Here is a 56,550-nt window from a genome sequence, read left to right as displayed (position 1 = left end):
GCCGCCACCGGTTCCCGTCGGTCCCGCCCCGACATCCCTGTGCCGCGAGGAGACAGCTCGATGAGCCATCCGTCCATGCCTGTTCTGGAGTCGTTCACCCGCACCTGGCCCAACCTCGAAGCCGCGCACGAGAAGTCGATGAGGTCCGCCTCCGCCCTGTTGACCTGCCGCGCGGACCTGCTGTCGCTGTTGACACGGGTCGCCACCTACAGCAGTGCCCGCGATGAACTACTGCGTTCCGTAGGGGCGTTGACCGGCGCGCCCTGGGAGCTTGCCCGCAACTGCCCGCCCCAGCTGTCGCGGCTCTCGGTGTTCCTGCCGTCGAACAACATCCTCTACTCGTACGCGCTGTTCGGCCTGATCCCCGCGCTCTACTGCGACGAGGTGATCATCCGTCCCTCGGCGCGTATTCGAGACACCGCGTATGCCGTGCACAAGCTGATCAGCAGCCGTCTCGACCCGGATCTCGCCCAGCGCATCAAGATGGTCGATGTCTCCCAGCGGCAGTTCAAGCCGATCTGCTCGGGGTCCGACGCGGTGGTCTTCACCGGTCAGCCCTCCAACGCCCATGCCGTGATGAAGTCCGTCGGCGACCGGCCACTGTTCCTCGTCATGGGCTCCGGGCCCAACCCCCTGATCGTCGGCCCGCGCACGGACCCGGGTGCCGCCTGCCGGGCCATCCTGCGCGCCCGGCTGTACAACTCCGGCCAGGACTGCCTGTGCCCGGATGTCATCTTCGTGCACCGGCTGCGGCTCGACGCGATCGTCGAGCAGCTGCGCGCCGAACTGTCCGTACTCACTGTGGGCGCGCGCAGCTGGCCCGACACCGTACTGACCCCGCTGGTCTACGACGACGCCGCCGAAGGCGCGGCGGAGTTCCTCGCCGAGAACGCCGACCACGTGGTCAGCGGCGGCGAAGTGGACCTGGAGCGGATGCTGGTCGAACCCTCGCTGCTGGTGTTCCCGGAGGGCGTGGACTTCCACCCGCCGGAGCTCTTCTCGCCGGTCTTCTGCATCGTGCCGTACGAGGACCCGGAGATGCTCCGCGAGTGGGCCCGCAGCCCCGAGGAGCTGGACCGGGGCATGTATGTCTCGGCGCTGGGCGAGCCCCGGCTGACGGGCGAGACCCTGGGCACCGGCGTGATCAACCGCAACGCCACCACGCTGGACGCGGAGGACGGCAACCAGCCGTTCGGCGGCTACGGCGTGCACGCCAGCAGCGTCCGGCGCGACGGGCGGCTGATCGGCCGGCCGCTGCTGCTGTCGGCGGAGGCAGGCCTGCGGCAGTCCGTCATCACCGGACCGCTGCGGTGAGCGTCGCGACCCAGGAGTACGGCACCCACACGGGCGCGCAGGCGGGGTTTGCGCGGACGCTGGTGGCGGGCGCGGGGAGGCCGGGACCGGGGACCGTGCAACTCGTCACGCGGGTCCTTGCCGCTCTGGTGGCCGAGTCGGATCCGCCGCCGCGCGATGCGCCCATCGTGCTCGCCGCGACCGACCACTGCCTGCGTGCCGTCGCCGAGTATGTGACGAAGTGCGAGGACACCGCACGGCGGCTGCGGCCCTCGGTGTCCCTGGCGCTCGAACCCTCGCTGCTGCTGGGCCGGTTCGCCGTCGAGCAGGGGTGGGCCGCGCCGTGCTACGCCCTGGTGACGCCCGGCGGGGCGGGCGCGGGCGCGCTGCGCTGGGCGACGGCCGCCGTGCGCAGCGGCAGCGTGCCCGCCGCGGTGGTCTGCGAGGTGGTCCACGGTCAACTCGCCGGCCAGGAAAGTGTGGTGGCGGTCGCCGGGCTCATCGGGCGGAGCGGCGCGGCCACGACCGGCGTACGCACCCTCGCCGAAGACCTCGACGTCAATGCCCTCGACAGCGTGCTGCTGCGCGCCGCACGGGGCGAGGGGGCAGGGACATGAGCGGCATCCCCTCCGCCTGGCAGCAGGCCGCCGACTGCCTCGCCGACGCGGGCTGCGAGACCGTCTTCGGACTGCCCACCGACGAACCGGGACTGCTGGACGCGGCCGACGCACACCCCAAGCTGCGCGCCGTAGGGGTACGTGCCCACCGCGCCGGAGCCTGTATGGCGATCGGCCATGCCGTGGTCACCGGCAGGCCCGTGGTGCTTGCCCTCGGCGCGGGACCGCCGTTCGGCGACGCCGTCACCGCCCTGATCGAAGCCGACTCGCTGTGCGCGCCGGTGGTCGTGGTGACCACGCGTATCCCCGCCGAGGGGCTGGGCCGCGGCGGCTTCCAGGACGTCGACCAGGCGGCCCTGGCCGCCGCGTTCACCACCACGTATCTGCGCGTCCAGGGCCCGGGGACGCTGGCCTGGGCGCTGCGCAGAGCCGTGCATATGTCGGTCAACGGGCGGCCCGGGGTGAGCGTCGTCGAGGTCGGCCACGAAGTGACCGAGGCCGCGATCCCCGCCGATGCGCCGCCGGGCAACGGGCCGGTACGGCGGCTGCGCTCCGTACCGGAGGAAGCCGAACTGCGGCGCGCCGCCGGGATTCTGGCCGTGGCCGAACGCCCGCTGCTGCTCCTCGGCGGCGGCGCCCGCGCGGCGGCGGCGGGACCCGCCGCCCTCGCGCTCGCCGAGCGCTGGGGAGCGCCGGTGATGACGACCGCGGCGGGCCGCTCCACCGTCCCCGAGGACCACCCGCTGGTCTGCGGCTCGGTCGGCCTCTACGCGACGCCGCCGCTGGAGACCGTCCAGTGCGGCGCGGACACGGTGCTCGCCGTGGGCAGCCGGCTCGAGGAGACCGCCCGCATGGGCTGGGACACCCTGGAGTCGGTCCGGCTGGTGCAGATCGACAGCGACCCGGCGGCGTTCGGCGCGGGCGTGGTGGAGCCCGCCGCCGCGCTGCTCGGAGACGGGGCCGCCACCGTGGCGCTGCTCGCCGGGCTGCTGCCGCAGCGCACCCGGGAACGGGAGGAGTGGCTTCGGACCGCGGCACGCGCCCGCCGAACGGCACAGTTGAGCTGGTCCGCCGACGGCGACCGGGCCGGCTCGCCCGCCCGTACCGCGCTGCACGCGCTCGCGGAGATCTTCCCTGACGCCACCACCGTCCACGACAACGGCATGAACGACATCTGGTCGTACCACTGGCCGGTCTACCGGGTCGGGCCGCGCGCCCGGACCGTGGTACCCGGCGAGCAGACGATGCTCGGCTTCGGCGCCTCCGCCGCGCCGGGAGTCGCTCTCGCCGCAGCGGGCCGCCCGACCGTCGTGGTGTGCGGCGACGGCGGCGCCGAGATGGGCCTGGACGCACTGCCCACCGCGGCCGAACTCGGCCTCGGCCTCGTCCTGGTCGTCCTCGACAACCAGGGGTACGGCTGGCCCCGGCTGCTGCGCCACGAACTGGACGCGCCCACGGGGCTGACCCGGTTCGCCAGACCACTGCCCGTCGACGACGTGGTACGCGGCCTCGGCGGGCAGGTCGAGTCACCGGACGGCGCCGACGCCATCCCCGCCGCGCTCCGCCGGGCCCGGGACGCCGCCTCGTCGGGGTGTATCGCCCTCGTACGCATCAAGGTGCCCGACGACGATGTGCCGCCCGGCGTCAGGCGGTTGTTCCTGACCGGAGGAGTAGGCGCGGGAGACCCGACATGAAGGCAGCTCCCGGTCCCCTCGTCATCGACGGGGACCTCATCACCCCCACCGCCCTGGGCACCGCGGTCGAGCGGACCGCCAAGGCCCTGAGCCGTGAAGTCGGGCCCGCGACCGGCCGCCCGCCGCTGGGCGTGGGAGTCGACGCGACGACCGGCCCCGCCGTCATCGTCACGGCGCTCGCCGCCGAGCGGCTGCACATGCCCCTCTTCCTGCGCGGCCACTCGGCCGCCGTACAGCACTGGCCACCCCACGTCGTTGCCGTCGCAGCCCCGAACGGGGGTGAGCTCGCCCCCGTCGTCACGGCGACGCCCCGCCGGCCCGTGGAACCACCGGCCCCCGGCACCGGCGCGGTGTTCTGGACCTCCGGCAGTTCGGGCACCGCCAAAGCGGTCGTCCTGTCCCGGTCCGCACTCGACTACCAGGCCGAGGCCACCGCCCGCCATCTCGGCATCGACGGCGACAACGCGCTGCTGCTGCCCCTTCCGCTCAACCACGCTTACGGATTCAGCGTGTTCGGCATCTGGCGCCGGTTCTGCGGTGAGCTCAATCTGCACACCGTGATGCGTCCGGAGGCGGTCGCCGCCGATGTGAAGGGCCGCCGCACCACCTCGCTGGACGGTGTGCCCTTCCTCTACACGCTGCTCGCCAAGGCCGCCGAGTCCGACCCCGTACTGCGCGCAGGGCTACGGGAGCTGACCGCGCGGAGCTGCGGCGGCGCCGTCCTGTCGGCCACCGTCGCCGCGCACTTCCTCGACGTCGTCGGAGCACCCGTGCACGACGGCTACGGACTCACCGAGGCGGGCCCCAACGTGGCCCTGTCCTCGGCCACGCACTGCCGTACGGGCACGGTCGGCAGGCCCCTGCCCGGCACCGAAGTGCGTATCGCCCCCGACACCGGCGAAGTCCTGGTCCGCGGACCAGGACTGATGAGCGGGTATCTCGACCACCCCGACGCCACCCGGGACGCGCTGCCCGGTGACGGCTGGCTGCGCACCGGGGACACCGGTGCGCTCGCCCCGGACGGCTACCTCAGCGTGCTGGGCCGGCTCAAGGACATCATCATCGTGCTCGGCGAGAACCACGCACCGGCCACCATCGAGGACGTACTGCGCGCGGACGAGGCGGTCGCCGACGCCGTGGTGGTCGGCGTGCCCACGCAGAAAGCCCACGGCGACTCGGTGTTCGCCTTCGTCGAGGCCGCCGACCCCGGCCGCCCGCCGAGCGAACGGGCCCTGCGCACCCGCTGCTATCAGGGCCTGCCGCCGCTGCTGAGGCCCCGCGTCATCCAGGTCGGTGCCCTGCCGAGGCTGCCCGGCGGCAAGGTTGACCGGCAGCGGCTGCGCCGGCTTGCCGCCACTTCGCAAGGAGCGCGCTGATGGCCCCACGAACCACACCCGACACTGTCATCACCGGCATGGGCCTGATCACCGCCTACGGCGGCGGCACCAGCGCCTACTGGCGCGGACTGCTGGCCGGAACCCGGGCGCTGCGCCCGCATGCCGACCTGGCCGCCGCGGGCTTCGAGCGCACGGTGACCGCGCCGGTCGCCATGGCGGACGACGCGGCGCGCGGCGAGCGGCGTGGCTCCCGCCGCGGCGTCCTGGCCCGCGTCGCCACCGCCCAGGCACTCCGCGAGGCTTCCATCGCAGAACTCGGTTACGGCGCAATGGTGGTGATAGTAGGTCAGACCCCCCGGGCCAACGACGCGGGTGACGGCGCGGCGCCACGCTGGGGACGGGACGAGCTCGCCGGCCCCTCGCCCGCAGACCTGCCCGGCATCTCCCCGCGCGCCGAGACCGTCTATCTCTCCCAGGCCTGCGCCTCCGTCTCCTTCGCCCTCGACTACGCCCGCACCTGGCTGCGCTCCGGCTGCGGCACGACCGCCCTCGTCGTCGGCACCTGCGTACTCAACGCCTACGAATACGCGGGCATGGCCATCACCGGGGCGCTCAGCCCCACCGGCGCCCGCCCCTTCGACACCGCCCGCGACGGCACCAGCCTCGGCGAAGGCGCCGGAGCGCTCCTGCTGGAGACCGCGGCGGCCGCCGACCGGCGCGGAGTGCGACCACAGGCCGTTCTCGCCGGCGCCGCCGCCCGCGTGAACGGCCGCAGCCCGGCTGCCTCCGACGAGGAAGCCATCAGCGACTGCGTCCGTGCAGCCCTGGACGACGCCCAACTTGAACGCGTCGGCTACATCCACGCCCACGCCACCGGAACCGTCCAGGGCGACACCGTGGAACTGGCCGCGCTGCAGGCCGTGGGCGCTCCACGCGGCTGGGAGGCCGTCCCCGTCAGCGGCCACAAGGGCGGCATCGGCCACCTCATGCACGCCTCGTCCGCCCCTGGAATCGCCGCTGCCCTGGGCTATCTGCGCACCGGCACGGCCCCCGGCACGCCCGGCCTCGACGCCCCGGAAGCGGCCGGCCGGTCCCTACGCCTGCTGACCAGGCCCCGTGAGCTGCCCGGCGCGCCCCGCAGCTGCCTCGTCAACAGCTTCGGTTTTGCCGGAAACAACTCCTCCCTCGTCCTGACCGCACCGGATGGGAGCATCCGATGATCCGCACGCTGCGCGCCCGGGCCGACTACGGCTGGCGGCACAGCGCCGAGCCCGCCGTGGCCCAGCTGCGGCGGCTGTACGAAGGCGAGCTGCGCGCCGCCCTGCCCCGCAGGTCCGTGCACACCCACGGCGCGGACGGCGGACCCAGCGTCTCGTACACCGGCCCGCAGGAGATCGGCAAAGGGCTGCTCGCCCAGATCGAGTGCCACAGCGGCAGCCCCGGATCGCCGGCCGCCGCCGGACCCGAGCTGGTCATGGTCACCGCATCGGCCCGCCGACTGGCCGCACTGCCCAGCGACCGTTCGCTGCTGCTGCCGGCCCGCGTCCACCAGATCGTGCCGATCCGGGGCGACCTGGCAACCGTGCTGGCCGGCCGCAGCCGCCGGAATCTGGACAGATTCCGGCGCAACCAGCGGGTGGAGGGCTGGAGTTGGGAACGCGCCGGAACCCAGGAAGACCTCGACTTCTTCCACCGGCGGATGCTGCTGCCGACCGTGCGCGACCGGTACGGCCCCTATGCCGTCAGCGAGGACCCGACCGTGATGCGGGAGTGCCTGTTGCGCCAGGGCCATCTCTTCTTCGTACGGGCCGGTGGCCCCGGCGGAGAGCGCATCGCGGGAGCACTGTGCCGCTGGGACGCACGACGGCGCACCCTGCGCTTCCGGCTCACCGGAGTGCTCGACGCCGACCCCGAGCTGCGCAGGGCGGGCGCCCTCATCGCCGCCGAGTTCTTCGTCTTCGACTGGGCGTGGCGGCACGGCGTCGCCGCGGTCGACCTCTCCGGCGGGGCTCCGTTCCTGTCCCGCCCGATCGTCCAGTACAAGATGCGGCTGAACGCCGAGATCGTGCCCGCGCCCACCCCCGTACGCCATCTCGGGACGTGGTTGCACATCGCGCGGGACAGTGCGGGGGCACGCGATTTCCTGGTGGCCAACCCTCTGCTCGCCACTGTGCCCGGCGGCGGTCTTGAAGCCGTCTACTTCCACGACCGGACGCGGCCCGTGCGGGAGGATGTGGCGTGGCGCAGCACGGGCGTCGACCGGTGCCGCGCCGTGGACCTCGATGAATTCCTTTCCCCGCGGGCGAAGTTGGACGACGGGTCAAGCGGTGCTCCAGTGCTGCCTGTCACGGTTCTGGAAGGCCCGCCAACCGCAGGGCTTCCCAGCACATTCCACGAAGGAGGCCGACGGTGGCACACCGGACGCTCATAGTGGCTCGGATGGAGCCGGGCAAAGCCGGCGACATCGCCAAGATCTTCGAGGAGTCGGACTCGAGCGAGCTGCCCCACATGATCGGTGTGGCGAGGCGGTCGCTGTTCACCTTCCACGACCTCTACTTCCATCTCGTCGAGGCCGACAACGACATCAGCCCCCGTCTCTACCAGGCCCGCAGCCATCCCCTCTACGACGACATCAACACCCGGCTCGCCGAGTGCGTCTCGCCGTACGATCCGAACTGGCAGGAGCCCAAGGACGCGATGGCGCAGCCCTTCTACGTGTGGACCAAAGAAGGAGGAAGGATCCAGTGAGCGAGTTCACCCTGGCGGAGCTTGCCGGCAAGCTCCGCGAATGCGCCGGAGAGTCCGAGGGAATCGACCTCGACAGCGACGCGGTACTGGACGTTCCCTTCATCGACCTCGGCTACGACTCACTGGCGCTGCTCCAGGTGACCGGAGTCATCAAGCGCGAGCGCGGAGTCGAACTCTCCGACGACGCCGTGGTGGAGGCAGAGACACCGCGCATCCTGCTCAAGATGATCAACGTAAATCTTCCTGAGGCGGCATGAGCACCGAAGATGCCATCACTTCAGGTCTGGCCGGAAAGCGAGTGCTCATCACCGGAGGCACTCGCGGCATCGGACGGGCGACGGCTCTGGCCTTCGCCCGTGCCGGGGCACAGGTGGTGGCGGGACACAGCAGGGACGGCGAGGCCGCCGAGTCGCTCGTGCGGGAACTGGGCGACTTCGGCGCCGGTCATCTGACCGTACGCGCCGACGTCACCACCGCTGACGGAGCCAGAGAGCTCGCCGAGGCCTGCGAGGAGCAGCTCGGCGGGCTCGACGTCCTGGTGAACAACGTCGGCATCGACGGCCACGCCAAGTTCGGCGATCTGGAAGCGGCGGATTGGCAAAGGCTGTTCGACCACAATGTCACCTCCGCATTTCTGGTCACCCAGGCCGTGCTCGATCAGCTCACCGAGGGCGCGTCCATCGTCAACATCGGCTCGTCGGTCGCCCTGCGCGGCCGGCCGTTCAGCGCCCACTACTCCGCGTCCAAGGCGGCCCTCGTCGGCTTCGGACGGGCGCTGTGCAAGGAGCTCGGGCCGCGCGGCATCCGCGTCAACACCGTGGCCCCGGGTGTGACCGAGGCCGAGACCGGAGGAGATCTGCCGCCGCAACTGCGGGAACGGATCGCCTCGATGACCGCTCTGGGCCGTCTTGGCCGGCCCGAGGACGTGGCCGGGGCCGTGCTCTTCCTGGCGGGCGACGCCTCCCGCTATGTCACCGGTGCCACGATCACCGTCGATGGAGGAATCTGATGCCGTACGCAGCGATCACCTACCGGGTCAAGCCCGGGCACGAGGACGAGATCGCGGAGATCTTCGCCCAGTTCTCCCGGGTCGACACCCCCGACTACCAGGGCGAGGAGGGCGCGGCCGCCGGACGGCTCCTGGGCACCGGGGTCTTCATCAAGGACGACGTGATGGTGCGCGTCATCCACTACGAGGGCGACTTCGCTGCCATCGGCCGCCATATGGCCACCCAGAAGGGCGTGCACATCCTGGAGGAGAAGCTCCAGCCGTATCTGGCCGAGGAGCGTGACACCTCCTCGCCGGCCGGCTTCGCGGCGTACTTCCGCAACGCCACGATGCGGTCCATCGCGCAGCTCAGCGTCGACTCCCACCCGGCACAGGCCTGAGTGCCATGACCGAGGTGCTGGGGATAGCTGTTCTCCTCGGCAGCGGTGTCACCGCGGGGGTGCTCTTCGCCGTGGCGCTGAGCGTGCTCCCGGCACTCTTCGCCATGGAGACGGGCACCTACGTGTACGCGCACAAACTGCTGGGCCGCAACTGGGACCCGACCATGCCGGTCGTCGTCCTCACCTCCACGCTGCTGACCGCGGCGCTCGCCGTCATGGCCGACGACGGCGCCGCCCAGGTCCTGTTCACCGCTGCCGCGGTGCTGCTGCTGGGGGTCTCCGCCGTCTCGCATCTGTGCAACGTGCCGATCAACCGCAGGGTGAAAGCCGTCGAGAACCCGGACGAGCTGCCGGCCGACTGGCAGGACCCACGCCCGCTGTGGCGCCGCTGGCACCTGCTGCGCACTCTGCTCGCCCTCATCGCGCTCGCGCTCAATGCCGCGGCGGTCACCGTGATCTGACACGGTGACCGCCGCGGCGGTTCTGCCGGTACGTACGCTCAGCGCACCATCTCCATCTGGCCCATCATGCCCATCGTCAGATGGCCCATCAGATGGCAGTGGAACATGTACATCCCGGTGTACTCGGTGAACCTGATCTTTATCCGGGCACTCTCGCCGGGCATCACCGAGACGGTGTCCTTCAGCCCCGCCTCGCTCGGCCCGGCCGGCTTGCCATTGCGCTCCACGACCTGGAAGTGGTCCAGATGCGGGTGCAGGGAGTGCGGGATGGTGAATGCCACGTCCTTGTTCTCGATCGTCCAGATCTCGGTGGTGCCGAGCTTGGGACGGAAGTCGACGCGGTTGATGTCGAAGGGCTTGCCGTTGATCAGGTGCTGCTGGCTCTGCGGATCGAAGGACATCGCGAACTGCCGCTCCACCGTCGGCGTACCGAGGTCCGCCACCGGCCGGAGCCGCCCCGGCACACTGCTCGGGTCGTCCGCGCCGCGCACCACGTCGAAGCGCATCACCTCGGGGGCCTCGCCGGGATACGTCATCATCGTCTGCAGCACGATCTTCGAACCGACCGGGTACTTGGAGAAGTCGACGACGATCTCCTGCCGTTCGGCCGGCCACAGCTGCAGGATCCGGCTCGGCACCGGGGCGGGCAGCAGACCGCCGTCCGTGCCGATGTGCGTGAACTCGTCACCCTCGCCGAGCCGCAGCACGAAGGCCCGCTCATTGGACGTGTTGACCAGGCGGAAGCGGTACTTGCGGGCGGCCACCCGGAAGTAGGGCCTGGGCGAGCCGTTCACCAGAAATGTCGGCCGCTCCTGGAAGCCGTGCAGGTCGTACACGAGCGTGCCGTTGTCCTCGATCTTGGCGTCACGCAGCTGCAGCGTGACGTCGTACTGCCCCTTGGGAAGCGGCAGCCGGTCCTCGTCGGGGTCGGTGAGCACATAGGTGGCGGCGGCGCCGCGGTAGATGTTCTCCGCATGCGCGTGGTGCGAGTGGTCGTGCACCCACATCGTCGAGGCCAGTTGGGAGTTGGGGTAGTGGAACAGCCGGCTCTTGCCGGGAGCCACCTCGTTCTTGGGGTGGCCGTCGGACTGCGCCGGGACGTGCCCACCGTGCAGATGCATCGAGAACGGCACGTTCAGGGCATTGGCCTGCTCGATGACCACCGGCCGCCCGCGCCGCGCCACGATCAGCGGGCTCAGCGCGCCGTTGAACGTACGCACCGTGGAGGTCGTCCCGGGAAGGATCTCCACATCCGCTTCCCGTGTCGTCAGCCGGTACAGGTCGTAATCGGCAAGCCGGACCGGCCTCAGCGGCGGCGACACCTTCAGCGGCACGGTGAACGGGGTGGTGGCGTCCACGGTGCGCTTGGGCTGCGCCCCGAGAACGAGACCGGCGGGTACGGCGGCCAGAACACCGGCCGCTGCACCCGCCTTGAGCAGACTTCTGCGGTTCAGCACGGAATCTCCCTCAGTTCGTGGACTGGACTGTCGCGTCGCGTACGGACATCTGCGCCATGCAGGTGAGCAGGGACCGCTCGAAGGTGGCGACAAAGCCTTCGACGGTGTCCGTCGCACGTGGCCTGGTCAGATAGGGGGCGAGCTTCTCCTCGACCTCGCGCACGCCCGGCTGCGTCGCCATGTGCCGGGCGATGGCGCCCAGATCCCCCTGGTACTCGATGACGCGGACCATGGTGTCGTCGCGGATGAAGACGGCGGTGGCCAGAATCCGCGCGGCCTCCTCGCCCCCGTCGCCCTTGACGACGGGGGAGCCCACCCGGCGGAATCCGGTGAAGATCTCGGTGATCTCCTTCTCGTTGCCGGCCTTGATGTCGTACGTGATGGCGGCGAAAGGCATGGCTGCTCCCTCGATGGGTGCTGTGTCTCGCGCCATGGCAGGTCACAACGCTCGCCGTCGGCTCGAGCGTGAGTACACCGGGGCGTGGTGCAGGCACATCAATGCCTCTTCGAGCCGGTCTGTAGGAACGGCTGCGACGGTTCCAGCCACTGGACGGACCAGGTCGTTGAGGAGGCGGGCAGTGACCACCGAGATCACGCGCACCGTGCGGGTGCACGCTGACGACGTCGAGGCCAACACCCGGCGCGGCGGCGATATCCGGACGACGCTCAGCCCCAGGACAGTGGGGTGCACTTCCGGATTCGGCGGTGTGCTGACCCTGGAGCCGGGCGACTTCGTCACCGAGCACTACCACCCGTATTCCGAGGAGTTCCTGCATGTCGTCTCCGGCCAGCTGGAGATGACGATGGACGGCCAGCCGATCACGCTCGGCCCCGGCGACTCGCTGCTGGTGCCGATCGGCGTACGCCACCGGCTGGTCAACACCGGCACCGAGACGGCGAGCGGCGCGTTCCATCTCTCACCTCTGGCGCCCCGCCCCGAACTCGGGCACGTGGACACCGAGAAGGTCCAGCGGCCGCAGGAGTCCAACCCCCAGGTGGGCGGTGCCCAGTGAGCCGTAGGGCCGTCATCACCGGCATCGGTGTGGTGGCGCCGGGAGGGGTGGGCAGGGAGGCATTCTGGGACCTGCTCTCCGCGGGGCGCACCGCGACCCGCCGGATCACGCTGTTCGACCCCAGCGCCTTCCGCTCGCAGGTGGCAGCCGAGGCCGACTTCGACCCGGTGGCCGCCGGACTGAACCCGCGCCAGGTCCGCCGCATGGACCGCGCGGCGCAGTTCGCGGTGGTCAGCGCGCGTGAGGCCGTCGAGGACAGCGGTCTCGACTTCGCGAACACTCCGCCCGAGCGCATCGGTGTGAGCATCGGCAGCGCCGTCGGCTGCACCATGGGGCTCGAGGAGGAGTACGTCCTGCTCAGCGACGCCGGCCGGCACTGGCTGGTGGACCACACCTATGGAGTGCCGCATCTGTACGGCTACATGGTGCCGAGCACCCTGGCCGTCGAAGTCGCCTGGGAAGTGGGCGCGGAAGGACCCGTCGCCCTGATCTCCACCGGCTGCACCTCCGGACTCGACTCCATCGGGCACGGCGCGCAGCTCATCGAGGAGGGGACGGCCGACGTCGTGCTGACCGGCGCGACCGACGCCCCGCTCTCCCCGATCACCGCGGCTTGCTTCGACGCCATCAAGGCCACCTCGCCCAACAACGGCGACCCGGAGCACGCCTCCCGCCCCTTCGACCAGGACCGCGACGGTTTCGTCCTCGCGGAGGGCTCGGCAGTCCTTGTTCTGGAGGAGAAGGCGGCCGCAGAGCGTCGCGGCGCCCATATCTACGGCGAGCTCGTCGGCTTCGCGGGACGCAGCAACGCCTTCCACATGACGGGCCTGAAGGCCAACGGACGAGAGATGGCCGAGGCGATCAAGGTGGCCCTGGACCGGGCCCGGCTCGCCCCGACCTCCGTGGACTACATCAACGCGCACGGCTCGGGCACCAAGCAGAACGACCGGCACGAGACCGCCGCCTTCAAGCGCACACTCGGCGGCCACGCGTACAAGGTGCCGGTCAGCTCGATCAAGTCGATGGTCGGCCACTCGTTGGGCGCCATCGGCTCCATCGAGGTCGCGGCCTGCGCACTGGCGCTGGACCGCCAAGTGGTGCCGCCCACCGCGAATCTGCGCACCTCCGATCCGGAGTGCGATCTGGACTATGTGCCGCTGACCGCCCGGGAGCACCGGATGGATGTGGTGCTCAGCGTCGGCAGCGGCTTTGGCGGCTTCCAGAGCGCCATGCTGCTGGCCCGGCCGGGCACGGTCGAGTACGGGAGGAGCTGACGGTGAGCGCTGCCACAGCACAGGCCCCGGTCATCACCGGTCTCGGCGTCGTCGCGCCGACCGGCCTGAGCGCCGAGGCGCACTGGACCGCCGTCCTCGGCGGGACACCGGCCATCGGCCGGATCAGCCGCTTCGACCCGTCCGCGTACCCGGTGCGGCTGGCGGGCGAGGTGCCGGACTTCGTCACCAAGGAACAGGTGCCGAGCCGGCTGATCGCGCAGACCGACCGCTGGACGCATCTGGGGCTGTCCGCGGCCGAGGCGGCCATCGCCGACGCGCAGGTGAACCCGGCCGAACTGCCGGAGTACGAACTGGCCGTGGTGACCTCCAGCTCATCCGGCGGCACCGAGTTCGGCCAGCACGAGATGGAGAACCTCTACCAGCACAACCCCGAGTGGGTCGGCGCCTACCAGTCGATCGCCTGGTTCTACGCCGCCACCACCGGCCAGGTCTCCATCCGGCACGGGCTGCGCGGCCCCTGCGGAGTGATCTGCTGCGAGCAGGCCGGCGGTCTTGACGCCATCGGCCAGGCCCGGCGGCTGATCCGCACCGGCTCCCGCCTCGTCGTCACCGGCGGGACGGATGCCTCCCTGTGCCCGTACGGACTCACCGCGCAGCTGTCCACGGGCAATCTCTCCACCGTTCAGGACCCCGTCCGCGCCTATCTGCCCTTCGACACCGAGGCATCCGGCTATCTGCCCGGCGAGGGCGGCGCGATGCTCATCGTCGAGAGCGCCGAAGCCGCCGAGGCCCGCGGCGCGCAGAAGATCTACGGCAGGGTGCTCGGCTACGCCGCCGGCTTCGACCCGCCACCCGGCTCCGAGCGCCCGCCGTCGCTGCGCCGCACCATCGCCGCCGCGCTCGCGGACGCACAGCTCGAACCCGGCGCTGTGGACGTGGTGTTCGCCGACGCGGTCGGCGTGCCCGCGGACGATCTGGCCGAGGCCGAGGCGCTCGCCGAGATCTTCGGCGCGCGTGGCGTCCCTGTCACCGCGCCCAAGACACTGACCGGCCGGCTGTACGGCGGGGGCGCGCCCCTCGACGTCGCCACCGCGCTGCTGTCGCTGCGCGACCAGGTGATCCCGCACACCGTGGGACCCACCGCGGTCGCCCCCGGACACGAGATCGACCTGGTGCTCGGCGAACCGCGCCACCAGGAACTGCGCACCGCGCTCGTGGTCGCCCGCGGGCACGGCGGCTTCAACGCCGCGCTCGTCCTCGGACGGGCCGACTGACCACCGCGCCACACCGACTACCGGCAGGAGGCCGCCATGGCGGGACACACCGACAACAGCATCGTGATCGACGCGCCGATGGGCCTGGTCTGGGACTTGACCAATGACCTGAAGTCCTGGCCGCAGCTCTTCAGCGAGTACGCGTCCGTCGAGGTGCTCGAGGAGGAGGGCAAGGAGATCACCTTCCGGCTGACCATGCACCCGGACGAGGACGGCAATGTCTGGAGCTGGGTCTCCAAGCGCATCCCCGACCCCGAGACCAGGACCGTCCAGGCCTTCCGGGTCGAGACCGGACCCTTCGAATTCATGCGCCTGTACTGGGAGTACACCCAGGAGGACGACGGCGTACGGATGCGCTGGGTGCAGGACTTCCATATGAAGCCCGAGGCCCCGGCCAGCGACGCCGGTATGACCGAGCACCTCAACCGCAACACCGGTATCCAGATGAACCTGATCAAGCAGAAGGTCGAGGCCGAGGCCACCCGCCGGACCACGGCGGGCTAGGAGGAATCAGGTGATCGCCCTTCTGGTCCCCCTGGTCGTCCTGGTCAACGGACTGGCCGCCGGAGTGCTCCTCGGCACCCAGCTCGGCGGCTGGCCGCTGCTCGCCGCACTGCCCGCCGACCGCTATGTGCACGCGCACTCCTTCTTCGCCACCCGTTACGACCCGGCGATGCCGCTGTGCCTGCTCGGGACGCTGATCGGCGATGTCGTACTGGCGGTGATCGCCCCGGGCCAGGCGGTCCGCGCCCTGTTCATCACCGGCGCCGTGCTCGCGGCCGCCACCGTCACCATCTCGCTCACCAAGAACGTCCCGGTCAACAAGTGGGTCCAGACGCTCGATCCGGACAATCTGCCGGACGACTTCGAGGCCAATGACCCGCGCTGGAACTGGGGCGCCTGGAACCAGCGGCGCAGCGTGCTCACCGTGCTTGCGCTGCTCGCCAACTGCTGTGCCCTCGCACTGTTGCTCTGAACTCTTCCGGAGGAGAACCATGGATCTCGGCCTTACGGGCAAGAAAGCCCTGGTCACCGGCGGCACCCGAGGAGTCGGCCGAGGCATCGTACGGGCGCTGGCCCAGGCCGGCGTCGATGTCCTGACCTGCTACCAGAACTCCAGCGACGCCGTCACATCGCTCGAGAAGGAACTCAAGGAGACCGGCGGCGACCACCATGTCGTCAAGGCTGACGTCGCCGATCCGGCCGATGTCACCGCGCTGCTGGCGCAGGCCAAGGCGCACTTCGGCCGCCTCGACCTCGTGGTCAACAACGCGGGCGCCATCAGCCACATCCCGTACGCGGAGCTGCCGTTCGACGAATGGCGGCGGATCATCGACACCAACATCACCGGGTCCCATCTGGTGATCCAGAACGCCCTGCCGCTGCTGCGCAGGGGCTCCTCGGTGGTCACCATCGGCTCCAAGGCCGTCGAGGCCGGCATTCCGCTGCGCTCCCACTACACCACCACCAAGGCGGCCATCGTCGGTCTGAACCGGTCCCTGGCCAAGGAGTTCGGCTCCAAGGGCATCCGCTTCAACGTCGTCGCACTCGGCGTCATCGAGACCGAGAACCTGCACAAGATGCCGGCGGAGCAGCAGAAGCTGATGATCGAGCGGTACAGCGCCAAGACGGCGCTAGGCAGGCTCGGCACCCCCGAAGAGGTGGCGGGCGCGATCCTCTGGCTTGCCAGCGATCTGTCCCGGTACGTCACCGGGGCCACCATAGGCGTCGACGGGGGAATCTCCTGATGACCAACGGCAACAGCAACGACAACAGCAACCGCAACAGCTCGGGAAACGAGGGCGCGTTCCGGGTACTCCTGCGGATGGAGATCAACCCGGGCCTCGACGCGGACTTCGAGAAGGCATGGCGCGGCAGCACCGAGGCGGTCACCGGCCACCCCGCCTGCCTGGGCCAGTGGCTGTCCAAGGACACCGCCGAGGAGAGCGTGTACTTCATCGTCAGCGACTGGACCGACGAGCCCGGATTCCGCGAGTTCGAGTCCAGCGAGGCCCACCTCGCCCACCGCGAACGGCTCCACCCCTACCGCGGCAAGGGCTCGTTCAACACCATGCGGGTGGTGGCGCACATCCAGGGCAAGGCCTCCGCGCATGCCGTGTGAGGTACGGGTCCTGGTCCACCAGGCGGCCCACGACGACGAGCAGCTGGAGGCGGTACGCGCCGCGTACCACCTGGTCAGCAAGCGACTGGCGGAAGTGCCCGGCATGCTCGGCAACGAGCTGCTGCGCTCACCGCTGGACCCCACCTCGCTCGTCGTCGTGAGCCGCTGGGCCGATCTGGCCGCGTTCCGGCGTTGGGAAGAGGGCGCCGGACACCGCGAGGACACGGCACCTCTGCGCCCGTACCGCGACACCCGGCTCGCCGTGCCGTTCGGCATCTACGAGGTAGAGGCGGCCTACTGAAGGGCTAGTAAGAGATGACCACCACGGTTCAACCCGCAGCCAACGCCACCGCCGGCGAGCAGGTGGCATGGGTCTCCTGCTCCGGCTGCCGCTCACTGGTCTACGGCAAGCGCTACGCGCGTCTGCTGCGGGTCTGCCCGGAGTGCGGGGCGCACGCCAGGCTCGACGCACCCAGCCGTATCGCGCAGCTCTTCGACTCGAGCAGCACACAGGCGGTGCCCGTACCGGCCACCCAGCTCAATCCACTGGACTTCGTCGACCAACAGCCGTACGCGGAAAGGCTGCAGCAGGCCAGAGCCCGTACCGGGCAGCAGGATGCCGTGCTGGTGGTCCGCGGCCGGATCGACGGACGGCCGCTCGTCGCCGCCGTCATGGACTTCCGCTTCTTCGGAGGCAGTCTGGGGGTGGCGGCGGGTGAGGCGATCACCACGGCCGCCGAGACCGCGCTGAAGGACCGGGTGCCGCTGCTGATCGTCACCGCGTCCGGCGGAGCGCGCATGCAGGAGGGCGCTCTCTCCCTGATGCAGATGGCCAAGACGAGCAACGCGCTGGCCGAGCTGGACGAGGCAGGACTGCTCACCGTCACTCTGGTCACCGACCCGACGTACGGCGGGGTGGCCGCCTCCTTCGCGACGCTGTCCGACGTGGTGGTCGCGGAACCGGGCGCCCGGATGGGCTTCGCCGGACCGCGGGTCATCGAGCAGACCATCGGGCAGCAGCTTCCCGCAGGTTTCCAGACCGCCGAATTCCTCCTGGACCACGGCCTGGTGGACGATGTCTGGCCGCGTACCGAACTGCGCGCGCGGCTCAGCAGACTGCTCGCCGTGGCCGAGGAGCCGGGCCCCGACTGGGGCGCGGGCGAGGAGGACCCGGTGGTCCGCGACAGCCAGCTCCTGGACCAGCTCCCGGCCTGGGACTGTGTCCAGCTGGCCCGTGAGGCCGGCCGGCCCACGGCGCTCGAGCACATCGGATACTGGCTGGACGGCTTTGTCGAACTGCACGGCGACCGGGCGGGCGAGGAGTGCCCGGCGATCGTCGGCGGCCTCGGCCGCCTCGACGGACTGCCCGTCATGGTGATCGGCCATCAGAAGGGTCACACCACGGCCGAACTCGTCAGCCGCAACTTCGGTATGCCCTCACCGGCCGGATACCGCAAGACAGCCCGGCTGATGCGGCTCGCCGCCAAACTGGGCATTCCTGTGGTGACCCTGATCGACACCCCTGGCGCCTATCCAGGCCTCACCGCCGAGGAGAAGGGCCAGTCCAACGCCATAGCGGAGAACCTGCGGCTGATGGGCTCGCTGTCCGTGCCGGTGGTGGCCGTGGTGACCGGCGAGGGCGGCAGCGGCGGAGCGCTCGCGCTCGGCGTGGCCGACCGGGTGCTGATGTGCGCCAACGCCACCTACTCGGTGATCAGCCCGGAGGGCTGTGCGGCGATCCTCTGGAAGAACGCGGCCGAGGCGGCGGTGGCTGCTGACGAACTCGCCCTCGACGCCGCCTCGTTGCTGCGCCTCGGCGTGGTCGACGGAGTGATCCCGGAGCCCGAGGGCGGCGGACACAAGGACACCACCGCGATGAGCGACGCCGTGCGCCGTGCGGCCGTTGTCGCGCTCCGTGAGCTGCGCGGCGTCCCCGCGTCACCGGCTTCGCGCCGACGGCGCTTCCGGGCCTTCGGACTGGCCCACGACCTGGAATCACGGACGTGACCAGGCCCCACGGCAACGGTACATACGACGGCAGATACGACGGCAGGTTCTACGGAGAGAGACCGATGAGCGAAGTGACCAAGGAGAGCCTCGGCACCACCAGGACCGGCGATCCGCTCGCCGGTCTGGACTACGACACCAGCGCGCTGGCTCTCACCGATATCTGCCGCAGCATCGCGGACGTCGTACGAGTCGGCACCAGCCACCCGCGCCGGGTCCGGGTGGCCCTGGGCGCGGCCAGCATCGAGGTGGAGTGGGAGGAGGGGCAGGCGCCCACCGCCCGCGAGCCCGCCGCCGCGCCGGCCAACGATGAGGAGTCGGTCGACGGATACCACGAGTGCGCGCCGCTGGTCGGCACGTTCTATATCGCACCCTCACCCGGCTCCCCGCCCTTCGTCCGCCCCGGCGACCGTATCGAGGTGGGCCAGCAGCTCGGCGTCATCGAGGCGATGAAGCTGATGAACCCGCTCGAGGCCACCAGGGCGGGACGGGTGGTCGAGGTGCTCGTCGACGACGGCACCTCGGTCGAGTACGGACAGCCACTGGTGCTCCTCGACCCCGAGGACTCCGTGAGCCCGGCCGGAGAGGGATGACCATGGCCTTCGACACGATCCTGATCGCCAACCGGGGCGAGATCGCGCTGCGGGTGATCAGGACCTGCAAGGAGATGGGCATCCGTACCGTCGCGGTGCACTCCACCGCCGACAAGGACAGCGCACACGTACGGGCCGCCGACACCGCGGTGCAGATCGGCCCCGGTATGCCGCGCAAGAGTTACCTCTCCGCGCCCGCGGTGATCGAGGCCGCGCTGCGCACCGGGGCCGACGCCGTCCACCCCGGCTACGGCTTCCTCTCCGAAGACCCCGACTTCGCCGAGATCTGCGCCGACAACGGACTGGTATTCATCGGCCCGCGGCCCCAAGTGCTCTCCCGCCTCGGGGACAAGGCCGTGGCCAGGGCGCTGATGACGGACGCGGGACTGCCGGTGCTGCCGGGCAGCCCCGGCACGGTGGACAGCGCCGCCGAAGCGACCGACCTCGCCGGCCGGATCGGCTTCCCGCTGATCATCAAGGCCGCGGCGGGTGGCGGCGGGCGCGGAATGACCGTCGTACGCCAGCAGAGCGAACTGCTTCCCGCCTACCGCCAGACCCGCGCCACCGCACAGGCCATATTCGGCGACAACCGGGTCTACCTGGAGCGCTTCTGCGACAGCGCACGCCATATCGAGGTCCAGGTACTCGCGGATGGCCATGGCACGGTTCTGCACCTCGGCGAACGCGACTGCTCTGTGCAGCGCAGGCACCAGAAGCTCATCGAGGAGAGTCCGGGACCAGGCCTGCACAAGGAACTCACGGCAGCGATGGCTCGTGCCGCGGTGCGCGGCGCCCGAGCGGTCGGTTACACCGGCGCGGGCACCTTCGAATTCCTCGTCCACGACGAGGGCTTCTCCTTCATGGAGATGAACTGCCGTATCCAGGTGGAACATCCGGTGACCGAGGCGGTGTTCGGGGTCGATCTCGTACGCGAACAGATCCGCGTCGCAGCGGGGGAGAGCCTCGGCTTCTGCCAGGAGGACCTCGCCCCGCGCGGTGCCGCCGTCGAATGCCGGGTCAACGCCGAGGACCCGGCCCGCAACTTCGCGCCCTGTCCCGGCACGCTGGAGGAGTTCGTGCCGCCCGGCGGCCCCTTCGTGAGGGTGGACACCCACGGCTACGCGGGCTGGCGGGTGCCCTCGCAGTACGACTCGCTGCTCGCCAAGGTGATCACCTGGGCGCCCCAGCGGGATCAGGCGCTGGACCGGATGGACCGGGCGCTGGCCGAGTTCCGCATCGCCGGCCCCGGGGTGCACACCACCATCCCGCTGCTGCGGGAGGTCATCGCCGACCCGGTGTTCCGGGACGGCAAGCACGACACCTCGTTCCTCGACACCCGGCCCTGACACCGGGACGCCCGCGGGCCCTGACAGCGTGCTGTCAGGGCCCGCGGGCGTCGTGCGTCGGGACTCGTCGTCGGTCGAGTCTCACCAGCCGACGACGGTGTCCCGGCGGAAGAGAACCCCTGAAGGGCCGTCGTCGGGGAGCGTCGCCGCACGGGCGACGGCTTCGGCCGCGGCCTCGGGGGACTGTGCGGCCTCCGGCCGCATACGGGTGCGTACGAGCCCGGGGTTGACCGCGTTGACCAGGACGCCCGAGCCCTCGGTCTCCTTGGCCAGCATGACGGTGAGGGCGTTCAGCGACGCCTTGGAGACCGAGTAGGCGGGGCACTGCGCGGCGATGCCGATGGTGAACGTGCCGGTGCCGCTGGAGACATTGACGACCCGGCCCCAGCCGCGCCGGACCATCGCGGGCACATACGCCTGTGCGACCCGCCAGGACCCCAGCAGATTCACTTCCAGGGTCCGCTCCACCAGATCGAGCGGGATCGCGGAGGGCGTATTGCCCCAGTCCAGCTGTACGCCCGCGTTGTTGACCAGGATGTCGACAGCTCCCGTTCCGGCGGCGGCGCGCGCCACGGAGTCCGGGTCGGTGATGTCCAGGGCGACGCCGGACGCGCCGTCGCCCAGAGCGGCGGCGGTCTTGCGGGCCGCTTCCTCGTCACGCGCGGCGACGACGACGCGATGACCCTGAGCGTGCATCAGGGCCGCGACCGCCAGCCCCAGTCCTCGATTGCCGCCGGTCACCAGCACGGTGCGGGGAACAGTAGCCATGACAGGTGCCTTTCCGGGGTTGGGACGACGAAGGGAGGGCCCGGCACCCCGGACGGGGGTGCCGGCCCTCCCACGTACCAGCTGGGTCGATCAGGTGGTACGGGAGAGCAACTGACCTACTGCCGCGGCCAGTTCACCTTGCGGATCGGCGACGGAGCCCGCCCAGCGCCAGGCGACGAACCCGTCGGGGCGGACCAGGACAGCGCCGCCCGCCTCGATGCCGTACGTCTTGGCCACCCCGTTCCCCGGTGCGACGATCGCCGCGCCAGGACCGCCGATCCGGTGCGCGGTGAGCGTGACGCCGAGGTCGTCGGCGACGGCCTTCGCCGCATCCACCCATACCTGCCCGCCCTCGGCGGTGATGACCACCGGAGTCCGGCCGTACAGATCGAGCACGGAGATGCTCTTCCCGTCGCGCTCCAGCTCCAGATGCGGGGCCCGCGTGCCCGGCTCCCCACTGAGCTGCTGCGGCGGCACGGGCGGGCCGGGGCTGTAGCGGTAGCCGAACACCGTGGTGCCGTAGGCGTCCGCCTGGTCCTGGCCCTCCCCCTCGTCGCCCGTACGCTCCTGCATCATTCCCAGGGCCTGCTGGAGCGTCATCCAGGCGACCGGGTGGCGCTCCGCCTGGTACGTGTCGAGCAGCTCGGGACCGGCCTCACCGTCGAGGACCGCCGCGAGCTTCCAGGCGAGGTTGTTCGCGTCCTGGATGCCCAGGCTGGCCCCGAACCCGCCGGTGGGCGGCACCAGATGGGCCGCGTCACCGACCAGGAAGACCCGGCCCTGACGGTAGTCGCGGGCCACCTGCGCGCCGATGACGAAGCTGAGCCACTTCGCCCCGCCGGCCGGCAGCTGCGCAATGATCCCGACCTCGAGACCGGGTTCTCCGATCGCGGCGCGCACCAGCTCGACGGCCTTCTCCTCGGTGATGTCGTCGAGAGTGTCCCCGGGCGGCATCGCGGTGGCGAAGATCCACCGCTTCCTGCCGTCGTGCGCGAACAGGATCGTCGACGGCGCCGGCTTGTCGAGGTAGCAGACCCCGACAGGACGGCCCCTGGCTGCCTTGCTCAGATCGGCCTCGAAGAGCACCGACACGGTGGTGGCGAACTCGCCGGGTCCGTCGGACTCGATGCCCAGCCTGTTACGGATCGGGCTGCGGCTGCCGTCGGCCGCCACCAGATACTTGGCGCGGACCGTGCGCTCGGCCCCCGTGCCGGTGTCCTTCAGGACGGCGGTGACGCCGCTGTCGTCCTGCTCGAAGGAGACCAGCTCGGTGGAGAACGCCAGCTCCGCGCCGAGTTCCCCGGCGCGCTCGCGCAGCAGATGCTCCAGCCGGTCCTGGTCGATCGGCGCCCACTCGCAGGGGCTGACCGAACCGCTCGGGTCGGGCTGGTCGGTCGGACCGCTGAAGATCTCCTGTCCCGCCAGGGTCTCGGCACGGATCATCAGCAGCTTGCTGAAGTCCGTGGCGAGGCTGGCCTCCGACCACAACCGGTCCTCGAGCCCGACCTGCCGGTACAGCTCGACCGTACGCGGATTGACACCACGCGAACGCGGGTGGCTGAGGGTGTCCGGGTGCCGCTCGACCACCAGCGAACGTATCCCGTGCCAGCCGAGGAAGACCGCGGTCGACAATCCGGTCACCGCACCTCCGACGACGAGGACCGGGACCTCCTCAGGGGTCTTGCTCATGGACGGATTCCTTTCCTCGGGGCGTGACCAGCCGACCGGACCGCGCTCACGCGGCCTTGCGGCAGACGACGACCGTGTCGTAGTCGCTGAGCGGGGAGACCTCGGTCGATGCGAAGCCGGCGTTCTTGGCGTGCGCGAGGAGTTCGGAGGTCGGGTACTCGGAGCCGCCGTCGGTGACGAGCAGCATGTCCAGGCTGATCACCAGGTTCTCGACGTGGTCGGGCTCGTCGTCGAGCATCCGGTCGTAGACGATCAGCGCACCGCCGGGGTTCACCGCCTCGAACGCCTTGGCCACCAGCTCACCGCGCTGCTTCTCGTCCCAGTCGTGCAGCACGTGGCCCATGGTCACCACGTCCGCCTTCACGGGCAGCGGCTCGGTGAAGAAGCTGCCGCCGTGGAAGTGGACCTTGCCGGTCAGGCCGTAGCTCTCCACGTGCTCGTCGAACAGCGGCTCCATCGGGGGCAGGTCGAAGACATGGCCCTCCAGGTGCGGCTGGTTCTTCACGATGATCGAGCAGAGGTTGCCACGGGCGCCGCCCACGTCGAGCACCGACTTGGAGCCGGACCAGTCGAACTTGCCGACCAGCTCGGGACCGACGACATGCGTGAGGGCGTCCATCATGTGCACGAACTGCTTGAGGATGTGGGGGTTCTCGACGACCACGTCGAAGTGGCTGCCGGACTGCTGCTCGCCGGTGCGCAGCGCCTCGCCGAGCCGGCCCCAGGCCGGGTACAGGTTGCGGTTGGAGCGCTCAAGGAAGCCGCCCACCCAGGTGCGCTCCCCGCGCACCAGGTAGGTGTCCGCGCCCTTGGCGTTGCGGTACCCGCCGTCCGCACGCTCCAGCAGGCCCAGCGACGTCAGCAGGTTCAGCCAGTCGCTCAGGCCCCGCCCGTGCAGTCCGAGCTCCTTGCGGATCTCCTCCTCGGTGGAGGCCCCCTTCGTGTGCAGCGTGGTGAACAGATCCAGTTCGACTGCGGTCAGCAGCGCCTTGGCGTCGCAGAACGCGTTGCTCAGCCGGATGATTCCGGCCGACGTGCTGACATCCGGGCTGGTTTGCGTCATGCGCAGGACTCCTTCCAACACGGCGCATGGCCTGGCGCCAGGCCGCTGTGGCGGAGAATCCACGCCGCGGGTTGAGATCACCTCAAGGGGGACTGGGGCAGCCACCTCACCGCTGCATCTCCACTGCGCCTCAAGTCGGCGTGGCTACTCATTTTGGGTGCCGTGGAGGGATCCCGGCGGAAGCCCAGCTTGCCCAGAGGGGATATGCATGTATGACGTGAAGATCCCGGTGCTGATCGTCGGTGGTGGTCCCGTCGGCCTGTCCACTGCACTGTTCAGCGGCCGGCGTGGAGTACGCACGATGCTCCTGGAGAAGAGGGACAGCACCTCCATGCTGCCCCGCGCCCCGGGTCTGCAGGCCCGGACCATGGAACTGTTCCGCGCGGCGGGACTCGGCAAGGACATCCGCGCGCTCGAAATGGGTGACTCCCATGCCTACTTCGAGGGCGGGATCATCAAGGTCGAGACGTTCTCCGACATCGACAACGCGGAGCTGCTGGAGTCGCCGTCGCTGGACGGCGAGACGGTGAGCCCCGAGCGTGTGATGGGCTGCGGCCAGGACCGGTACGAGAAGGTACTGGTGGCCAAGGCCAAGGAGTACGGCGCGGACGTCCGCTTCAACACGAAGCTGATCTCGTTCGAGCAGGACGCCGACGGCGTCACCGCCATCGCCGAAGAGGGCGGCAGCGGAAAGCGGTTCACCATCCGCGCCGACTACCTCGTGGGCGCCGACGGAGCGGGCAGCCGCATCCGTGAGGCGCTCGGAGTCAAGCGGGTCGGCCGCGGCACGGTGTTCAACGCCCTGAGCATCTACTTCCGGGCGCCGGAGCTGGAGACGCTGCTCAAGGACACCAAGTTCATCCTGTGCTACGCCTCGGCGGGCGGCACCCTGATGGGCCTGTCCCGGCTGCATGGGTGCGACCCGTGGCTGGCCGCGCCCATCTACTTCCCGGAGAAGGGCGAGAAGCCCGAGGACTACACCGACCAGCGGTGCATCGACATCGTCCGCCGGGCCTCCGGCAAGGACATCGACGTCGAGATCATGGACAAGGTGCCGTGGCAGGGCGCCCAGCTGGTCTCGGAGACCTTCCGCGCCGGCCGGGTCTTCCTGGCGGGGGACGCCGCCCATGTGCACCCGCCGGCCGGCGGGTTCGGCGCCAATACCGGTATCCACGACGCGCACAACCTGTCGTGGAAGCTCGCCGCCGTCCAGCACGGCTGGGGCTCCGAGGCGCTGCTCGACACCTATGACGCCGAGCGCCGCCCGCTGGGCACCGCCATGTCGGAGCAGGCGCTGGTGCGCAACCGCATCCGGCACGGCTACTCCACCGAGCAGGACCGGGCCGACTTCGTGGACGACGTGATCATCACGCTCGGCTACCGGTACCGCTCCACGTCCATCGTCGGCGCCATGGGTACGAAGGTGCTCACGCCGAACCTGGAGCTGACCGGCGAAGCCGGCACCAGGGCCCCGCACGTCTGGCTGGAGCGGGGCGGCGAGACGATCTCCACGATCGACCTGTTCTGGGACTCGTTCGTGCTGCTGACCGGGCCCGACGGCGGTTCCTGGGCCGAGGCCGCGGTGCCGATCGCGGAGAAGCTCGGCATTCCGCTGCGTACGTACGCGATCGGACCGGACGAGGAGCTCAAGTCCACCGACCGCGACTGGGCGGAGGTCTACGGCGTGGGCCGTGGCGGCGCGGTGCTGGTGCGGCCGGACGCCTTTGTGTCCTGGCGGTCGGCCGGGGGAGGCGACGATCCGCAGAGTGAGCTCGCGGATGTGCTCGCCCGGGCCTCGGGCGTCGAGACCGCCGCCGTACCGGCTCCGTGAGAGGAGGGGCGCAGATGACCGGATACGAAGCAGGCGCTGCAGTTCATCCCGGCGCCGTGCTGGCGCAGGCGATGGCCTTCCAGCCCGCGCGGCTGGTCCTGACGGGCATTGAGATCGGGCTGTTCAAGGAGCTGGCGAAGAAGCCGGCCACCGAGGACGCGATCAGGGAGCGGCTGGGCCTGCACACACGGGGCACCGACCACTTTCTGGCCGCGCTGGTCGAACTCGGGTTCCTGGAGCGCTCCGACGGCGGGGAGTTCTCCAACTCCCGGGCGGCGCAGCAGTTCCTGGTACCCGGGGACGAGGGGTATCTGGGCGGCTTCCTGCGGATCGCGGGCCAGGTGATGTACCCGGCGTGGGACAAGCTGGGCGAGGCGCTGCGTACGGGTGCCCCGCAGGCCGCCACGTACACCGGTGAGGACATGTTCGGCGAGCTCTACGAGAGCGACGAGAAGAAGGACGGTCTGGTCGGCATGGCGGAGGACGCCAGCCGCCCGCTGATCCCGGCGCTCACCGAGTCGTTCGGATGGGCGAAGTACTCCTCGGTCCTCGAACTCGGCGGCTGCCGGGGCAACGTACTGGCCGGGCTGGTGAAGGCGCATCCGCATCTGGATGCGTGTGTCTTCGACCTGCCGCAGCTCGATGGGGACTTCACCGCCCATATGTCCGCCATCGGCATGGCGGAGAAGGTCCGTTACCACGGCGGTGACTTCTTCGCCGATCCGCTGCCGCAGGCCGATGTGCTCATGATCGGGCATGCGCTGGTCGACTGGAACGACGAGCAGCGCAAGCAGCTGGTGAAGAACACCTTCGCCGCGGTGCGTCCCGGCGGGGCTTTCCTGGTCTGGGACCCGGTCATCGTCGATGACGACGAGAGCTATCTGCGCAATCTGATCCGCAGCCTGAACCTGCAGCTGATGACGCCGCACGGCAAGGGCTACCGGTTCGAGCAGTGTGCCGAGTGGATGCGGGAGGCCGGCTATGCCGAGGTCACCCGCACCTCACTCGGGCACGACGTCACTCTGGTCATCGCCCACAAGGACTGAGCGGTTCGTGGGGTTGCGGGGTCGCGGGGTCACGACCGGATCCGGTCGAGGTGCCGCTCCTGCAGCTCCCGGCTGCTGCGCATGAAGTCCAGCAGCAGTTCCAGCTGCTCGGTGGTGTAGCGCGCGACATGCCGGAAGCCGTCCTGCGCGAGTGGGCCGAAGAGCTCCTCCACGGCCCGTACGGCTTCCGGTGCCGGCCGCACCACCGACTTGCGCCGGTCCCTGGGATCGGGGGAGCGGGTCACATAGCCGAGTCGGTCCAGGCGGTCCAGCAGGGCCGTGACACTGCCCGTGGTGAGTCCGAGCGCCGCACCCAGTTCGCTGGGTGCGGCGCTTTCGCGCTGCATGAGGATGTCCAGGCAGTGCAGATCGGTGCGGTTGATTCCCAGCCGCTCGGCGGCCGCGGCATCGAAGGAGTCGACTGCTGTCTGGAGCGCGCGGATCTCGCCGGCGAGCTCCTGCTGAAGATTTTTTCTCTTATCGCTTGACATCCAAGTAACTCGACCTTCAAGATAAATACATCGATAGCTTGACCATCAAGATAGTCGAGCTCCAAGAGAAGTCAAGATCGGGTCGTTGCCCGGGTTCCAGGAAGGAACACTGCGATGAACACCCAGCACACTGTCTCCACGGTCAAGACCGGCACTGCCGGGACGGAGGAAGCCGCCCGAATCGAGGCGTACTACACCAATGAGAAGCGACTCGGCCACTGGACCGTCGCCCGCACCATCGAGGTGACCGCCCGCCGCAGCTCGGTCCAGATGGACCTGCGGTCCGCCGAAATCCCCGAGGGCGACATCGAGGTCCGGATCGCCGGCGAGCGCTCCATCCTCAAGATCCTGGTGCCGGACGGCACCGTGGTCGATGAGTCGGAGCTGGAGTACGTCGGCCGCTCCAAGGTCAAGGACATGCAGCGGCACACCGCCTCCGGTGGCCGTGTCCTCCGGCTGACCGGCGTCCTCAAGCGCAGCGAGGTCCGCATCGTCCGCGGCGGCGTGGCGACCCTCACCGCCATGCTCTCCCGTGAGTTCGTCGACGACTGCCGTACGGCACACCGCGACGGCACTCTGCCCACCGTCCACGCCCCCGAAAGTGTCCGCGAGGGAACCCCGAGGGATGCCCGCTGATCCTTCAACAGGGCCTTGAGCGTGCCCCCTTAGCTTCGGAGCAGCGGCTTCCGGGTCCCCCGGCAGCTCTCCGCAGGCTTAGGGGGCATGCGTATGACACCTCATCAGGTTCAGTCTCTGTTCATCGGACTCGCGGCCATTCTCGTGCTCAGCCGGGTCCTCGGCGCCGCTGCGCGCCGTCTGGGGCAGCCACCCGTGGTCGGCGAGATACTCGCCGGGATTCTGGTGGGGCCCAGCCTGTTCGGCGGCGCCGTCGCCGAATTCCTCTTCCCCACCGACATCCGCCCGCTGCTCGCCGCACTGGCCAACCTCGGCCTGGTCCTGTTCATGTTCGTCATCGGATACGAACTCGATCTGGCCCTGATGCGCGGCAAGCAGAAGGTCGCGGCGAGCGTCTCGCTCTGCTCGGTCCTGCTTCCGTTCTCCCTCGGAGTGCTGCTCGCTCTCCATCTGAGCAGCAGTCACCACACCGGGAACCGGACCGGGTTCGTGCTCTTCCTGGGCGCGGCCATGTCCGTCACCGCCTTCCCCGTGCTCGCCAGAATCCTGGCCGACAGCGGTCTGGCCCGGACCAGAATCGGCGGGATCGCGCTCGCCAGCGCGGCTTTCGACGACATCGTGGCCTGGTCGCTGCTTGCCGTCGTGGTCACGGTCTCGGGCGGCGGCGGGCAGTGGGCCATGCTGCTCGCGCCGGTCTATCCGGCCCTGATGTTCTTCGCGGTCAAGCCAGGTCTGCGGTGGCTGTTCGACGAACGCCGGGGCAGCGGCCGGATCACCGCCGACCGGCTCATCGTCGTCCTCGGCGGTCTGATGCTGTCCTGCTGGGCCACCGAATGGCTCGGGCTGCATTTCGTCTTCGGCGCGTTCCTGTTCGGGGTCGTGATGCCCCGCAGCACCAGCGAGCTGGTCCGGATACAGGTCGTCGACCGGTTCGAACACCTCAGCCGGCTGATGCTGCTCCCCGCGTTCTTCGTCGTCGCGGGCCTCAAGGTCGATCTCTCCCAGACCGGTCTGAAGGGGCTCGGCGAGCTCGGGCTCATTCTGCTCGTCGCCATCTCGGGGAAGTTCATCGGCGCCTTCGTCGGAGCGCGGGCCAACGGTGTGCCCGCGCTGCAGAGCGCAGTGCTCGCGACCCTGATGAACACCCGCGGGCTCACCGAGATCGTCATCCTGACCATCGGACTTCAACTGGGCGTCCTCGACGCCGGGTTGTACGCCCTGATGGTGGTCATGGCCCTGGTGACCACCGCGATGGCCGGACCGCTGCTGCATCTGCTGAAGCGGCGCGCGGGCGGCTCCGAAGCCATCGGCGACTACGCCGAGGCCGTGCCGGAGAGCGAGGTGCACAAGCAGCGGCCCGTCGCGTCCGCCGGCCGGCCCGCGGGCTGAGCGAACGAACACAGCAAGAAACAGGAGGGTCCGCCGGCCTCGCCGGCGGACCCTCCTGTGTGCGGCGCCCGGGTCATCGGCCGAACGTAGCCCCTGCCAGCAGCTCCAGCTGCCCCGCCTCGGCGGTGCAGGGGAAGACCAGCAGCTCGTCGCAGCCCGCCGCCTCGTACGCCGCGGCCGTCTCCCGCAGCCGAGCCGCATCGGTGATGACCGCCTTCGCCGCCATCTCCGCCTTCGGGCCGATGAACGAGTAGTACGCCCGCAGATACGACTCGGCGACCTCCTGGGCGCCCGGCCCCAGGCAGGCGTACACCAGCGCCACCAGCCGCGGTGCGTCCGTACGACCCCGGGCCTGCCACGCCTCACGGGCCTGGCGGGCCAGCTCGGCATAGGCGGTCGCCGAGCTGCCGCCTGCGATCCAGCCGTCGGCGAACCGGGCCGCGCGAGCCATCGCCGCGGGAGTGTGGCCGCCCACGATGATCTCCGGCCCTTCGCCCTTCGGGAAGGGGCCGATGCCGGGGACCGGGCCCTTGCCGCCCCAGACCTCCGCCAGCTCGGTGAGGATGGAGTCAAGACGCTTCCCGCGGTCGCCGTACGGGGCGCCGGTGGCCCGGAAGTCGTCGTCGCGGCCGCCGGCCGCCACCCCGACCGTCAGCCGGCCGCCCGAGATCTCATGAATGGTCGCGAGCTGCTTGGCCAGCAATGGGGTGCCGGGACGGTAGGCGGCGAGCAGGATGGATGTGGTCAGCCGGATCCGCTCGGTCACCGCGGCCGCCGCGGCGAGCGAGGTCAGCGGCTCATAACTGTCGTACACCAGACGGTCGAGCGTGCCGAGGCTGGAGAACCCGTGGTTCTCCGCCAGCCGCGCCCAGTCGACGAGCCGGCGCCCGTCGATGTCCGGCACTGTGGTGGGCAGGCCCACTCCGATCTCCACGGGGTCTCCTTGATCGTCGGTTTGTTCGGGAGCTCCGCCCCCGAGCCTCCGCGTCTCAATCGCCGGCGGGCCTGGGGTTGCCGGACCGACAACCCCAAGCCCGTCCGGCGACTGAGGACACGGCCGAAGGCCGTACGGGTTCGAGGACTTGCGTCAGCGCGGCTTGCGGCCGGTGACCAGGGTGTTGCCGAGCGGCAGTTCGTGCTCGGTGATGCCGGTGAAGCCCGCCTGCACCATCCACTGGCCGCAGTCGCCCGGGTGGTAGCCCGCCCCGGCGGGCGTCATCACGAGCATGTGCAGGCTCGCGACCAGACTGGCCAGATCGGGCTTGTCGCCGGGCATCGGGTCGTAGACGAGCAACGCACCGCCCGGCCGTACCGCCTTGAACGCCTTGTCGATCAGTTGCTTGCGCTCTTCCAGCGAGAAGTCCGCCAGCACATGGCCGATCACCACGACATCGGCCCCGGGCAGCTCGTCGGCGAAGAAGTCCCCGCCGGTGAAGGCCAGCCGGTCCGCGACGCCGAGCGTCTGCGCGTGCTCGGCGCACGGCGCCTGGTTCTGCGGCCGGTCGAAGACCCGGCCCCTCAGATGCGGCTGGGCGCGCAGCAGCAGCCCCGCGAGATTGCCCCGCGCGCCGCCGACATCGGTCAGCGTGCTCCAGCCGCTCCACTCCACGGCCCCCAGCAGATACGGAACCAGGGGTGCGCTCAGCGAGTCCTGCATGGCCAGGAACACCCGCTGCGCCGCGGGATCGCTGAGCATCGCCTCGAAGTCGCCCTCGGCCTGCGGGGTGCCGGTGCGCAACGCCTGCGTAAGGCGCCCCCAGGCCGGATACAGCACGAAGTTGGCACCTTCGAGGAAGCCGCCCGCATAGTTCTCCCCGCGTACGAGATACCGCTGCGCGGCCTCGCTGTTGCGGTAGCGGCCGGACGAGCGCTCCAGCAGGCCGAGCGCGACCAGGGCGTCGAAGAAGTCGGTGGCGGCCCGCGGGTGCAATCCGAGCGCCGCCCTCAGCTCCTCCACCTCCGCCTCGCTGTCGGCGGTCTCGGCGAGTGTGCTGAACACCCCGAGCTCCAGGGCGGTCAGCAGTAGTTTCGACGATGCGAACCCCAGCCCCAACTGGCTGATGCCGAAGGGGTCCTTGGGGTCGGTCGCGAGATGTGTGGTGGTCATGCCGGGCTGTCCTCCTTGAGGGGCGTGTCGTCCGTGTCGTCGCCCGTCACGTGCTCTTCGTCGCCGGACAGGCCCTGCTGCACGGCGTGCCGCCGCAGCGCGAGGGCGCCACCCATGGCCAGCGCCATCACCGCGAGCATCAGGTAGTAGACGGGCTCGGGGATGACGTCGATGAGCCGGACCATGCCGCTGCCCGCGCCGCCGCCCAGCGCCGCGAACAGCCACAGCAGTCCGAGCATGTGGGCGATGAACTTCCGCGGCAGTACGTCGGCGACCGCCGCGATGCCGACCGCGGCGACGATCAGCTCACCGCAGGCATGCATGAAATAGACGACGAGGAGCCACAGCGGGGAGACTCTCTCGTCGCCCGACGCGAGGGTCGCGGCCAGCGCCATGATCAGGAAGCTGACGCCGGTCACGGTCAGTCCGACGGAGAACTTCACCGGCACGCCGTTGCGGCCACCGCCGTACTTCAGCAGCGCCCAGGCGAACACCGGCGCCAGGACCAGGATGAACAGCGGCGTCGCCGACTGCAGCCAGCTCACCGGCACGTCGAAGCCGAACACATGACGGTCCGTCGACTCCTTGGCGAACAGGGTGAGCGAGGAACCGTCCTGAGCGATCATCGACCAGAAGAGCGTCGAGCCGAGGAAGATCCAGAGGAAGGCGCGCAGCCGCCTGCGGTCCCCGGGGCTCAGCTCACGGCTGCGGTAGAGCACCAGGTAGGCGAGGACCGGCGCGAGGATGCTGACCGTGCCGACCAGACCGATGGCGCCGCCGGCGTTCAGGCCGCCGGACACCACCCCGCCCGTCACCAGCACGACCACCACGGCGGCGGTTGTGCCGATCAGCCGGAAGGCGCGCCGGGACTCATCAGGGTTCAGCGGTCGCCCGGGGCGGCTCCCGACATCCCTGAACTGATGCTGGCTTACCCAGAGTTGGACGGTGCCGAGCAGCATGGCCGTACCGGAGACGGCGAAGCCGAGCTGCCAGTCGACGCGCTCGCCGAGGAATCCGGCGATCAGCGGCGAGAGCAGGGCGCTCACCTGGATGCCGACGTACATCAGCGAGATACCGGCCTCGCGCCGGCCACTGTCCTTGCCGAACATCAGGTTGAGCATGGCCTGGTGGTTCGGCTTGTACAGGCCGAGGCCGAGCGCGAGCAGGACGAGTCCCAGTGGCGTCGTCCACAGCCAGGGTGTGGCCAGCGCGAAATGGCCGACCGTGATGACGCAGGCCCCGATGATGAGCGTCCGCCGCGGGCCGAGCAGCCGGTCGGCCACCCAGCCCCCGGGCAGACAGAGCATGAAGGCGAGCCCGATCCACGCGCCGAACAGGGCCGCGGAATCGGCCTTCGCCAGCCCCAGTCCGCCCTCGGAGCGCGGGGCGACCGCGTACAGAACCAGGATGGCCTGCATACCGAAGAAGCCGAAGCGCTCCCACACATCGCTCATGAACAGCGTGCGGTACCACGGCGGCCAGCTTCTGACGGATCCGGTGCCGGCCCCTCCAACACCGGGATCCTGATCAGCGCGTGCGGTGGTCATGCGGTGCTCTCTCCCTCCGTACGCGCCAGGTGCAGGCGGGGCCGGAAGGAGAGATACAGACCGCCGACCGCGTTCTGCGGACTCATCGGCGCCTGCTTCTGCTCGTGCACCTTGTTCAGGTTGGCCAGCGGGTTGGGGTCACCGCTCTCCGCACCGTTGAGGTGGGCGTGCACCCGTGAGTAGACGTCCTGGGCGTCCTCGAGGTCGGCGATGCCGGTCACGATGCGGTCGAAGGCGTCCTGGATGCTGAGGTTCTCGCGCTGGGCGCTGGTGAGCTTCTGGGCGTTGTAGAAGTGGTGCTCCTTGCCGCGGTAGCTCTCGTAGAAGACGGAGACGAGCACCAGCAGCCGCTCGTACGCATGCCGGTAGACGGTGTTGTAGAAGTCCCAGGCCTCCTTCTCCTCCACCTCGCCGCGCAGCACGCTGGAGACGCTGGCGGCCGCGAGCATCGCGCTGTAGGTGGCCAGGTGCACGCCGGTGGAGAGCAGCGGGTCCAGGAAGCAGGCGGCGTCGCCGCTGAGCAGATAGCCGGGGCCGCCGAAGCTCTCGGCCGTGTACGAGTAGTCCTGCTCGACCTTCATGCCGGAGACCTGCTCGGCGCCCTCGAGGAGGGGGAGCAGGTGCTGGCACTCCGCGATGGCCTTGTCGTAGACCTGCTGGATACCGCCGAGGGAGTTCTTCTTCTCGTTGAAGATGTCCCGGCCGGTGACAAGGCCGATGCTGGTGGTGCCGTTGTGCAGCGGAATGTTCCAGAACCAGCCGTCGGCCGAGGACAGGACGGCAATCGCACCATCGGGCCCGCGGTCCAGGGGCTTGACGTTCTTCCAGTACGACCAGGCCGCGACATTGCGGAAGATCTCGTGGTACTCACGGTTCTTCAGATGCCGGGCGGCGAAGACCCCGCCGCGGCCGGAGGCGTCGATGACGTAGTCGAAGGCGATACGGCCGTTCTGCGAGGCGTCCTTGGTGCCTGCCCACAGAGCCGCCACCGGGCGTTCGCCGTCGAATTCGAGTTCCTTGACGGTGATGTTCTCGACGACCTCGACGCCGAGTTCCGCCGCGTGCCGCAGCAGCAGCTCGTCGAACTCGGAGCGCACGACCTGCCAGGCGTTGGCGCCGTCGTCGCCGAGGCTGTTGAACTTGACCTCCCACTCCTCCGGGCCCCAGAAGAAGTAGGCGCCGCCCTTGGGCTGGAAGCCGTGCGACTCCACCTTGTCCCAGACGCCCAGCAGTTCCAGGATCGGCCGGCACGAGGGGAGGATCGATTCGCCGATGTGGTAGCGGGGGAACTGGTCACGCTCCAGCAGCGTGACCTGGAAACCTTCCTTGGCCAGGAGACCTGCAGCGGTGGAGCCCGCGGGCCCTCCCCCGATGACGAGGATCTGGGTGGAACCACGCATGTATTTCTCCAATCCTCCGAGCACGCGAAACGGAGTTCTGACCGTCCGCTGCACCGTGCACCGGGGCGCCGGAGGAGTACTGGAGAAGAACTCGATGCCCGCTCCGCTCCGGCTCAGCCGGCGTCGGCGTCGGCGTCGGCGTACCCGGCCACCCGGCGCGGCATCGCCTGCGCCACCAGCGCGACCAGGACGAGCCCGCCGATCGTGAACCAGCTGAAACTGCGGAACGCCTCGGTGAACATGTCCGCGCGAGCCTGCCCCGCCGCGTCCTTGAGCGGTTCGAAGAACAGCACGCCGAGCAGAGCCGCTCCGGCGGCGTTGCCGATCTGGAGCGAGGCACTGAGGGTGCCGGAGGCCGCCCCCGCGTCGCGTGCCTCGACCGATGCCCCGGCGACGGTGAACGCGGGCCCGAACACACCTCCCATCCCGACCCCCGCGACGAAGAGGGCGGGCCCGAGGTCCAGCCAGCCGCTGTCCGCACTGAGCGCGATGGCGAACCACAGCGCGCCGGCCGCCATGACGAGCGCACCACCGGTGACGAGATGCCGGCCGAATCTGCCCACCAGAGCGTCGCTCGACGCGGATGTGACGCCCGTGCCGATTGCCCACGGCAGGAAGAGCAGCCCGGTCTTCATCGCACTGAAGCCGAGACCGATCTGCAGGGTCAGCGAGACCGCGAGGAAGAAGCCGATCATCACTACGGCGAAGGTGAACAGCACGGCCGCGCCGACGCTGAACCCCCGCCCGGCGAACAGCCGCATCGGTATCAGGGACGAGCCGTCCCTGCGCTCCTTGGCGCCCGCGTGCCACGCGTACAGCGCGAGCACGAAAGGAGAGGCGACGAGGAGAGCCACCATCCAGCCGGGCCACCCGGCGTCGCCGCCCTGCACCAGCGGATACAGCGCGCACAGCACACTCACCGAGACCAGCCCCATACCGACGAGGTCCATCCGCAGCGGGTGGTCGGCGCTGTTCTCCGGCACCAGCCCTGCGGCCGCGAACAGTGCGGCGATCCCGAGGGGGATGTTCACCAGGAAGATCGCGCGCCAGCCGAGGCCGAAGACGTCGTACGTCACGAACACCCCGCCCAGGACCGGCCCGAGCACTGCGGCGAGCCCCGTCACACCCCCGTACGCGCCACTGGCCCCGGCCCGTTCGCCGGGCGGGAAGATCGCATACACGGTCGCCATGATCTGCGGGATCATCACGGCCGCCGCCAGTCCCTGCAACGCGCGTGAACCGATGAGCATCCCCGGACTCTGTGCGAGGCCGCAGAGCAGCGAGGCGGCGGTGAAGACGGCGACCCCGGCAAGGAAGAGCTGCTTCCGGCCATAGCGGTCGCCGAGCCGGCCGCCGGTGATCAGGCCGAGGCCGAAGGCGAGCGTGTACGCGGTGATGACCCACTGTGCGGACGCGAAGGACGCCCCCAGATCGTCCCGGACGGCGGGCAGGGCGATATTGACGATCGTCACGTCCAACAGGTCCATGAATGCTGCGCAGAGCATGACGAACAGCGCGGGCCAGCGCCGCGGACAGGTGGCGGCGAGCTCCGTCGTCCTGTTCTGGTCCGCGGTCGTCATGCCGTACCTCGCTTCTGGCGCAGACATCGGGAGTTGGGGGGAGTGTGACCGACCGGAGTCGAGCGTCGCTCGAGCGAGACCCTGCCGAGTTCTGGCTCAGTAATGGCCGGATTCCATCGAACAAGGGAGAGCCTGATGGCTGCACGTACGGCCCGGATGTGGGCGGCCGGCACGACGGCGACCGCGCTGCTGGCCGTGAGTTTGGTCGCCGCCGGCACGACGGCGGGCGCCGAGACCGCCAAGCCCCGGCCCAGGCCCACGGCCACGGCCACGCCGACGGCGGCGGAGGTCCGGCACGGCCAGACGACCCTCTACACGACCAACGTCGACACGCTGCTGAACTTCTACCGGGACGCCCTCGGATTCGAGGTGCTGTTCCGGCTGCCGGAGACGGGCCCGGCGCTGTTCGGAACGGTCCGGCTGGGGACGGACTACTACATCACCTTCACCACGTACGACACGGTGAAGCAGGCGACCGGGATTCCGGGCATCGGCCGGACCAAGATTCACCAGTCCGAGGTCGCCGTGCTCACACCGGACGTCGATGCCCTCTTCGCCAGGGCGAAGAGGGCAGGGGCGAAGGTCCTGATGGCGCCCAAGAATCAGCCGTGGGGCGAGCGGTCCGCGTATGTGGCCGACCCGGAGGGCAATTTCGTCCAGATCTCCACCCACACCGAAGGCTGACCGGAGAGCCGGCGTCACAGGTGGTGCATGAGGCACGCGCCCCTCGGGGCGCGTGCCTCAGTGCGTTGCGGCCGCCGCGACATGGGCCGGAGCGACCGTCTCGTCCCAGTCGATGCGGTAGGAGTAGACCGGCTCGGTCGCCTTGACGCCGAGCTTGAGGAAGAACGGCAGCACCAGGTCGCGTACGCCACGCTGGAAGCCGTTCGACGCGGCCTTCTGGTTTCCGGTCTTGCGCCCCTCCTTGATGATCTTCTCGACCCGGTCCTTGCGGATCGACTGGAAAGCGGCGAACGCCTGCTGCGGAGTGTCCAGATCACGCAGGCACTTGGCGAGCACGATCGAGTCCTCCATGGCCATGGAGACACCCTGGCCCACGTGGGGCGAGGTGGCGTGGGCCGCGTCCCCGACCAGGCACACCAGGTCCTTGTGCCACTTCGGGATCGAGAGCATGTCGTAGATGGGATATCCGAGGATGCCGCTCTCGGTGGACTCGATGATGGCCGAGACCGGGTGATGGTCCCTGCGGTGCTTGGTCAGCAGCTTCGGCTTCCACTGCTCGTGCGGGGTCCGCTCCAGTTCGCCGCGCGCGGGCTCCTTGGCCTGGTGGAAGTTCTCGAACCAGTAGATCTCGCCCGACGAGGTGGTCTGGTAGCCGAAGAAGCCCTCCAGGCAGAACGACATCCGCATCACACCGTCCGCGGGCGCGGCCTGGTCACTGCGCGTGTAGCCGGCGGTGCCGACGACCCCGGTGTACTGGGGGTGCGGAGCGTCCGGCAGCACCGTGTACCGGGTCTTGGAGTGAATGCCGTCGCAGCCGATCAGGAAGTCGCCCTCGGCGGTGGAACCGTCCTTGAAGCGGGCGACGATCCCGTCGGCGGTGTGCTCCACGCTCTCGAAGAACTTGTCGAATTCGATCTGCACACCGCGGGAGACGGCCGCGTCGCGCAGCGCCTTGTTGAGCAACCCCCGCTTGATCAGCAGGGTTTCGGCCGGGTTGAGCCCCAGCTGCTTGCCCTTGTGGTTGAGGAAGGCGGTGCTGGTGGTCTGGGTGCCGTACTTCTCCACCTCGTCACGGATGCCCAGCGTGTCCAGTACGGCCGTTCCGTTGGGGGCCAGGTTCAAGAACGCCCCGGCCTCGTCCCGGGGCACACTGCTCCCTTCGTAGATGACGGCGGTGACGCCGATGCGCTGCAGGAACATGGCCAGTACCGGGCCCGCGATACCGCAGCCGATCAGCACGGCCCTCCGCGTTCCTGCCGCTGCTGTGTTGCCCATGCTCAGTCTCACTTCCTGTGCGTTCGTGTGCTTGTGCCGGTTCGGTCGTGTGGCCCCTGGCCCCGGCGGACACCGGGGCCAGGGGCCTGGAGCCGGCCGGTCTTCCCAACAGGGCGGACCGGCCGGTGCGATGTGTACTCAGAGAGGGATGTCTTCCCCCCGCGGGCGAGAGTTGTCGGCGATGCGACCCTGAGATCCCCCTGATTGGGGCGGATCGCCGTCGCGCAACAGGCGGTGGAGAGAGCCCGGCCACCACATGCCCTTGCCGATGTCCAACGAGAGAGCGGGTACCAGGACGCTGCGCACCAGGAAAGTGTCCAGGAGGACGCCCAGGCCCACCAGTACGCCTAGTTCGGCCGTGGTCACCAGGGGGAGCGAGACCAGGATGGAGAAGGTCGCGGCGAGGACGAGGCCCGCGCTGGTGATGACGCCGCCCGTGCTGGTCAGGCCGGACTGCACTCCGCGCACGTGGCCCAGCAGACGGACCTCCTCACGGACCCTGGTCATCAGGAAGATGTTGTAGTCGATGCCCAGCGCCACGAGGAAGACGAAGCCGAGCAGCGGCAGAGAATGATCTACCCCGGCCCAGTCGAATGCATGCTCGAAGAGGAGGCTGCTCGCTCCCAGCGCTCCGAAGTAGGAGAGCACCACGGTCGCCAGCAGCACCAGAGGCGCAACCAGCGCCCGCAACAGGGCGATCAGCACCAGCAGCACCACGGCGAGCACCACCGGGATGACCAGCTTGCTGTCCTGCGAGACGGCTCGCTGTGTGTCCAGCGCGCTCGCGGTGGTCCCGCCGACCAGGGCGTCCGCGCCCGCGATCTGGTGCACCGTGTCCCGCAGCCGGTCGATGGTGCGCTCGGCGGCGGGAGTGTCGGGGTTGTCCTTGAGCACCACGGGGACATGGACGAGTGCATGGTCGCGCGAGTAGGCGACCGGCTGCACCTCGGCGATGCCGTCGAGCCGCCCGACGGCCTCGACGAGCGCCTTCTCGGACGGGGCCTTCGCGATCACATCCGCCGGTGCCGACTCGCCGCCCGGATAGTGAGCAGCCACCAGCCGCTGGCCGGCGACCGAATCGGGAGTCGTGGTGTACATCTGCGACTGGGTCAGACCGAAGCTGATGCCCGTCGCCCCCAGTGCCAGTGCTCCCATGACGACCGTGGCCGTCAGCCAGGACAGCCGGGGGCGCCGCGCCACGGCCGCGCCGACGCGCGCCCAGCCGCTGTGCCCGGCCCGCTGCGTCTGCCCGAATCGGGGGACGAACGGCCAGAAGATCCAGCGCCCCAGGATGACCAGCAGCGCGGGCAGTACGGTGACCATGGCGATGAAGCCGGACAGCACACCTGCCGCGCCCACCCAGCCCAGGCTGCGCGAGGAGTTCAGGTCGGCGAGCAGCAGACAGAGCAGCCCGATGACGATCGTCCCCGCCGAGGCGAGGATTGCGGGTCCTGAACGGCGGAGCGCGATCTGCATGGCGCCGTGCCGGTCCTCGTTACGGGTCAGCTCTTCCCGGTAGCGGGCGATGAGCAGCAGGGCGTAGTCCGTGCCCACACCGAAGACGAGCACTGTCAGCAGGCCCGAACTCTGGGCGTCCACCGGCAGGCCGGCTTTCCCGCCCAGGTACGTAGCTACTTGGGACAGCACGGCGGCGAAGCTCACCGAGATCAGCGGCACCAGCCACAGCACCGGGCTGCGGTAGATCAGGAGAAGCAGCAGGGCGACCACGAGCGCGCTTCCGAGCAGCAGCGTCCCGTCCAGCTCGTCGAAGACGTCGATGGTGTCCTGGAGTGCGCCGGCGGGGCCGGCGACCTTGACCCGCAGATCGGTCGGCACGTCCTCGCCGGCGACATCGCGTGCCGCGTTCACCGTGTCGGAGAACTCGTCGCTGTACGGAACGGGCACGGTCAGGAGCAGCGCCTTGCCGTCCTTGGACGGCGTCGCGGCCTCGATCGCTCCGCCGGGAACGAGCGGGGTCAGCTTCTTGCGGTCCGCCTCCGCCTTCGCCCGGTCCGCCGTGGTGATGCCGCTGTCGCGCACATAGACGATGACGGCGGGCATGACCTCGTCGGTACGGAACTCCTCCAACCGGTCGTTGACCAGGGCGGCTTCCGCGTTGCCCGGCAGATAGGCATTGGCGTTGTTGTCCTCGACGTCGGCGACCTTGCCGGCCAGCGGTCCCAGAGCCATCGCGATGATCAGCCAGCCGGCCAGGACGAACCATTTGGCCCGTCTGCCGCCCGGGACGGTCGCCAGGCGCTTCATCCGGCATCTCCCCGTGCCAATTCGACTGCTTCTTCGGCCGCCGACTCCTCGACGACCCGGATGGACTTCGTCGGGCAGCCGCGGGCGGCCCGACGGATCTCCTCGTGCAGGGCCTCGGCCGGCGACTCGTCCAGGACGAGCACCAGCCCGTCCTCGTCCTGGTCGAAGACCCCCGGCACGCGGTAGACGCAGAGACTGCTCACCGCACAGGTATCGGAGTTGGCCGTCACACGCATCGGACTCTCCTCACCATTCGACCGGGATCTCGGTGAAGCCCTCCATGAACCCGCCCAGTGCACGGGGCAGTTCCTCGGCGGGCGCCGCCAGCCTGATGTCCGGGAACCGGCGCAGCAGGGACTCCGTGGCGACCTGCAGCTCCATCCGGGCCAGCGCCGCGCCGACGCAGTAGTGCAGGCCCGCGCCGAAGGTCATGTGGTGGTTCTCCTTGCGGCGGATGTCCAGCTCGAAGGGGCAGTCGAAGACCTCCGGGTCCATGTTCGCGCCCTCCTCGGAGAGCAGAACGCTGGTGCCCTTCTTGATGACGAACCCGTCCGAGAGCGGAATGTCGTCGATGGCGTACCGCATCGTGCCCACCGACGAGCCCATGATCTGCGTACGCAGCAGTTCCTCGACCGTCGACGGAACCAGCGACCAGTCCGCCTGGATCGCCCGGACGAACTCCGGGTGGTGCAGCAGGACCGCCGTGCCGGTGCCGATCTGGCTCGCCGTCGTGACATAGCCGGCGATCAGCAGACCCTGCGTCCAGAAGTGCAGCTCATGCTCGTTGAGCCGGCTGTCGTCCTCGTCGTCCCGTACCCGGATCAGCTCGCTGACCAGGTCGTCGCCCGGGTTCTCACGCTTGGAGTCGATCAGGTCGCCCAGGTACTTCCACAGATTCTGCCGGCACTTGCCGACCTCCTCCGGCGCCAGCTTGGTCACCGAGAGGAAGCCGTCGACGTACGCACGGAACTGGTCACGGTCCTCCGGCGGCACACCGAGCAGCTTGCAGATCACCATGATCGGCAGCGGGAAGGCCAGCGCCTCGTTCAGCTCGACCGGCTGGGGGCCGGCCGCCATCTCGTCCAGCAACTGGTCGGCGACCTGCTGTACATACGGCCGCAGCGCCTCGATCCGGCGGGCGGTGAACGCCTTGGTGACCAGCGACCGCACCCGGGTGTGCTCCGGCGGGTCCGGGTCGATGTTCGGATCCATGAACAGGTCGTTGTCCTTGGAGATCCGGGCGCAGTCGGGGCGGGCGATGTTGCGGGAGAGCCGCTTGTCGGCGAAGAGGGCCCGCACATCCTTGTAACGGGTCACCAGCGTGGCGACGTCCCCGCTCGGCAGGGTCACTTCGATCGCCGACGTCTTGTGTACGTTCCGCAGCGCCTCGGGAACCTGCATGGGCGGGGTCCACGCGAACGGATACCTGGGCGGGGTCTGGGTGCTCACGGCAGTCCCTTCCGATCAGTGTGTATGCGGTAGATATAGCGTCAGAACGGCCAGGACGGCCTGGACCAGGCGGCCTCTGCGAAGGCCCACTCGTAGCGGGTGCTGACGGCGAAGTGGTCCACGAGCTCGGCGCGTTCGGCCCCGGAGAGCTCGTCGCCGAGCCGGTCGGCGAGGCCCATGAAGGCCTTCACCGCGTAGCTGTAGCCCTCGCCCGGGTGGTAGATCTCGATCCAGGGCGCATATCGCGAGCCGGGCGTGTGCCGCTCCAACAGATCATTGGAGACCTGGTAGTTGAACCAGACCATCGGCAGCAGCGCCCCGAAGCCGGCGGCGAACGACGTCGCGGTCGCCGCCTGGAAGAACGAGCAGTGGGCATGGGTGGCGGGGTCCACGGGCGCGTGGGGCACCGGCGCCGGGGCGCCCAGCTCCCCGGCGAGATTTCCGTATGCCTCGCGCAGCTTGTCACGCGCCTCGAGCGTTCCGGTGATCGACCGCCCGAGCAGCGAGGTGCACTCGTCGCTGCGGGCGGCCGCGGCCGCCCGCGCCAGGCCCCGGGTGTAGGAGGGCAGCAGGTATCCGGTGTCCTGCTGGACGAAATGGGCCAGCGACTCACCGGGCAGCGACCCGTCCCGCAGGCCGGACCAGAACGGATGCGCCATGACCTTGTCCAGGATCGGCGCGGCGAGCTCCTTGAGCTCCTCTTGCAGCATGGGCCCTTGCCCCTCTCAGATGTCGAGTCGTACGCGGTAGTGCCGCAGCCACGCGTCCAGTTGGAGCACCATCTCCACGTTCCTCCGCTCGCCCCAGCCGTCGACCGCGATCGGCCGGTCCTCCTTGGCGAGCTCGGTGCAGGCCGGGCTGTCAAGGAGCGGACGCACCGGGCTGGACGGGTCTGCGACGACGGCGTTGAAGCGGTCTCTCAACACCTCGCCGTAGCGCGGGTCCTGAGTGACCGGGAAGGGGCTCTTGCGGCGCTGGGTCACCGATGCGGGCAGCAGATCGGCGACCGCCGAACGCAGCACGCTCTTCTCCCGGCCGTCGGCCGTCTTCATCCCCCACGGGATGTTGTAGACGTACTCCACCAGCCGGTGGTCGCAGTACGGCACCCGCAGCTCCAGGCCCACGGCCATGCTGAGGCGGTCGTCGCGGGAGAGCAGCAGCGGCAGCCAGCGCGAGAGATGCGCATGGCCGACGACCCGCATGGTGTGTTCCTGGTCGGACTCGCCCGGCACCCGCGGGACTTCGGCGACCGTCTCGGCGTACCGCTGGGCCGAGTACCCGGGCACGTCGATCTTCTTGAGGAAGCCGGGATCGAGCAGACCCGTGCTCATGCCGTGCGGGGCGACCCGCAGTCCCATGGTGACCCAGGGGAAGTTCGCGGTGTCCACCAGCGTCGGATCGCGGAACGACTGGTAGCCGCCGAAGAGTTCATCGGCGACCTCGCCCATCAGAGCGACCGTGGAGCGCTGGCGCACCGAACGCAGCAGCAGATACAGCGAGCGGTCCATGTCGGGAATCGGGCGCGGCAGATCCTGTGCGCGCAGTGCCGCCGCATCCACCACCGGGTCCGCGAGGTCGGCGGTGCGCAGTACCACCGGCTCATGGTCGGTGCCGACATGGCGGGCGACCTCGGCGGCGTACGGAGCGTCCGGGTCCTCGTGCCAGAAGTCCTTGCGGAACCGTTCGGTGTGCCCCTCGAAGTCGACGGCGAAAGTTTTGGGCCGCCGGCCGTCCGTGACGGACCGGGCGGCGATCGCGGCGATCGCGCTGGAGTCGACGCCGCCCGAGAGCAGCGTGCACAGCGGGACATCGGAGACGAGATGGCTGGAGACGGCCTCCTGGAGCAGGCCCCGCACCGTGTCCACCGTGGTCGGGAGATCGTCCGGGTGCTCGTGGTTCGGCAGCGTCCAGTACCGGGTCTCGGTGACCGAGCCGTCCCGTACCACCGTCACATGGCCTGCCGGGACTTCGCGCATCCCGCGGTAGACGGCATGGCCCGGGGTGGCGATGTACGCGAGCAGCTCCGCCAGGCCCTCCGTGTCGACGGCGCACTCGATCGACGGATGGGCGAGCAGCGCCTTCGGCTCGGAGCCGAAGACGAGGCCCCGGCCGGCCCTGGCGTAGTACAGCGGCTTGATGCCGAGCCGGTCCCGGAACATCACCAGCTTCCCGGCGCGCGGGTCCCAGACGGCGAAGGCGAACATGCCCTCCAGCCGCTCCGCGCACCGCTCGCCCCACTCCAGATAGGCGCGCAGCACCACTTCGGTGTCCCCGGCCGTACGGAAGCGGTGACCGAGCGACTCCAACTGGGCCCTCACCTGACGGAAGTTGTAGATCTCTCCGTTGTGCACCAGGACCGCGAGGGTGCGGCCGTCCTCCTCGGCGACCATCGGCTGCGGGCTGCCGTCCACGTCGATGACGGCGAGCCTGCGATGGCCGAGAGCGGCACGCTCATCGGTCCACACGGCCTCGTCGTCGGGCCCGCGGTTGGCGAGGGTTCCCACCATGGTGCGTACCGTCGAGGCCTCCTCCCTGAGCCCGCGCTCGAAGTCGACCCAGCCCGCTATGCCGCACATGCGACCACCCTCGACTCGATCTCGGCGACCAGTTCGGCCGGGGACGGCAGACTCAGCATCTGCTCGCGCAGTTTGTTCGCGGCGGCGCGGTACGCATCGCCGGTGAGCAGCTTGTCCGCCTCGGCGCGCAGCCGCTCCGGTGTCGCCTCGTCGCGGGTGAGCACCTCGCCGGCGCCGGTGGCCAGCACCCGGCCCGCATGGCCGAGATGGTCGGGGAGCTGGGGTACGAGCAGCAGCGGCACGCCTGCCCGCAGTGAGGTCAGCACCGTGCCGGCGCCGCCGTGCGCGACGACCAGATCGGCGTCGTCGACCAGCAGATGCAGCGGAGTGTCCTCGACGACACGTACATGCCCCGCGGCCTCGCCCGGCACCTCGCCGAGCAGCGCACGCTGCCCTTCCGTGACCGCGAGGACGATCTCGGTCCCCGGCCCTGCCAGGGCGGCGGCGACCTGTCCGGCCAGGAATCGCTCCGGGGCCAGCCGCGCCATCGTGTGACCCCAGGTCACCACCACGCGGCGCCTGGTGGTCCCCGGCGGGCCGAGCGGGGGACGAAGCGGCCCGCCGGGGCCGTTGAAGGGGACGTACCGCATGGCCAGACGCGGATGGTCGACCGGAACCTGGAAGTCGTCCGGGCACGGGTCGACGGTCAGCAGGCCGAAGGGGTCGAAGTCGCCGACGCCGTTGCGTTCGGCGAGCGGGGCGAGCACCTGCGGCAGCAGGCCGCGGGCCCGCGCCATCAGATCGGTGCCGTACAGCAACCGCACGGCGGGGATGCCGGCCGCCGCTGCCGCCAACGGCCCCGCCAGCGCGGTCGGTTCGAAGACCACCGCGTCCGCACGCCAGTCGCGCGCCAGTGCCGCCAGATCGTCCGTCATGGAGTCGGCGTGCGCGTAGAACATCTGCATCGCGCGCGGACCCTTGCCGCTGCGCGGAGCCTGCCCGCCGCCGTCCGCCGGGTCGTTCGCGGTGGGGAGAACGTAACCGCGCACCATCCCCACGGCGTCGACATCCCTGCCGACGGACGCGGCGGGCAGACCGGTCCTCGCGGTCTCCTCGCGCAGGGCCGGCTGGCTCGCGACCAGCACGTCATGACCCGCTGCCCGGAAAGCCCATGCCAAGGGCACCACCGCATAAAGATGCGAAGGCCAGGCCCAGGTCGTGAACAGTACGCGCATGGCTCGCCCCAACCCCTCTCAGTGCCGACTGCGTCCCCGCCCGTGGCACAGGGCCAGGTCCGCGATGCGCCGACGGTGACGCAGCGGCCTATCGGTCCGGTCGCAGCCCGCTCGAAGCAGGCCGGACCGGCCGACGCCAATGCCCTCAGACGACCTGGAAGTTCGCCATCATGGCCATGTCCTCGTGCTCCAGGTTGTGGCAGTGGAACATGTACCGGCCGCGGTGGCCCGAGAAGCGGGCCAGCACATCGACCACCTCGAAGGGCCGTACATCGACGGTGTCCTTCCAGCCCGCGTCCGTGTCCAGCGGAGCCCTGCCGCTGCGCGCCACCACCTGGAAGTGGGCCAGGTGCAGATGCACGGGGTGATGGAAGTCGCTGGTGAAGCGCCACCGTTCCACCGTTCCGAGCCGCGGCCGGGCAGCGAACTCGGCGGAGCGGAAAGGCTTTCCGTTGACCGTCCAGACCTTCGTGCCGTCCGAGGTGCTCGTCTGACGGAAGTTGAACTGCCGCTCGGCCACGGCCGCGGCGGGACGCAGAGGCTCGACGTCGGCGAGCCTGGCAGGCACCCTGCTGTCGTCCTTGGCACGCCGGGCGACCCTGAACCGCATCACCCGCCGGGTGCCGTCCTCGCCGAGCGTATTGACCAGCCTGACCGTGGACCCCACCGGATACGCCGAGAAGTCGACCACCACATCGAAGCGTTCGGCGGGAGCGATCGGCAGCTCCTTGTGCGAGCGCGGCGCGGCCAGCAGCCCGGCATCACTGCCCACCTGCACGAAGGGGGCGCCCTCGCGCGGACCGGGCTCCAGCGCGAGGCGGTACCGGCGGGCGTTGGAGGCGTTGAGCAGCCGGAAGCGGTAGCGGGCGGCATCCACCTCGAGCTCGGGCCACGGAGCACCATTGACCAGCACCACATCGCCCATGACGCCCTCCATATAGGCGTCCTCGACGCCCGGGACGCCGGTCAGCGAGGGGTCGACGGACGGATAGCGCAGCGCGCCGTCCTCCTCGAACGCGCGGTCGCAGATCATCAGCGGGATGTCCCGCTCGGCCGCCGGCAGGTGCAGCGCCTCCTCCTCGTCGTCGCGCACAAGGAACATCCCGGCGAGCCCGCGCCACACCTGAGGGGCGCTGAAGTCCATCCGGTGGTCGTGGTACCAGAGCGTCGCGGCCGGCTGATCGAGCGGATACGTATAGTCCTTGGCGCCCTGCGACAGCTTCCAGTCGGCCGGCGCGACCTGCATCGCCCCGCCGTGACCGGCCCCATGACCGCCCATGCCATGCGCCGCGGGATCGTGCCGGTACCCCTTCGGCACCACGAGATCTGTCGGATAGCCGTCCGACTCGGGGGCCTGGATCCCGCCGTGCAAATGCGTCGACGTCGGTACGGGCAGCTCATTGCGCACCCGCACGACGATCTGACGCCCCGACCGGCCCACGACCGTGGTGCCGGGGAAGCTCCCGTCGTACCCCCACACCCGGGTCTTCCGACCCGGCAGGATCTCCATGTCGGCGACGCGCTGCACCAGTTCGTAGTGGTCCACACCGCCCGTCGTACGCACCGGCACGGCCGTCCTCGGCACCGGCAGCGGCACACGGAACGGCTCCGGCAGCCGGCCGTCGCTGGAGAGCAGCTCGCCGGAGACCTCCCGGGTCATGCTGCCGCAGCCGGCGACTCCGGCCGCGGCGGCCACACCCGCGGCGCCGGCCACCCCGAGCAGCCGCCGGCGGGACAGTTCGGACCGGCTGCGCCCCGCGCTCACCGGCGGCCGCCGCGGTACGCGAAGGCCCAGTAGGTGAGCGCGGTCGCACCGGCGACCAGCGCGACCCCGAGCGGTATGTGCAGACCCAACGATCTCGAGTAGCCCGAGCCCGTCTGTGTCTGTACGAGGAAGGCGACCACCACCGCCGGCGCGATCGGCCAGGCCGGCCCGCGCCCAGGCCGCCACAGGAGCACGGTGTTGATGACCAGCAGCCAGCTCAGGAAGCTGATGGTGTGGGCGTTGATCTCGTGCAGGTCCAGCAGATCCACATCGCCCGTGATGAACATCCCGGCCAGCACCGGCTGCACCAGGGTCAGCAACAGGAACGCGGTGATCACGCAGCGCAGCACGATCAGTGGCCACCGCCGGACCTTCCGGACCGCCGGTGTCCCACCCGCCCGCCGCCGAGGAGATGAACGCGCCGCCGCGCCAGGGTCTAAGGAGTCCGCAGGGCGGACGTCCGGTGTCTGGCTCATGGGGAACTCCTCCAAGTCGTCGACATCTTCGACGGTGACAGGGGCGACTCGAGTGGGACTTGAGCGGGACGAGGGCCGGACCGGTCCTCGATCCGCCGTCGAGCGGCGGCGGAGAACGTAGTGCAGCATCCCTACGCCTTGGAGGCTGACCGATGGCCGAGACTCCCCTCTTCCGCGTGATCCTGCGGATGGAAATCCAGTCCGGAACACAGGACGAGTTCGAAAGGACCTGGTGGGAGGTGGGATCGGCGATCTCCCAGCAGCCCGCCAACCGCGGCCAGACGCTGACGCGTGCGACGGAGGGCGATTCCCCTGTCTACTACGTGATCACCGACTGGACCGACGAGGCGGCGTTCCGGGCCTTCGAACTCAGCCAGGCCCATGTCGAGCACCGCCGTCGGCTCGGGAAGTACCGCACCAGCGGCGAGATGATCACGACGCAGACCGTGCACGACATCCCGCCGGCCCCGCGGCCCGAAGCCGTCCCGGGACCCAGAGCGGTACCCGGGACCGAAGTGCCGTCCGCCACCGCGGACCGTCCGCCGCTGGCCTTCATCGGCCTCGGCAACATGGGTCGCGGCATGGCTCACTCGCTCATCGACGCCGGCCACCGCCTCACCGTCTACAACCGCACCGCCGCCAAGGCCCGCCCCTTGGTGGAGGCCGGCGCCACCGCGGCCGACAGCCCCGCGGACGCGGCCGCGGGGCACTCCGTCGTTCTGCTCAGCCTGAGCGACGAAGCCGCCGTGGACGATGTGCTGTTCGGCAAGGTCGTGCCGGTGCTCGCGCCGGGCAGCATCGTCATCGACACCTCCACCGTCTCCCCGGCGTACGCGCGCAAGGCGGCAGGCCGCCTTGCCGACGCCGGACTGCGCCGGGTCGAAGCCTGTGTGGTGGGCAACCCCTTCCAGGCCCGAGAGGGCAAGCTCCGTGTCTACACCAGCGGCGCGGAGCGGGACGTCGCAGAGGTCGCGGACGTGCTCGACACCATCGGCGCCGAGGTCCTGCACCTCGGAGCCCCCGGCACGGCCGCCACCCTCAAACTCATCTTCAACCTCCTGCTGGGCGCCCAGGTCGCCTCGCTCTCCGAGGCGGTGGCCTACGGCGTACGGACCGGACTCGACCGCGACCGGCTGCTCTCCGCCATCGCCGAGAGCGGTTTCAGCTCGATCGTCATGCGCTTCCGCGCCGAGCTGATGCGCAAGGGGAGCTATGAACCGGCCTTCTTCCGCTCGGCCCTCATGGAGAAGGATCTGCGCCTGGCCATCGACGACGCCACCGGGGCAGGAGTCGAACTCCCCGTCCTGGACACAGTCCGGGCCGGCTTCGCCGCCGTGGTCGCTGCGGGCGACGGTGACAAGGACGCCTCCGTCCTGATCGAGCACACGACCGCGGCGGCCTCCTCCCAAGGAGCCGTGTCATGACGCGGCCGCCCGACGCGCGCCACCTCCAGCTCAAGCATCTCGCCGAGGCGGGCGCGGCGGCCGGTGGCAGCCTGTCGCTTCCGGACGACGACATCGAGCGGCTGCTGGGGCTGGTCTTCGAATGGTTCCGCTCCTGCTTCAGCCCCGAGCGTGCCCACGGCCGGTCCGGCATCTTCCGCTACGCGGTCAACACCCCCCTGGGCGTACGGCACTGGTACATCGTCGTCGACAGCGACCCGGGCACCTGCACCGCCACCACCTCCGTCGACCGCCCGGCGGACGCCACCATCGGCGTGGATCTCGGCGATCTCGTCGCCCTCGCCGTCGGCGAACTCAAGGGCACGGACGCGTTCGTCAACGGACGTCTGAAGATCTCCGGCGATGTCTTCTTCGCCATGAACTGGATCGAGTGGTTCGGCTCCCGCAGCACACCGCCCAAGGACGACTGACGGTGTTTAGCTGCCTTTGAGCCCTCCTGCAGTCGTGGCGCGCAGTCTGCCGGGAACGACCGTCCGGCAACTGCGCGCCTCACTTGGAGGTTCCGTGTCCCTTCGTCTGTTCACCTCGGAGTCTGTGACCGAGGGTCATCCCGACAAGATCGCCGACCAGATCAGCGACGCGATCCTCGACGCGCTGCTGACCCAGGACCCGAAGTCGAGGGTCGCCGTCGAGACACTGATCACCACCGGCCAGGTCCATGTGGCCGGCGAGGTCACCACCCAGGGCTACGCCGAGATCCAGAGCCTGGTCAGGGAGACCGTCCTCAAGATCGGCTACGACTCGTCCGCCAAGGGCTTCGACGGCGCGTCCTGCGGTGTCTCGGTCTCCATCGGCGCGCAGTCGCCGGACATCGCGCAGGGCGTCGACACCGCGTACGAGGAGCGTGTCGAGGGTGCCGTCACAGGTGCGGGAGGGGACGAGCTCGACAAGCAGGGCGCCGGCGACCAGGGCCTGATGTTCGGCTACGCCTGCGACGAGACGCCCGAGCTGATGCCGCTGCCCATCACCCTCGCCCACCGGCTCGCCGCACGGCTCACCGAGGTCCGAAAGAACGGGACCATCCCGTATCTGCGACCGGACGGCAAGACGCAGGTCACCATCGCGTACGACGGGGCCCAGGCGATCCGGCTGGACACCGTCGTCGTCTCCTCGCAGCACGCTCCCGGCATCGATCTGGACTCGCTCCTCATCCCCGACATCCGCGACTGCGTGGTGCAGCCCGTGCTGCACGAACTCGCCGAAGAGGGTGTGCGGTTGCAGACCGATGGCTACCGGCTGCTGGTCAACCCGACCGGGCGGTTCGAGGTCGGTGGCCCGATGGGCGACGCGGGTCTGACCGGCCGGAAGATCATCATCGACACCTACGGTGGCATGGCCCGGCACGGCGGCGGCGCGTTCTCGGGCAAGGACCCGTCGAAGGTGGACCGCTCGGCCGCGTACGCGATGCGCTGGGTCGCCAAGAACGTGGTGGCCGCCGGCCTCGCGGCACGCTGCGAGGTCCAGGTCGCGTACGCCATCGGCAAGGCCGAGCCGGTCGGACTCTTCGTCGAGACCTTCGGCACCGAGACCGTACCCGTGCCGCGCATCCAGGCCGCCATCGACCAGGTCTTCGACCTGCGCCCGGCCGCCATCATCCGCGACCTCGACCTGCTGCGGCCCATCTACGCACAGACCGCCGCGTACGGGCACTTCGGCCGGAACCTCCCTGACTTCACCTGGGAGGCCACCGACCGCGCCGAGAAGCTCCGCCAGGCAGCCATCGCCGACTGACCGTCCGAACGGACCGGCCGACGGAACAACGCAACTTCCACCGTAGAACCAAGGAGCAGTGACCGTGCGCATAGCCGTAACTGGTTCGATCGCAACGGACCACCTCATGGTCTTCCCCGGCCGGTTCACCGAGCAGCTCATCGCCGGCAGCCTCGACAAGGTCTCGCTCTCCTTCCTCGTCGAGGAGCTCGAGATCCGGCGCGGCGGCGTCGCAGCGAACATCGCCTTCGGCCTCGGCCGCCTGGGTCTCGGCCCGCACCTCGTCGGAGCGGTGGGCACGGACTTCGCCGACTACCAGGTCTGGCTCAAGGAGAACGGCGTCGACACCGACGCGGTGCACATCAGCGAGTCGCTGCACACCGCGCGCTTCGTGTGCACCACCGACGCGGACCACAACCAGATCGGCTCCTTCTACGCCGGAGCCATGAGCGAAGCACGCACCATCGAACTGCGGCCGCTGCACGAGCGGGTCGGCGGCCTCGACCTGGTGGTGATCTCGCCCAACGATCCCGCGGCCATGGTCCGCCACACCCGCGAATGCACGGACCTCGGCCTGCAGTTCGCCGCCGACCCCTCGCAGCAGCTCGCGTTCATGCAACGCGACGACGTGCGCGAACTGCTCGCTGGACCCACCTATCTGTTCACCAATGAGTACGAGAGTGTGCTCGTCCAGGAGAAGACCGGCTGGACCGAACAGCAGATCCTGGGCCGGGTGGGCACCTGGGTGACCACCCGGGGCGCGGACGGCGCACGCGTGGAAAGGGCCGGGCTGCGGCCCATCGACGTACCGTCGGTCCCGCCGGTGGGCACGACCGAACCGACCGGTGCCGGAGACGCCTTCAGGGCCGGCTTCCTCGCCGCCATGGCGTGGGGCCTCGGCCTGGAACGCGCGGCGCAGTTGGGCAGCGCACTGGCCACCACCGTGCTGGAGACCACGGGCACGCAGCCGGACGAGCTGAACGGCGCCGGCCTGCTGGCCCGGATACGCGGCACGTACGGCGCGGCGGCCGCCGCCGAACTGTCGGCGTATGTCACTCCGCACAAGGCGGCAGCGGGATGAGCGCGGCCCGGATCGACGCTCTGCGTGAGGCGCTTGCCACGCGTGTGGTGGTGGCTGATGGTGCGATGGGCACGATGTTGCAGGCGCAGGATCCGACGCTTGAGGATTTCGAGGATCTCGAGGGCTGTAACGAGATCTTGAATGTGACGCGTCCGGACATTGTGCGGGCGGTTCATGAGGAGTACTTCGCGGTCGGTGTGGACTGTGTGGAGACGAACACGTTCGGCGCAAATTTCGCCGCGTTGGCGGAATACGACATTCCGGGGCGGGTTTTTGAGCTGTCGGAGTCGGGGGCGCGGATTGCGCGTGAGGTGGCGGATGAGTTCACCGCGTCCACGGGGCGGCAGCGGTGGGTGCTGGGTTCGATGGGGCCGGGGACGAAGCTGCCGACGTTGGGTCATGCGCCGTATGTGAGGTTGCGGGATGCGTATCAGCAGAACGCGGAGGGCATGATCGCTGGTGGTGCGGATGCGCTGCTGGTGGAGACGACGCAGGATCTGCTGCAGACGAAGGCTGCGGTCCTGGGGGCCCGGCGGGCGCTGGAGGCGACGGGGACGAGCCTTCCGCTGATCTGTTCGGTGACGGTGGAGACGACCGGGACGATGCTGCTGGGTTCGGAGATCGGTGCGGCGCTCACCGCGTTGGAGCCGTTGGGTATCGACATGATCGGGTTGAACTGCGCGACGGGTCCGGCGGAGATGAGTGAGCATCTGCGGTATCTGGCCCGGCATTCGCGTATCCCGTTGTCGTGTATGCCGAATGCGGGTCTGCCGGTGCTGGGCAGGGATGGTGCGCATTATCCGTTGTCTGCGGGTGAGCTGGCGGATGCGCAGGAGACGTTTGTGCGTGAGTACGGGGTGTCGTTGGTGGGTGGCTGTTGTGGTACGACGCCGGAGCATCTGCGTCAGGTGGTGGAGCGGGTGCGGGGTCTGGTCCCCACCCGGCGTGAGCCGCGTCCGGAGCCGGGTGCTGCGTCGTTGTACCAGACGGTGCCGTTCCGTCAGGACACGTCGTTCATGGCGATCGGTGAGCGGACGAACGCGAACGGGTCGAGGAAGTTCCGTGAGGCGATGCTGGAGAGCCGCTGGGACGACTGTGTGGAGATTGCGCGGGACCAGATCCGTGAGGGCGCGCACATGCTGGATCTGTGTGTGGACTATGTCGGGCGTGATGGTGTGGCGGACATGGCGGAGCTGGCGGGCCGGTTCGCGACGGCGTCCACGCTGCCGATCGTGCTGGATTCGACGGAACTGCCGGTATTGCGGGCGGGGTTGGAGAAGCTGGGTGGCCGGGCGGTCATCAACTCCGTGAACTATGAGGACGGTGACGGGCCGGAGTCGCGGTTTGTGAAGGTCACCGAGCTTGCGGTCGAGCATGGTGCGGCGTTGATTGCGCTGACGATCGATGAGGAGGGCCAGGCCCGTACGGTTGAGAAAAAGGTGGCGATCGCGGAGCGGATCATTGACGATCTGACCGGCAACTGGGGTGTGCTCGAGTCCGACATTCTCATCGACACGCTGACGTTCACGATCTGCACGGGTCAGGAGGAGTCCCGCAAGGACGGTATCGCCACGATCGGGGCGATCCGTGAGCTGAAGCGGCGCCGGCCCGATGTGCAGACCACGCTGGGGTTGTCGAACATTTCGTTCGGTCTGAATCCGGCGGCGCGTGTGGTGCTGAACTCGGTGTTCCTGGATGAGTGTGTGAAGGCGGGTCTGGATTCGGCGATCGTGCATGCGTCGAAGATCCTGCCGATCGCCCGGCTGGAGGAGGAGCAGGTCCAGGTTGCGCTGGATCTGATCCATGACCGGCGCAGCGAGGGGTATGACCCGCTGCAGAAGCTGATGGAGCTGTTCGAGGGCGTCAATATGAAGTCGATGAAGGCGGGCAAGGCGGAGGAACTCCTTGCGCTGCCGCTGGAGGAGCGGCTCAAGCGCCGCATCATCGACGGTGAGAAGAACGGCCTGGAAGGGGATCTGGACGAGGCGCTCCAGACCCGTCCCGCGCTCGAAATCGTCAATGAGACGCTGCTGGACGGCATGAAGGTGGTCGGTGAGCTGTTCGGCTCGGGGCAGATGCAGCTGCCGTTCGTGTTGCAGTCGGCCGAGGTGATGAAGAACGCGGTGGCCTATCTCGAGCCGCATATGGAGAAGACGGATGCGGACGGCAAGGGCACGATCGTGCTGGCGACGGTCCGCGGGGATGTTCATGACATCGGCAAGAATCTTGTCGACATCATCCTGTCCAACAACGGCTACAACGTGGTCAACCTGGGGATCAAGCAGCCGGTCTCGGCGATCCTGGAGGCCGCGGAGGAGCACCGGGCCGATGTGATCGGCATGTCGGGGCTGCTGGTGAAGTCCACGGTGATCATGAAGGAGAACCTGCAGGAGCTGAACCAGCGCAAGATGGCCGCCGACTACCCGGTCATCCTCGGCGGCGCCGCGTTGACCCGGGCGTATGTCGAGCAGGATCTGCATGAGATCTACGAGGGCGAAGTCCGCTACGCGCGTGATGCGTTCGAGGGGCTGCGGCTGATGGACGCCCTGATCGCGGTCAAGCGCGGTGTCCCCGGAGCGTCCCTGCCCGAACTCAAGCAGCGCCGGGTCCGGGCCACCACGAACGCGGTGATCGAGGAGCGTCCCGAGGAGGGTTGGGCCCGCTCCGATGTGGCCGTGGACAATCCGGTGCCCGCCCCGCCGTTCTGGGGCACGCGGGTGATCAAGGGGATCCAGCTGAAGGAGTATGCGTCCTGGCTGGACGAGGGCGCGTTGTTCAAGGGGCAGTGGGGGCTGAAGCAGGCCCGTACGGGGGACGGGCCGACGTATGAGGAGCTGGTGGAGAGTGAGGGCCGGCCGCGGCTGCGGGGCTGGCTGGAGCAGCTGCAGACCAGGAACCTGCTGGAGGCGGCCGTGGTCTACGGCTATTTCCCGTGTGTGTCCAAGGGTGATGATCTGATCCTGTTGAACGAGGACGGTTCCGAGCGGACCCGGTTCTCCTTCCCGCGTCAGCGCCGTGGCCGCCGGCTGTGTCTGGCGGACTTCTTCCGTCCCGAGGAGTCCGGCGAGAGGGACGTGGTCGGTCTGCAGGTCGTCACCGTCGGCTCCAGGATCGGTGGGGCGACCGCCGAGCTGTTCGCGTCCGACTCCTACCGTGACTACCTCGAACTGCACGGCCTGTCCGTGCAGCTGGCCGAGGCACTGGCCGAGTACTGGCACGCCCGTGTCCGTGCGGAGCTCGGTTTCGCGGGCGAGGACCCCGCCGATGTGGAAGACATGTTCGCCCTGAAGTACCGGGGCGCCCGTTTCTCGCTCGGCTACGGCGCCTGCCCTGATCTGGAGGACCGCGCGAAGATCGCGGCCCTGCTGGAGCCCGAGCGGATCGGTGTCCAGCTGTCCGAGGAATTCCAGCTCCACCCGGAACAGTCCACCGACGCCATCGTCATCCACCACCCCGAAGCGAAGTACTTCAACACGGGAGGGACGCGATCGTGACGACTCTGCGGGACGTTCTCGCGGCGGGGGAGCGTTCGTACTCCTTCGAATTCTTCCCGCCCAAGACCGACGTGGGTGAAGATCGGCTCTGGGACGCCATCCGCAGGATCGAGTCCCTGTCGCCGGCCTTCGTCTCGGTGACGTACGGCGCAGGCGGTTCGTCCCGGGACCGTACCGTCGCGGTGACCAAGAAGATCGCCACCCTGACGACCCTTCGCCCGGTGGCCCACCTCACCGCCGTGGGCCACTCGGTGGCCGAACTGCGGCACATCATCGGCCAGTACGCGGACGCGGGCATTCGCGATGTCCTCGCCCTGCGCGGCGACCCGCCGGGTGACCCGAAGGGCACCTGGGTCTCCCACCCTCAGGGGCTTACGTACGCAAGGGAACTGGTCGAACTGGTACGTGAGTTGGGTGACTTCAGCGTGGGAGTGGCGGCGTTCCCGGAGCGTCATCCCCGGTCGCCGGACTGGGACACCGACATCCGGCACTTCGCGGCCAAGTGCCGTGCGGGCGCCGACTACGCCATCACCCAGATGTTCTTCGACGTCGAGTACTACCTGAGGCTGCGCGACCGGGCGGCGGCTGCGGGATGTGACACCCCGATCATTCCCGAGATCATGCCGGCGACCGACTACCGGCAGATCCGCCGCTTCGCCGAACTCAGCGACGCGGCCTTCCCGGAGGAGCTCGCCGGACGACTTCATGCCGCACGGGACAACCCGGAGGAAGCTCATCGGATCGGTGTCGACCACGCGATCGCGATGGCGGAGCGTCTGCTCGACGAAGGCGCTCCAGGCCTGCATTACATCACCCTGAACCGATCGCCTGCGACGGTGGAGATACACCGGGGCGTCAGGAAGACGAGGAGTACCCATGCCCTCTCAGTCCGCCACTGACTTCAAGGTGGCCGACCTTTCCCTCGCCGCCTTCGGCCGCAAGGAGATCACTCTTGCCGAGCATGAGATGCCCGGTCTGATGTCGATCCGTGAGGAGTACGCCGC

The 56,550-nt window shown here is 69.6% G+C and carries 54 protein-coding genes; 34 read left to right on the top strand and 20 right to left on the bottom strand.

Going from position 1 to position 56,550, the window contains the following annotated elements:
* The first annotated feature begins 60 nt into the window (after positions 1 to 60).
* From AB0D12_RS03055 to AB0D12_RS03005, 11 genes are read left to right on the top strand one after another with little or no spacing between them, the layout of a single operon-like run.
* Complete coding sequence (locus AB0D12_RS03055; RefSeq protein WP_362676491.1) at positions 61 to 1,314, top strand: aldehyde dehydrogenase family protein; 1,254 nt, start codon at positions 61 to 63, stop codon at positions 1,312 to 1,314.
* A complete protein-coding gene (locus AB0D12_RS03050; protein ID WP_362676489.1) occupies positions 1,311 to 1,910 on the top strand; it encodes a hypothetical protein in 600 nt (199 codons plus the stop codon). The genes AB0D12_RS03055 and AB0D12_RS03050 overlap by 4 nt, the downstream gene beginning before the upstream one ends.
* Entirely contained in the window at positions 1,907 to 3,604 is a 1,698-nt protein-coding gene (locus AB0D12_RS03045) for a thiamine pyrophosphate-binding protein (protein ID WP_362676487.1), read from the top strand. The genes AB0D12_RS03050 and AB0D12_RS03045 overlap by 4 nt, the downstream gene beginning before the upstream one ends.
* A complete protein-coding gene (locus tag AB0D12_RS03040; RefSeq protein WP_362676485.1) occupies positions 3,601 to 4,980 on the top strand; it encodes an AMP-binding protein in 1,380 nt (459 codons plus the stop codon). Before AB0D12_RS03045 ends, AB0D12_RS03040 begins: the two co-directional genes overlap by 4 nt.
* Entirely contained in the window at positions 4,980 to 6,161 is a 1,182-nt protein-coding gene (locus tag AB0D12_RS03035; protein WP_362676483.1) for a beta-ketoacyl synthase N-terminal-like domain-containing protein, read from the top strand. Before AB0D12_RS03040 ends, AB0D12_RS03035 begins: the two co-directional genes overlap by 1 nt.
* Complete coding sequence (locus AB0D12_RS03030) at positions 6,158 to 7,372, top strand: hypothetical protein (protein WP_362676481.1); 1,215 nt, start codon at positions 6,158 to 6,160, stop codon at positions 7,370 to 7,372. The genes AB0D12_RS03035 and AB0D12_RS03030 overlap by 4 nt, the downstream gene beginning before the upstream one ends.
* The gene (locus tag AB0D12_RS03025) at positions 7,351 to 7,689 is read left to right on the top strand and encodes a TcmI family type II polyketide cyclase (protein ID WP_362676479.1); all 339 of its coding nucleotides are present in this window, start codon (positions 7,351 to 7,353) and stop codon (positions 7,687 to 7,689) included. Before AB0D12_RS03030 ends, AB0D12_RS03025 begins: the two co-directional genes overlap by 22 nt.
* On the top strand, positions 7,686 to 7,946 hold the full coding sequence (locus AB0D12_RS03020) for an acyl carrier protein (protein ID WP_327327155.1): 261 nt from the start codon (positions 7,686 to 7,688) through the stop codon (positions 7,944 to 7,946). Before AB0D12_RS03025 ends, AB0D12_RS03020 begins: the two co-directional genes overlap by 4 nt.
* Positions 7,943 to 8,698: a 3-oxoacyl-ACP reductase family protein gene (locus AB0D12_RS03015; protein ID WP_362676476.1), complete on the top strand. Its 756-nt coding sequence runs from the start codon at positions 7,943 to 7,945 to the stop codon at positions 8,696 to 8,698. Before AB0D12_RS03020 ends, AB0D12_RS03015 begins: the two co-directional genes overlap by 4 nt.
* Positions 8,698 to 9,078, top strand: coding sequence for a SchA/CurD-like domain-containing protein (locus AB0D12_RS03010; protein ID WP_362676474.1), 381 nt, complete (start codon positions 8,698 to 8,700; stop codon positions 9,076 to 9,078). The genes AB0D12_RS03015 and AB0D12_RS03010 overlap by 1 nt, the downstream gene beginning before the upstream one ends.
* A 5-nt stretch (positions 9,079 to 9,083) precedes the next feature.
* Positions 9,084 to 9,539, top strand: coding sequence for a DUF1772 domain-containing protein (locus AB0D12_RS03005; RefSeq protein ID WP_362676472.1), 456 nt, complete (start codon positions 9,084 to 9,086; stop codon positions 9,537 to 9,539).
* A gap of 38 nt (positions 9,540 to 9,577) precedes the next feature.
* On the opposite strand, the gene AB0D12_RS03000 is transcribed toward AB0D12_RS03005, so the two are convergent.
* Together AB0D12_RS03000 and AB0D12_RS02995 are read right to left on the bottom strand one after the other, a co-directional pair.
* Positions 9,578 to 10,996, bottom strand: coding sequence for a multicopper oxidase family protein (locus tag AB0D12_RS03000; RefSeq protein ID WP_362676470.1), 1,419 nt, complete (start codon positions 10,994 to 10,996; stop codon positions 9,578 to 9,580).
* Positions 10,997 to 11,006: 10 nt separating this feature from the next.
* Positions 11,007 to 11,393, bottom strand: coding sequence for a SchA/CurD-like domain-containing protein (locus tag AB0D12_RS02995; protein WP_362676468.1), 387 nt, complete (start codon positions 11,391 to 11,393; stop codon positions 11,007 to 11,009).
* Positions 11,394 to 11,574: 181 nt separating this feature from the next.
* Here AB0D12_RS02995 and AB0D12_RS02990 point away from each other — a divergent pair, with 181 nt between their 5' ends.
* From AB0D12_RS02990 to accC, 11 genes are all read left to right on the top strand, one after another.
* Positions 11,575 to 12,009 carry a cupin domain-containing protein gene (locus AB0D12_RS02990; RefSeq protein ID WP_266538673.1) on the top strand — a complete coding sequence of 145 codons (435 nt, stop codon included), beginning with the start codon at positions 11,575 to 11,577 and terminating at the stop codon, positions 12,007 to 12,009.
* Positions 12,006 to 13,283 carry a beta-ketoacyl-[acyl-carrier-protein] synthase family protein gene (locus tag AB0D12_RS02985; protein WP_362676466.1) on the top strand — a complete coding sequence of 426 codons (1,278 nt, stop codon included), beginning with the start codon at positions 12,006 to 12,008 and terminating at the stop codon, positions 13,281 to 13,283. The genes AB0D12_RS02990 and AB0D12_RS02985 overlap by 4 nt, the downstream gene beginning before the upstream one ends.
* 2 nt (positions 13,284 to 13,285) lie before the next feature.
* Complete coding sequence (locus tag AB0D12_RS02980; protein ID WP_362676464.1) at positions 13,286 to 14,518, top strand: ketosynthase chain-length factor; 1,233 nt, start codon at positions 13,286 to 13,288, stop codon at positions 14,516 to 14,518.
* Between the two features lie 36 nt (positions 14,519 to 14,554).
* Positions 14,555 to 15,022, top strand: coding sequence for an SRPBCC family protein (locus tag AB0D12_RS02975; protein WP_362676462.1), 468 nt, complete (start codon positions 14,555 to 14,557; stop codon positions 15,020 to 15,022).
* 10 nt (positions 15,023 to 15,032) lie between these two features.
* Positions 15,033 to 15,494, top strand: a complete 462-nt coding sequence (locus tag AB0D12_RS02970; protein WP_362676460.1) for a DUF1772 domain-containing protein — start codon at positions 15,033 to 15,035, stop codon at positions 15,492 to 15,494.
* Positions 15,495 to 15,513: 19 nt separating this feature from the next.
* Positions 15,514 to 16,266 (top strand): SDR family NAD(P)-dependent oxidoreductase, encoded by a 753-nt coding sequence (locus tag AB0D12_RS02965; protein WP_362676458.1) that lies wholly within the window; start codon positions 15,514 to 15,516, stop codon positions 16,264 to 16,266.
* Positions 16,266 to 16,640 carry an antibiotic biosynthesis monooxygenase family protein gene (locus tag AB0D12_RS02960; RefSeq protein ID WP_362676456.1) on the top strand — a complete coding sequence of 125 codons (375 nt, stop codon included), beginning with the start codon at positions 16,266 to 16,268 and terminating at the stop codon, positions 16,638 to 16,640. Before AB0D12_RS02965 ends, AB0D12_RS02960 begins: the two co-directional genes overlap by 1 nt.
* Positions 16,630 to 16,941 carry an antibiotic biosynthesis monooxygenase family protein gene (locus AB0D12_RS02955; RefSeq protein ID WP_362676454.1) on the top strand — a complete coding sequence of 104 codons (312 nt, stop codon included), beginning with the start codon at positions 16,630 to 16,632 and terminating at the stop codon, positions 16,939 to 16,941. Before AB0D12_RS02960 ends, AB0D12_RS02955 begins: the two co-directional genes overlap by 11 nt.
* Before the next feature lie 14 nt (positions 16,942 to 16,955).
* Positions 16,956 to 18,647: an acetyl-CoA carboxylase carboxyl transferase subunit alpha gene (accA, locus tag AB0D12_RS02950; protein ID WP_362676452.1), complete on the top strand. Its 1,692-nt coding sequence runs from the start codon at positions 16,956 to 16,958 to the stop codon at positions 18,645 to 18,647.
* A 65-nt stretch (positions 18,648 to 18,712) separates the two neighbouring features.
* Positions 18,713 to 19,240, top strand: coding sequence for a biotin/lipoyl-containing protein (locus tag AB0D12_RS02945; protein ID WP_362676450.1), 528 nt, complete (start codon positions 18,713 to 18,715; stop codon positions 19,238 to 19,240).
* 2 nt (positions 19,241 to 19,242) lie between these two features.
* Entirely contained in the window at positions 19,243 to 20,586 is a 1,344-nt protein-coding gene (gene accC / locus AB0D12_RS02940) for an acetyl-CoA carboxylase biotin carboxylase subunit (protein ID WP_362676448.1), read from the top strand.
* 81 nt (positions 20,587 to 20,667) lie between these two features.
* On the opposite strand, the gene AB0D12_RS02935 is transcribed toward accC, so the two are convergent.
* The 3 genes from AB0D12_RS02935 to AB0D12_RS02925 all read right to left on the bottom strand — a co-directional run bounded on the left by AB0D12_RS02935 (position 20,668) and on the right by AB0D12_RS02925 (position 24,106).
* Positions 20,668 to 21,354: an SDR family NAD(P)-dependent oxidoreductase gene (locus AB0D12_RS02935; RefSeq protein ID WP_362676446.1), complete on the bottom strand. Its 687-nt coding sequence runs from the start codon at positions 21,352 to 21,354 to the stop codon at positions 20,668 to 20,670.
* Positions 21,355 to 21,444: 90 nt separating this feature from the next.
* Positions 21,445 to 23,043 carry an FAD-dependent monooxygenase gene (locus tag AB0D12_RS02930; RefSeq protein ID WP_362676444.1) on the bottom strand — a complete coding sequence of 533 codons (1,599 nt, stop codon included), beginning with the start codon at positions 23,041 to 23,043 and terminating at the stop codon, positions 21,445 to 21,447.
* A gap of 46 nt (positions 23,044 to 23,089) precedes the next feature.
* Positions 23,090 to 24,106: a methyltransferase gene (locus AB0D12_RS02925; RefSeq protein WP_362676442.1), complete on the bottom strand. Its 1,017-nt coding sequence runs from the start codon at positions 24,104 to 24,106 to the stop codon at positions 23,090 to 23,092.
* 208 nt (positions 24,107 to 24,314) lie between these two features.
* Between AB0D12_RS02925 and AB0D12_RS02920 the strand changes: the two genes are divergently transcribed.
* The gene (locus tag AB0D12_RS02920; protein ID WP_362676440.1) at positions 24,315 to 25,937 is read left to right on the top strand and encodes an FAD-dependent monooxygenase; all 1,623 of its coding nucleotides are present in this window, start codon (positions 24,315 to 24,317) and stop codon (positions 25,935 to 25,937) included.
* Between the two features lie 14 nt (positions 25,938 to 25,951).
* Complete coding sequence (locus tag AB0D12_RS02915; RefSeq protein ID WP_362676438.1) at positions 25,952 to 26,983, top strand: methyltransferase; 1,032 nt, start codon at positions 25,952 to 25,954, stop codon at positions 26,981 to 26,983.
* Positions 26,984 to 27,012: 29 nt separating this feature from the next.
* Here AB0D12_RS02915 and AB0D12_RS02910 read toward each other — a convergent pair whose 3' ends face one another.
* Positions 27,013 to 27,474, bottom strand: coding sequence for a MarR family transcriptional regulator (locus AB0D12_RS02910; RefSeq protein WP_362676436.1), 462 nt, complete (start codon positions 27,472 to 27,474; stop codon positions 27,013 to 27,015).
* A gap of 114 nt (positions 27,475 to 27,588) precedes the next feature.
* On the opposite strand from AB0D12_RS02910, the gene AB0D12_RS02905 reads away from it, so the two are divergent.
* Positions 27,589 to 28,110: a hypothetical protein gene (locus AB0D12_RS02905; protein WP_362676434.1), complete on the top strand. Its 522-nt coding sequence runs from the start codon at positions 27,589 to 27,591 to the stop codon at positions 28,108 to 28,110.
* Positions 28,111 to 28,203: 93 nt separating this feature from the next.
* Entirely contained in the window at positions 28,204 to 29,499 is a 1,296-nt protein-coding gene (locus AB0D12_RS02900; RefSeq protein ID WP_362676432.1) for a cation:proton antiporter, read from the top strand.
* Between the two features lie 73 nt (positions 29,500 to 29,572).
* Here AB0D12_RS02900 and AB0D12_RS02895 read toward each other — a convergent pair whose 3' ends face one another.
* The 5 genes from AB0D12_RS02895 to AB0D12_RS02875 form a co-directional block, all read right to left on the bottom strand.
* On the bottom strand, positions 29,573 to 30,433 hold the full coding sequence (locus AB0D12_RS02895; RefSeq protein ID WP_362676430.1) for an LLM class flavin-dependent oxidoreductase: 861 nt from the start codon (positions 30,431 to 30,433) through the stop codon (positions 29,573 to 29,575).
* Positions 30,434 to 30,586: 153 nt separating this feature from the next.
* Complete coding sequence (locus AB0D12_RS02890; RefSeq protein WP_362676428.1) at positions 30,587 to 31,606, bottom strand: methyltransferase; 1,020 nt, start codon at positions 31,604 to 31,606, stop codon at positions 30,587 to 30,589.
* Positions 31,603 to 33,153, bottom strand: coding sequence for a peptide MFS transporter (locus tag AB0D12_RS02885; RefSeq protein WP_362676426.1), 1,551 nt, complete (start codon positions 33,151 to 33,153; stop codon positions 31,603 to 31,605). Before AB0D12_RS02885 ends, AB0D12_RS02890 begins: the two co-directional genes overlap by 4 nt.
* Positions 33,150 to 34,553 (bottom strand): NAD(P)/FAD-dependent oxidoreductase, encoded by a 1,404-nt coding sequence (locus AB0D12_RS02880; protein ID WP_362676424.1) that lies wholly within the window; start codon positions 34,551 to 34,553, stop codon positions 33,150 to 33,152. The genes AB0D12_RS02885 and AB0D12_RS02880 overlap by 4 nt, the downstream gene beginning before the upstream one ends.
* 113 nt (positions 34,554 to 34,666) lie before the next feature.
* Positions 34,667 to 36,133 (bottom strand): MFS transporter, encoded by a 1,467-nt coding sequence (locus AB0D12_RS02875; protein WP_362676422.1) that lies wholly within the window; start codon positions 36,131 to 36,133, stop codon positions 34,667 to 34,669.
* A 135-nt stretch (positions 36,134 to 36,268) separates the two neighbouring features.
* Between AB0D12_RS02875 and AB0D12_RS02870 the strand changes: the two genes are divergently transcribed.
* Positions 36,269 to 36,817, top strand: coding sequence for a VOC family protein (locus AB0D12_RS02870; protein ID WP_362676420.1), 549 nt, complete (start codon positions 36,269 to 36,271; stop codon positions 36,815 to 36,817).
* Positions 36,818 to 36,874: 57 nt separating this feature from the next.
* Here AB0D12_RS02870 and AB0D12_RS02865 read toward each other — a convergent pair whose 3' ends face one another.
* The 9 genes from AB0D12_RS02865 to AB0D12_RS02825 form a co-directional block, all read right to left on the bottom strand.
* Positions 36,875 to 38,092, bottom strand: coding sequence for an FAD-dependent monooxygenase (locus tag AB0D12_RS02865; RefSeq protein WP_362676418.1), 1,218 nt, complete (start codon positions 38,090 to 38,092; stop codon positions 36,875 to 36,877).
* 138 nt (positions 38,093 to 38,230) lie between these two features.
* The gene (locus AB0D12_RS02860; protein ID WP_362676417.1) at positions 38,231 to 40,357 is read right to left on the bottom strand and encodes an MMPL family transporter; all 2,127 of its coding nucleotides are present in this window, start codon (positions 40,355 to 40,357) and stop codon (positions 38,231 to 38,233) included.
* On the bottom strand, positions 40,354 to 40,593 hold the full coding sequence (locus AB0D12_RS02855) for a ferredoxin (protein ID WP_362676415.1): 240 nt from the start codon (positions 40,591 to 40,593) through the stop codon (positions 40,354 to 40,356). The genes AB0D12_RS02860 and AB0D12_RS02855 overlap by 4 nt, the downstream gene beginning before the upstream one ends.
* Positions 40,594 to 40,603: 10 nt before the next feature.
* The gene (locus AB0D12_RS02850; RefSeq protein ID WP_362676413.1) at positions 40,604 to 41,806 is read right to left on the bottom strand and encodes a cytochrome P450; all 1,203 of its coding nucleotides are present in this window, start codon (positions 41,804 to 41,806) and stop codon (positions 40,604 to 40,606) included.
* 41 nt (positions 41,807 to 41,847) lie between these two features.
* Positions 41,848 to 42,516: a TenA family transcriptional regulator gene (locus tag AB0D12_RS02845; RefSeq protein ID WP_362676411.1), complete on the bottom strand. Its 669-nt coding sequence runs from the start codon at positions 42,514 to 42,516 to the stop codon at positions 41,848 to 41,850.
* Positions 42,517 to 42,531: 15 nt separating this feature from the next.
* Complete coding sequence (gene asnB / locus AB0D12_RS02840) at positions 42,532 to 44,382, bottom strand: asparagine synthase (glutamine-hydrolyzing) (protein WP_362676409.1); 1,851 nt, start codon at positions 44,380 to 44,382, stop codon at positions 42,532 to 42,534.
* Positions 44,370 to 45,557, bottom strand: coding sequence for a nucleotide disphospho-sugar-binding domain-containing protein (locus AB0D12_RS02835; protein ID WP_362676407.1), 1,188 nt, complete (start codon positions 45,555 to 45,557; stop codon positions 44,370 to 44,372). The genes asnB and AB0D12_RS02835 overlap by 13 nt, the downstream gene beginning before the upstream one ends.
* Positions 45,558 to 45,702: 145 nt before the next feature.
* Positions 45,703 to 47,322 (bottom strand): multicopper oxidase family protein, encoded by a 1,620-nt coding sequence (locus tag AB0D12_RS02830; protein ID WP_362676405.1) that lies wholly within the window; start codon positions 47,320 to 47,322, stop codon positions 45,703 to 45,705.
* A complete protein-coding gene (locus tag AB0D12_RS02825; protein ID WP_362676403.1) occupies positions 47,319 to 47,798 on the bottom strand; it encodes a hypothetical protein in 480 nt (159 codons plus the stop codon). Before AB0D12_RS02825 ends, AB0D12_RS02830 begins: the two co-directional genes overlap by 4 nt.
* Before the next feature lie 152 nt (positions 47,799 to 47,950).
* Between AB0D12_RS02825 and AB0D12_RS02820 the strand changes: the two genes are divergently transcribed.
* The 7 genes from AB0D12_RS02820 to AB0D12_RS02790 form a co-directional block, all read left to right on the top strand.
* Positions 47,951 to 49,222, top strand: coding sequence for an NAD(P)-binding domain-containing protein (locus AB0D12_RS02820; protein ID WP_362676401.1), 1,272 nt, complete (start codon positions 47,951 to 47,953; stop codon positions 49,220 to 49,222).
* Positions 49,219 to 49,671 carry an SCP2 sterol-binding domain-containing protein gene (locus tag AB0D12_RS02815; protein ID WP_327327196.1) on the top strand — a complete coding sequence of 151 codons (453 nt, stop codon included), beginning with the start codon at positions 49,219 to 49,221 and terminating at the stop codon, positions 49,669 to 49,671. Before AB0D12_RS02820 ends, AB0D12_RS02815 begins: the two co-directional genes overlap by 4 nt.
* Before the next feature lie 94 nt (positions 49,672 to 49,765).
* On the top strand, positions 49,766 to 50,992 hold the full coding sequence (gene metK / locus AB0D12_RS02810) for a methionine adenosyltransferase (RefSeq protein ID WP_362676399.1): 1,227 nt from the start codon (positions 49,766 to 49,768) through the stop codon (positions 50,990 to 50,992).
* 64 nt (positions 50,993 to 51,056) lie between these two features.
* On the top strand, positions 51,057 to 52,052 hold the full coding sequence (locus AB0D12_RS02805) for a carbohydrate kinase family protein (RefSeq protein ID WP_362677240.1): 996 nt from the start codon (positions 51,057 to 51,059) through the stop codon (positions 52,050 to 52,052).
* Complete coding sequence (gene metH, locus AB0D12_RS02800; RefSeq protein WP_362676397.1) at positions 52,049 to 55,546, top strand: methionine synthase; 3,498 nt, start codon at positions 52,049 to 52,051, stop codon at positions 55,544 to 55,546. Before AB0D12_RS02805 ends, metH begins: the two co-directional genes overlap by 4 nt.
* The gene (gene metF, locus AB0D12_RS02795) at positions 55,543 to 56,445 is read left to right on the top strand and encodes a methylenetetrahydrofolate reductase [NAD(P)H] (protein WP_362676395.1); all 903 of its coding nucleotides are present in this window, start codon (positions 55,543 to 55,545) and stop codon (positions 56,443 to 56,445) included. Before metH ends, metF begins: the two co-directional genes overlap by 4 nt.
* On the top strand, positions 56,423 to 56,550 hold a 128-nt coding region (locus tag AB0D12_RS02790; protein ID WP_362677238.1), incomplete at its 3' end, for an adenosylhomocysteinase. The genes metF and AB0D12_RS02790, both read left to right, overlap by 23 nt.

Origin of the sequence: Streptomyces sp. NPDC048479, assembly GCF_040651435.1 — a bacterium.
Lineage (GTDB): Bacteria > Actinomycetota > Actinomycetes > Streptomycetales > Streptomycetaceae > Streptomyces.
This window is presented reverse-complemented; position numbering and strand designations above follow the sequence as displayed.

Coding starts and splice junctions, on each gene's coding strand:
- AB0D12_RS03055 (WP_362676491.1), top strand. CDS start 61: ATGAGCCATCCGTCCATGCCTGTTCTGGAGTCGTTCACCCGCACCTGG.
- AB0D12_RS03045 (WP_362676487.1), top strand. CDS start 1,907: ATGAGCGGCATCCCCTCCGCCTGGCAGCAGGCCGCCGACTGCCTCGCC.
- AB0D12_RS03040 (WP_362676485.1), top strand. CDS start 3,601: ATGAAGGCAGCTCCCGGTCCCCTCGTCATCGACGGGGACCTCATCACC.
- AB0D12_RS03035 (WP_362676483.1), top strand. CDS start 4,980: ATGGCCCCACGAACCACACCCGACACTGTCATCACCGGCATGGGCCTG.
- AB0D12_RS03030 (WP_362676481.1), top strand. CDS start 6,158: ATGATCCGCACGCTGCGCGCCCGGGCCGACTACGGCTGGCGGCACAGC.
- AB0D12_RS03015 (WP_362676476.1), top strand. CDS start 7,943: ATGAGCACCGAAGATGCCATCACTTCAGGTCTGGCCGGAAAGCGAGTG.
- AB0D12_RS03010 (WP_362676474.1), top strand. CDS start 8,698: ATGCCGTACGCAGCGATCACCTACCGGGTCAAGCCCGGGCACGAGGAC.
- AB0D12_RS03005 (WP_362676472.1), top strand. CDS start 9,084: ATGACCGAGGTGCTGGGGATAGCTGTTCTCCTCGGCAGCGGTGTCACC.
- AB0D12_RS02995 (WP_362676468.1), bottom strand. CDS start 11,393: ATGCCTTTCGCCGCCATCACGTACGACATCAAGGCCGGCAACGAGAAG.
- AB0D12_RS02975 (WP_362676462.1), top strand. CDS start 14,555: ATGGCGGGACACACCGACAACAGCATCGTGATCGACGCGCCGATGGGC.
- AB0D12_RS02965 (WP_362676458.1), top strand. CDS start 15,514: ATGGATCTCGGCCTTACGGGCAAGAAAGCCCTGGTCACCGGCGGCACC.
- AB0D12_RS02960 (WP_362676456.1), top strand. CDS start 16,266: ATGACCAACGGCAACAGCAACGACAACAGCAACCGCAACAGCTCGGGA.
- AB0D12_RS02955 (WP_362676454.1), top strand. CDS start 16,630: ATGCCGTGTGAGGTACGGGTCCTGGTCCACCAGGCGGCCCACGACGAC.
- accA (WP_362676452.1), top strand. CDS start 16,956: ATGACCACCACGGTTCAACCCGCAGCCAACGCCACCGCCGGCGAGCAG.
- AB0D12_RS02945 (WP_362676450.1), top strand. CDS start 18,713: ATGAGCGAAGTGACCAAGGAGAGCCTCGGCACCACCAGGACCGGCGAT.
- accC (WP_362676448.1), top strand. CDS start 19,243: ATGGCCTTCGACACGATCCTGATCGCCAACCGGGGCGAGATCGCGCTG.
- AB0D12_RS02935 (WP_362676446.1), bottom strand. CDS start 21,354: ATGGCTACTGTTCCCCGCACCGTGCTGGTGACCGGCGGCAATCGAGGA.
- AB0D12_RS02930 (WP_362676444.1), bottom strand. CDS start 23,043: ATGAGCAAGACCCCTGAGGAGGTCCCGGTCCTCGTCGTCGGAGGTGCG.
- AB0D12_RS02925 (WP_362676442.1), bottom strand. CDS start 24,106: ATGACGCAAACCAGCCCGGATGTCAGCACGTCGGCCGGAATCATCCGG.
- AB0D12_RS02920 (WP_362676440.1), top strand. CDS start 24,315: ATGTATGACGTGAAGATCCCGGTGCTGATCGTCGGTGGTGGTCCCGTC.
- AB0D12_RS02915 (WP_362676438.1), top strand. CDS start 25,952: ATGACCGGATACGAAGCAGGCGCTGCAGTTCATCCCGGCGCCGTGCTG.
- AB0D12_RS02910 (WP_362676436.1), bottom strand. CDS start 27,474: ATGTCAAGCGATAAGAGAAAAAATCTTCAGCAGGAGCTCGCCGGCGAG.
- AB0D12_RS02905 (WP_362676434.1), top strand. CDS start 27,589: ATGAACACCCAGCACACTGTCTCCACGGTCAAGACCGGCACTGCCGGG.
- AB0D12_RS02900 (WP_362676432.1), top strand. CDS start 28,204: ATGACACCTCATCAGGTTCAGTCTCTGTTCATCGGACTCGCGGCCATT.
- AB0D12_RS02890 (WP_362676428.1), bottom strand. CDS start 31,606: ATGACCACCACACATCTCGCGACCGACCCCAAGGACCCCTTCGGCATC.
- AB0D12_RS02885 (WP_362676426.1), bottom strand. CDS start 33,153: ATGACCACCGCACGCGCTGATCAGGATCCCGGTGTTGGAGGGGCCGGC.
- AB0D12_RS02880 (WP_362676424.1), bottom strand. CDS start 34,553: ATGCGTGGTTCCACCCAGATCCTCGTCATCGGGGGAGGGCCCGCGGGC.
- AB0D12_RS02875 (WP_362676422.1), bottom strand. CDS start 36,133: ATGACGACCGCGGACCAGAACAGGACGACGGAGCTCGCCGCCACCTGT.
- AB0D12_RS02870 (WP_362676420.1), top strand. CDS start 36,269: ATGGCTGCACGTACGGCCCGGATGTGGGCGGCCGGCACGACGGCGACC.
- AB0D12_RS02865 (WP_362676418.1), bottom strand. CDS start 38,092: ATGGGCAACACAGCAGCGGCAGGAACGCGGAGGGCCGTGCTGATCGGC.
- AB0D12_RS02860 (WP_362676417.1), bottom strand. CDS start 40,357: ATGAAGCGCCTGGCGACCGTCCCGGGCGGCAGACGGGCCAAATGGTTC.
- AB0D12_RS02855 (WP_362676415.1), bottom strand. CDS start 40,593: ATGCGTGTGACGGCCAACTCCGATACCTGTGCGGTGAGCAGTCTCTGC.
- AB0D12_RS02845 (WP_362676411.1), bottom strand. CDS start 42,516: ATGCTGCAAGAGGAGCTCAAGGAGCTCGCCGCGCCGATCCTGGACAAG.
- asnB (WP_362676409.1), bottom strand. CDS start 44,382: ATGTGCGGCATAGCGGGCTGGGTCGACTTCGAGCGCGGGCTCAGGGAG.
- AB0D12_RS02835 (WP_362676407.1), bottom strand. CDS start 45,557: ATGCGCGTACTGTTCACGACCTGGGCCTGGCCTTCGCATCTTTATGCG.
- AB0D12_RS02825 (WP_362676403.1), bottom strand. CDS start 47,798: ATGAGCCAGACACCGGACGTCCGCCCTGCGGACTCCTTAGACCCTGGC.
- AB0D12_RS02820 (WP_362676401.1), top strand. CDS start 47,951: ATGGCCGAGACTCCCCTCTTCCGCGTGATCCTGCGGATGGAAATCCAG.
- AB0D12_RS02815 (WP_327327196.1), top strand. CDS start 49,219: ATGACGCGGCCGCCCGACGCGCGCCACCTCCAGCTCAAGCATCTCGCC.
- metH (WP_362676397.1), top strand. CDS start 52,049: ATGAGCGCGGCCCGGATCGACGCTCTGCGTGAGGCGCTTGCCACGCGT.